The sequence below is a fragment of the Streptomyces tardus genome (assembly GCF_018101125.2).
GTDB classification, from domain to species: domain Bacteria; phylum Actinomycetota; class Actinomycetes; order Streptomycetales; family Streptomycetaceae; genus Streptomyces; species Streptomyces tardus.
The window spans coordinates 2,871,490-2,929,160 of record NZ_JAELVF020000001.1 but is presented as its reverse complement, the minus strand read 5'-3'; the positions used below and the strand labels follow the sequence as shown (position 1 = coordinate 2,929,160).

The window sequence follows — 57,671 nt, the reverse complement described above, 5'->3', positions numbered from 1 at the left end:
ACGAGCCTTCGCGCTCGACCGGCCCGCCGAGCGCGCCGCACAGCACCTGCTGGAGGCGAACCATCCGGGGCTGGACTTCGAGCACCGCGAGGAAGCCCTCGACTGGCTGTTCACCGAGGCGAGCTGCCTGCTGGCGTGCGTCCGGCAGAGCGCGTCCTCCCCCGCCTCGCTGCGCGCCGCCGTCGACCTGCTCTTCGCCACGATCGACCTCTCCGACTCGGGCGTGCACTCGCAGAGCTACGAACAGGCCGCCACCGCCGTACGGGACGCCGCCGACGCCGCCGGGGACGCGCTGGTGGGCGCACGGGCCCGGGTCACGCTGACCCACACCCACGCGGACTCCGGCCGGTTCGAGCAGGCCGACCAGGAGGCCACGCACGCGATGCTGCTGGCCCTGTCGGCGGAGGACCCGCTCTCCACCTCCTACCTGCCGAACGAGCGCGGCATCATCGCGACCTACCTCGGCGACCACGAGCGCGCCGAGCCGTTCATCCTGCAGGCCATCGAGGCGTTCCGGGAAGACCGGAACACCTCCAGCGAGGCGAGCGCGATCTGCAACCTCTCGCGCATCCACATGGCACTGGGCCGGCACGAGAGCGCGATCAGGCTGGCAAGGGAAGGCGTCTCCTTCTACCAGCGGATCGGCCTCACTCTCCGGCTGGCGAACGCCCGTTACACACTCGGTTGCGCACTGACCAGGGCCGGGCGGCCCGAGGAAGCGCTCGTGGAGCTCCAGCGGGCGCTGGAGGTCTTCCAGGACAGCCGCCAGGACCGCTGGGTGGGTGTGACGCACTTCCGCTTCGCCGAGGCGCATCTCGAACTCGGGGACGCGGGCACCGCGGCCACCCACGCCGAACGTGCCATCACCCTGCGCGCCATCGGCGGCGAATGGCGCCGCGGCACGGTCCTCATCGTCCTCGGCAAGGCGCTGGCCGAACTCGGCCAGCACGGCAGGGCGCAGGCCTGCTGGCTCGACGCCCAGCAGGTCCTGGAGGCGCGCAACTCTCCGGAGCGGCACCAGGTGCAGGAGCTGCTGGCGGCCACCGCACACCGCTGACCCGCCCCGGCCGCCGTACGTCCGTCCCGCCCCCGACCGCGGGCGGGCGAGCCGCCCACGGCCGGAAGGGCACCCGTCCGGCCCGAGGCGCCGCGGCCGGCCCGACGGTCGGCACCGATGACCGGAGCCGCCGCCCCGGCTGCCGGAGCGCCGGACCGAGCGGTGTCGATACGCCCCCAACTCCCGTTCCCCCAACGGAGAACGGGTGCGTACACGTCTCAGGGCTGTCCTGGTCTCGTATCGAACCCTGCTCCGCTATGGCGCCGCCCCGGCGGGCGATGGCACGTTCATCAAACGTTTATTGGCGATTGCCATGCTGTGGCACGTCGGTTCGTCGCATCGGGGGGGGGGAGCGGCGAGTCACGGGGGAGGCGCACCTCAGACGGTGAGCCGCCAGCAAGGCCAGTCCAGCGTTCGGGGGAGTCACGGGGAGACGCGCCGGGGCTCATCGTGCACCACACATGAGGAGTGAAGTCATGAGCAGGGACACCAGGAAGAACCAGAAGAACAAGGCCCAGCCCAAGACCGACGACGCGGTCGAGGAGAACAAGACCAACACCTCCACCGGCCACGGCGACGTCTCCGTCGCCGGCGACCACCAGGGTTCGAGCGAGCCCGCGAGGTGATGAGGCGTCCGCTCGGGTGGCAGGCCCACCGGAGCGGACGGAACGGCCAGGGCCGGTGATGGTGGCGCGGAGGGGGCGCCACCATCACCGGCCCCATCCGCGCGCCCGTCCACTTCCGCACATCACGCCGCCAAGTCGTCGCGATCCGGCCATCGTTGGCGGAACCCGGCGGCCGGAGCCGGCTTCCGGGTAGTAACCACTGACCCTTACTACTCGTCCAAGGAGAAGATCCGTGCCACGAAACCGACGCGCTCTCGCCGTCTGCACCCTCGCCGTGGGCAGCCTCGCTCTGACCGCCGCCCCCGCTCTGACCGAGCACCGCACCGAGACCGTCGACGCCGCCGACTACCAGGGCAGCACAACGGGCACGGCCGACCTCCGGGGCAGCGACTCCGACGACTACCAGGGCAGCTCCGGCGACTACCGGGGCAGCCTGGTCGTCGTGCAGGACTACCAGGGCAGCTGACACCCCCCGCACGGACTTCGTACGCGCCGCCGGGGACCGGGCCGGCGCTCGGCCCCCGGCAGCGCTCGCCCGCCGTGCGGCCGGCTCGCCGGCGCGCCGCAACCCGCCCGCGCAGCAGGCGCGTTCAGCCGGCGGACGCCGCGCCGCGACAGCAGCGCGGTCCGGTCAGAAGGACCCCATGTCGGAGGAGAGCCAGCGCTGCGGCCTCATGGAGATGTACTGGAGCTCGCCGAACATCTTCTCGGTCATGGCCAGATACTGCTCCGCCGCCTCTCCCGGCAGGAAGCGCCGCACCATCCGCCGGTGCTCCTCGTCCGTGGCGGGACGCTGCTCGACCACCGGGCCCTCCACCGACACATAGCGCACCGTCGGCGCCGTACGCTCGGCGAGCATGGTGAACCGACCCGCGTCCGCGATGAGTCGGGCCTTTCTGGAGTCCGTCTCGGTGACCACCCATACCTCACCGCCGGGGTCGTACGCGTACCAGATGGGCACCACCAGAGGCGCCCGCTCCGCCCCGGCCGCCACACCGAGCGATCCGACCTGCGCCTCGGCCAGAAACTCCTCGCGCTCTGCACGGGACAACGCCATTGCTCTCACTCCTCAGCTCCGGGACCAACACTGGTTCCAGCGTAGGAACCACCACTGACATTCCCGGGAACCCGCACCCGTGCCCCGCCGCACACCCACCGCGCCACGCCACGCCCCGCCGCACACCCACCGCGCCACGCCGCACCACCCGTCACACCCGCCGCGCCACGCCGCACCACCCGTCACACCCGCACCCGAAGTCGCCGGTGCGCGGGGCAGAACGGGGTCGGCGCCCGCACGCGGTCTGGGCGCGGGCGCCGACTCGGCTGCACGGAAAGGGAGTTGACTTCGGCTCAGCGCACCGGGTCCAGGCGGCACTCGGTGACCTGGTCCAGCATCGTGGTGTCGCGGGCCGGCACCTTCACGGACTTGGTCTCGCTGCCCTCCAGGCTGACCTGCTGCTGGCCGCTGGTGACCACGTCGCCGGTGGCGTTCAGGAAGGTGACCTTCAGCGTGTAGCTCCTGGAGAAGCCCGAGGGCGCGGTGATCCGGACGGTCGCGGCGTTGCCCGACTGTCCGATGCACTCCGTGATGTTCGTGGTGGGGCGGGACCTGGAGCCGCCACCCGTCCCTCCACCGACCGACGTGCTGCTGCTGCCTCCGTCGGTACCGCTGCTGCTGTTGCTGCTGCCACCGTCCTTGCCGCAGCCACCTCCGTCGCCGCCGTCGCCACCGCCGCCACTTCGCTTGGCCGGTGTGAAACCACTCAGCACGAGTACGACCAGCCCGACGACCGCGGCCAGCTTGAGCTGACTACGCCTCATGGAAATCCTCCGCGAAAAATTGACACGTCCACAGCAAAATCGGCTGCTTGCGGAGCTGGAGACGCGGACACCGCTCGGGCCGGTTCCGGCTGGACGCGGCGACTTGGACCGATGTTCCGGCCACCGTGAAGCAACCGCAAAGAGCTGCATCTCCGCAGGTCAATACATAGCAAAGGGACCCCCAAGTCGCCCTTGCCCGGGGGGATTTGGCAGCACACGGCAGGCAGCCACAACGGAGCACGGGAACAGCGCCCTGCGCTCGAACCTCCACGCCCTGCCCCTGCCCCACCGTCAGCACCACACCCGCCACCACATCGCGGCCCGCGACCCGACCCCGCACCCACCGTCCCGCACGCCCCGGGCCGCACAGAGACGGTGGGGCGACCGGACGACCGGTGGCCCGGCCGGGGCCGGCCCCGGCCGTCGCACCGTCAGCTCTGGCCGGTGCCCTTGGCGGCGTCCAGCGCGTACACGCAGCGGTCCCTGCTGCAGGCGTACAGCACTCCCCCGGCCACCAGCGGGGTGCCGGTGATCTCGCCGCCGGTCTCCAGCTTCCAGCGCAGGGTGCCGGCCACCGCGTCGAGCGTGTAGAGGCAGTTGTCGCCCGACCCGAAGTGCACCCTTCCCTGGGTCGCCACCGGGCGGCCGACGATCTCGCTGCCCGCGCTGAAGCGGTAGCGGGCCGAACCGGGTACGGCGTCGATGGTGTAGAGCGCGTTCCCGCTGGCGACGTGCACCAGACCGTCCGCGACCACCACCGGCTCCGTGGAGGAACGCGCCTCGGTGGGCACCCGCCAGCGGTCGTGACCGTTGACGGGATCGAGGGCGTACACCGTGCCGAGGTAGTCCACGACGTAGACGCCGCCGCCGGCCACCGCGGCGCCGGGCGCCAGCTCGGGCGGGCTCAGGAACGCCGCGGGCGCGTCGAATCTCCACCGCTCGGCGCCCGAGGCCCCGTCCAGGCAGAGCACCCGGGAGCCGGCACAGACGTAGACGGTGCCGTCCTCGGCCGGCACCAGCCGGACCGGGGCGCCGCCGGTGGCCGCGCTGTCGCCGACCGGGTAGCGCCAGCGCTCGGCGCCCGTACGGGCCTCCAGCGCGTACAGCTGGCCGTCGGCGCAGACGTAGGCCACGCCGCCGCGCACCAGCGGGCCGGCGTCGGGCGTCTCGAAGTCCGTCTGGGCACCCGCGATCGTCCACAGCAGCTCGCCGGTCGCCGACTCCCACGCCTGGACGCCGCCGCCCCGCGTACCGGTCAGGACGGTGCCCATGTCGACGTGGAGGGAGTACACCCAGCCGTCGACGGCGACCTTCCAGCGCTCGGTGCCGTCCTTGGCGTTGAGCGCGAAGAGGCTCGGCCCGTCCGAGGCGTGCACCCGGCCGCCCGAGACCGCCATGGACCAGGCGACCTCGTTGGTCTTGAACCGCCGCTTGCCGGTGGCGACGTCCAGCGCGTGCACCTCGAAGGAGGTGACGTACAACAGGTCCTCCACCACGACCGGCGTGCCCCAGAGGTCGTTGGACATCCGGAACCGCCACGGCCGCCAGCGCGCGGGCGCCCCGCCCACCGGCTCGCCCGGCACCGGGGCCGGCTGGGCGGTGGGCGCGCCGACGGGCTGCTGCGGCGCGGCCTGCACCTGAGGTGGCTGGACCGGCCCGCTCGTCGAACCCGCCAGGGCGCCCGACTCCGGAGGTCTGAGCCAACTCGACGCGACGGGCTGCACCGGACGGCTCTCCGCCCGGCGCGGGCCCGGCCCGATCGGCACCGGGGCGCCGGGCAGCTGCACCCGGTCGTCCCCCGGTGGCAGCAGCGGTACGGCGGCGGCCGGTCCACCGGCGTACGGCGCGGGTCCTCCCGAGCCGATCGGAGCGTCAACAGGCGGTGCCTGCGGGGGTCTTGGCGGGGTGCGCGGCGCCTGCGGCGGGCTCTGCTGCTCGGGCTCGGCCGGCCGCTGCACGGGGCCGCGCGGTATACGGCCGCGACCGCCCCGCTTGCGCTCGATCAGCTCCACCGCTCCGGCGGGCAGCCACGCCGACGCGGTGCCGCTGTCGTCGCCACCGGAGGAGAAGAGGTGCGGGGCGAGCTGCGACTGGAGATCGGCCGGGCTCGGCCGCATCTCCACCTCGGGCGCCATGCAGCTCTCGATGAGAGGCAGCAGCTCGTCGGGCAGCCCGTCCAGGTCGGGCCGCTCCCTCAGCAGCATGAAGACCGTCTCGACCGGGTTGGCACCGTGGTACGGGGCGTGGCCGGTGGCGGCGAAGACCAGCGTCGAGCCGAGCGAGAACACATCGCTGGCGCCGGTCACGCTGCGGGAGTCGCGCGCCTGCTCCGGCGACATGTACGCGGGTGTGCCGACGGCGACGTTGGTCATGGTGAGCCGGGTGTTGGAGACCCCGGAGGCGATGCCGAAGTCGATGACCCGCGGGCCGTCCTCGACCACCAGCACGTTGGACGGCTTGAGGTCGCGGTGCACCAGCCCGGCGCCGTGGATGGAGTGCAGCGCCTCGGCGATGCCGGCGGCCAGCCATCGCACGGCCTGGACCGGCATCGGCCCGCACTCGTGGACGATCTCCTCCAGAGAGGGGGCGGGCACATACGCCGTCGCCAGCCACGGAACCGCGGCCCTGGGGTCGGCGTCCACCACGGCGGCGGTGTAGAAGCCGCTGACCGCGCGCGCCGCCTCGACCTCCCTGGTGAAGCGCACCCGGAAGAGCTGGTCCTCGGCGAGCTCGGTCCTGACGGTCTTGATCGCGACCCGGCGGCCCGAGGCGGACCTGGCGAGGTAGACCAGACCCATACCGCCGGCACCCAGGCGTCCGAGCACCTCAAAGGGCCCGATACGCCGCGGGTCGTGCTGCGTCAGCTGGTCCACCACTGTCCTTCCACCTCCCCGAAGGGGCGTCTCGCGGGCGCCGCCTCGGGCGCTGTTGTCCGTGCTCCGGCGGCCGGGGGCGGTGCGACCCGTCCCGGCTGAGGTGATTCTTCCTGTCGGCACTGACAACCGCGAACCGGGGTGTGGTTAGTCCCCCGGCTCCATGATCCATCCGATCGGCGCCGAGCCGCGACCGCGGTGGTCGCGGCAGCGGGCGCAGCCGGTCTCGCTGACAGCGATGGCACTGTGTCTCCCCCGTCTACCTCTCGTCCGCTCCGGCCGATACCGGTGGGACGACTTTCCGCGGCCCGGGCCGGTCCCCTCCTCGGTCCCGGACCGGGCTCCCCCCATGCTGCGGCACCAACGCCCCGGCGTCAGCTCTCCCGGCCGCTCGGGGCCGGATCCAGTACGGCGAACGTCGCTCCCTGGTCATCGGCGATCACAGCAAAGCGCCCGTACTGGCTGTTTTCCACCGGGAAGACCGCGCGTCCACCCAACTCCTGTGCCAGCAGCACGGTTTGCTCGCAGTCCTCGACCATGAAATAGGTCAGGAAGTGCGGCGGCATCTCCTCGGCGAAAGCGTCCGTGATCATGCAGCGACCTCCGACGGCGTTCGACTCGTCGGGTGCCTCGCCCTCGGGTGCCCAGAGCAGGAAGTCGAAGCCCTCCTCGCTGATGTCGGCGGTCCCGTAGCCGAACACCTCCCGGTAGAAGGCGTCGACGCGGTGCTTCTCCCGCACGTACACCTCTGTCCAGACGTACGCCCCGGTACGGCTGCGCACCTCGAAGCCGCCGAAGCTCCGCGGCTGCCAGAAGCCGAACACGGCGCCGCCGGGGTCGGCGGCGATGCCGAGGATCCCGGCGGGCGCGGTGCCGACCTCCAGCGGCTCGGTGATCACCACCCCGCCGGCCGCCCGAATGCGCTCGGCCGTCTCCACCGCGTCGGGGGCGGCCAGGTACTGGGTCCACGAGGTCGGCATCCGACCGTCGGTCTTCTGGCCGAGCGCCGCCGCGCAGGCGCCGTCGAGCAGCGCCGGGGCGTAGCTGTCGGCCCCCTCGGCGTCCTCGTCGAAGGTCCAGCCGAAGAGGGCGCCGTAGAAGCGCTTGCCGGCAGCCAGATCAGGCAGCATCACATCGGCCCAACAGGGAACGCCCACGGCGGTCTCGGCCATCACCGGCCTCTTTCCTTTGCTCGTCGTTCGCACGTCGTCCGCGCTGTACTCGTTCGCACGTCGTCGGCGCTGTACCCGTCGGCGCTGCACGCGTCCGCGCCGCACACGCCTTCTCGCCGCTGCGGCCCGTCGCCCCTCCGGCACCTGCCCGGCCTCGCTCCCGCACCTGCACGCCCATGCGCGAGCGGACTGCGCGGATCATCACCGTTGGTGACAGTTTCGCAGTGTTCGCCCGAGTCGCCATTCCGGGCAGCAACGGGCCGTCCGCGAGCGGATACGGAGATTCCGTCGGGCCGCCGCGCCGTCGCAGCGAGAGGACCACGACCGCAAAAGGAATGGTTTGCGCCAAGCCTGCGACCGCCGAGCACCCCCATATCCTGCGGAAACCCATTTGCCCGCGGCCGAATCGCGCCAACTACCGCCATCGGTAAGCTGACGGCATGACAGGACAGGTACGCACGGTTGACGGCCGAGTAGCCGGACGGCGTGGTCAGGCCACACGTCAAAAGCTCCTCGACTGCCTCAGCGAGATGCTCAGCTCGTCCCCCTACCGAGACGTCAAGGTCATCGACGTCGCACGGAAGGCCGGGACTTCGCCCGCGACGTTCTACCAGTACTTCCCCGACGTGGAGGGTGCGGTACTGGAGATCGCCGAGACCACCGCAAAGGAAGCCACCTCACTCACCGGGCTTGCCGCCGGCCGCAGTTGGGCCGGAAAGGCTGCCAGGGAGTCGGCAGAGGAACTGGTCGACGGATTCCTCGCCTTCTGGCGCAGACACAACGCGATCCTGCGAGTGATCGACCTCGGCGCGGCCGAGGGCGACAAGCGCTTCTACAAGATCCGGATGAAGCTGCTGACCCCGGTCACCGGCTCGCTGCGCGAGGCGATCGAGGAACTCCAGGAGAAAGGGCGGGTGGACGACAGCGTGAACGCCGGGGCGATCGCCGGCTCACTGGTCACGATGCTCGCCTCGGTCGCCGGCCACCAGAAGGGCTTCCAGACCTGGGGCGTCAAGCAGGCCGAGTTGAAGCCGAATCTGGCGCTGCTCGTCCATCTCGGCGTCACCGGGCGCAAGCCCACGAAGTAACGACCGGCGCCGGCACCGGAGTTGGGCGGATCGTTTCGCCAGGGTGGTGCCACGGGCCGGCCCTGTCCTCGGCCCGGCCGGCACATCTGCCCCGGCACCGGCGTTCCTCGCCGGTCGGTGCCCGCCCGAGCGAGGCTCGACTCCGGACGACACAGGCCGCGCGCGCCGATCGCTCCCGACGCCCCACGGGCCGCCGGACCACTGCGCCGAGCGCAGCTGCTCCCGGCGGCCCGGCGTCATGTGCCAACTCCCGCGGTGAGCGGCGCCGTTGGCGGAGAACGGACGGCGGGGCGCCCACGGCGGCGGGGCGGCGACAGGTGTCCGCGCGCACGAGCAGGGCGCGCCCGTCCGGCCCGTGGGCCTGGACGTGACGCGCCCGTACCTGCGCGGGGTGTGGCTCAGAAGCGGTTGTAGAGCAGCCTGTTGGGCGATCCGCTGCCCGGCTGCTTCACCTTGTCCTTGCTGACGGCGGCGAGCAGCGCCTCGGTCACCTCGGCGGGGGTGGCCTCGGGGTTGGCCGAGACGTAGAGCGCGGTCACCCCGGTGACGTGCGGCGCGGCCATGGAGGTGCCGTTCATCGTGGCGTTCGCGGTGTCCGAGGAGTGACCGGCGGACTGGACGCCGCTGCCGGGCGCGAAGAGGTCGACGCAGTCGCCGTAGTTGGAGAAGTCGCTGCGCTCGTCGTCCTTGGTGGTGGAGGCGACCGTGATCACGCTGGGCTCGCGGGCGGGCGACTGCTCGCACGCCTCGGTGCTCTTGTTGCCCGCCGAGACCGTGACGGTCACGCCGGACTCGACGAGCTTGCGGACCGCCTCGTCCTTGGCGTCGGTGGGGCTGCCGCCGATGCTGACGTTCGCCACCGCGGGCGCCTTGGCGTTCTTGGCGACCCAGTCGTAGCCGGCCAGGATGCCGTCCGTGGCACCGGAGTTCTCGCAGTTGAGCACCTTGACGCCGACGAGCTTGACCTTCTTGGCGACGCCGTAGGTCTTGCCGCCGACGGTGCCCGCGACATGGGTGCCGTGGCCGTGGCAGTCGGAGGCCTGCGTGTTGCCGTCCACGAAGTTGTAGCCGTAGCTGGCGCGGCCCTCGAACTCGTCGTGGCTGATGCGGATGCCCGAGTCGATGACGTACGCGGTGACGTCGGAGGCGTCGCCGTCGGCCTCGTAGGCGCCGTCGAGCGGGAGGTCGCGCTGGTCGATCCGGTCCAGACCCCAGACCGGCGCCGCTGTCGCGGAGGGGGTGTCGTCGCCGCGCTCGACGCGGTTGGGCTCCACGTACGCCACCGAGGGGTCGGCGGCCAGCTCGGCCGCGTCCTCCTCGGAGAGCTTCACGGAGAAGCCCTCGAGCGCCGCGGAGTAGGTGTGTGCCGCCGATGCGTCGTACGGGCCGAGGAGTTCCTTCGCCTCGGCCCGTACGACGGCTGCCCGGCTCTCGGCCCTGGCGGCGGGCCGAGCGGAACGGGCGGCAGAGCCCGGGTCCTTGAGGACCACTATGTACTCACCCTCGATGACCTCACCGCGGTCGGCTCCACGTATCTCCGCGGACGGGGCCGGGTCCGAGTCCGCGGCGCCTGCGACGCCGAGGGTCGTTCCCAGTACCGCGAGGACCGCGGCTCCCGCGCCCAGTACGAGTCGTATCGGACCTGGTCGCTTCATGGATGCCTTCCCGGAGGTTATGAAGGGCGTGGGGGGTGGCTCGCAGCCGGTTCTAGCGGAAGGCCCGTGCCGGATGAGGCACACTTGTGCCAGCGACACCAAGGTGCCCGTGTGCCGGGCATCTCCGTTCTCACTGCCGCAACACCGGTGTTACACAGGGCGGTTCGCCCGCTTTCGTCCCAGTGATCGCCGTCACGGTTCCGCACGGGCGCGAACGGGGTCGACTCGGGCAGCGGTAGGGCGTGCCGGGCAGGGCGGTCAGAGCCACCCGCGACGCTGCGCCTGCAGCGCCAGCTGGAACCGCGAGGCGGCCCCCGCCTGCGCCATCAGAAGCTCCATCCGACGGAAGAACGTGCGGCGGCTGACGCCGAGTTCGCGGATGATCTGGCTGTCCGGAACTCCCGCGACGAGCATCGCCAGGATCCGCCGCTCGGTCGGTCCGGGACGGGCGCCGGGAGCGGTCGTCACCACCACACCGGTCGCCTGGATCGGCAGCGCGCGCTCCCAGCACGCCTCGAAGAGGGCGCGCAGCGCGGTCAGCAGACCGCTGGGGCGCACCACCAGCAGGCTGCCGCTGATGTCGACGTCCGCGAGGGACAGCCCGAGGAAACCGATCCGGTCGTCGATGATGGTCAGTTTGACCGGCAGTTCGGGAAGCACTCTGGCCTGCTCGCCGGCGTCGATGCACGGCTGGATGTTGGTGGTGAGGTGGCCGGGGTGGGCCAGCGAGGCGCGGGCGTAGACGGCGCGGTGGGCGATGCCGCGGCGCAGCATCGCGATCTCGGTGTCGGCTCCCCGGGCGCTGTCCCAGAAGTAGGGGGGCGTGTCGAAGCGCAGCACCTCGTTGCGGGCTCCCGCGGTGGCCTCGCCGAGGCGCTTCTCGATGTCGGCCCCGGTGACCTCCTCGGCCACCACTCCCCCGCCGGGGGCCGGCACCCGGCGCCGCCAGCTCTCGTACGCGCCCGCGACCGCGGCGCTCGCCTCCTCCAGCCGCAGCGCGGCACGGCGGGTGAGCAGGTCGAGGGCGGCCCCCGGCGGCACGGGCAGCAGGGGCTGGTGCGGACCGTCGGGATTGTCCACCGCCAGGCCGAGTTCGATCAGGCGGTCGACGACCGGGCCGTCGGCCTCACCGAGGTTCAGCGGAGCGCCGGAGAGCAGCCGTCGGTAGAGGCCCACGGCGTCGGGGTCGACCCCCAGCGCGAGCAGATGACCCGCGAGCTCGGCGGTCGACCGGTCCTCGGCGGAGTTGTGCACGACTTGCCCCATGGCATGGCACTTTAGTGCCGCTGTCCGGCCGGTGTCATCGCCCGGTTCGCGGCCGATGCGGCGAACGGGACGCAGGTCACAGCGGGACGCCGGCGCATCCGGCCGGCGGTGCGTCGGTGGCGAGCCGGCCGTGCTGGTGAACATCGTGCCGGGTCGCCCCGTCGGTGGCGACCATCGCCTCGCGCGAGAGGCCCTCGCCGACGAAACCGGCACGCAGAGCCACCCGGCAGGAAGCCCCGTTGCCCGCCGCGTGCCCCAACTCGATGCGGTGCAGGCCCAGTTCGACGAAGGCCCAGTCGGCGACCCGGCACAGCGCACCGGTCGCCACACCCCGGCCGCGGGCCTCCGGCAACAGCCAGTACGCGATCCAGGCGGTGCGTGCGGTGCGGTTGATCGGCCCCAGAGCGATGCCGCCGAGCACACTTCCGGGCCCGGCGACGGACGGCGCGGCTCCGGGGGCAGACGGTTCCGAGGCGTCCGAGGCGGGCGGGGCCGAGGCGTCCGGGGCGGGCGGCTCGGTGACGGCCCAGTACACATGGGTGTGCTCCCGTCGGCCCCGTGCCGCCAGATCGAGGAAGCGCTGCACCCCTCGCTGGTCGGGTGTCGGTGCGGACGCGGTGTTCCAGCGCCGGTAGAGCGGATCGGCGAACGCACGGAGCAGCGCGGCACGTTCATCGGGGTCGTCGCGCCAGGGTCTCAACCGCCAGTGCCCGGCGCCGAGTTCACTGGGTTCGGGAAGTTCGCGCACCATGTTCCGAGTGAAACAGCGCGGGGCGCGGCGGGCGAACGAATTGTGCGCGGTGTGCGCGAGGCGGAGGGCGAACGACGGGAGCGCGGGCGGCCGAAGGCGCCGTACACCGCAAAGCTAAGCTCACGCCATGCCCATGACCGACCAGGACCGTCCCGTCCACATCATCGGCGCCGGCCCCGCCGGACTGGCGACCGCCGCGGCCCTGCAACGGCGCGGCGTACGCGTACTCGTACTGGACCGGGGCGAATCCGTCGGCGGCTCCTGGCGGGGGCAGTACGACCGGCTGCGCCTGGACACCCCCAGACGCGGCTCCGCGCTCCCCGGCCTCGCGATACCCCGGTCCGCCGGACGCTGGGTCGCCCGCGCGGACATGGTCCGCTACCTGGAGCGCTACGCCGAGGAACACGACCTGGAGATCGCCGCCGGGGTGGAGGTCAACAGCATCGAACGCGCCCCCGACGAGGGTTGGGTGCTGCACGCGAACGGCGGTCGGCAGCTCCCCGCCCCCGCCGTCGTCGTGGCCACCGGACTGTGCGGCGTCCCCCGGGTGCCCGACTGGCCGGGCCGCGACGGCTACACCGGCGAGCTGCTGCACTCCGCGCACTACCGCAGCCCGCGCCCGTACGAGGGCAAGGACGTGCTGGTTGTCGGCGCGGGGGCCTCGGGGGCGGAGACCGCCGTCGACCTGCACCGCGGCGGTGCCGCGCGGGTCCGGCTGGCGGTGCGCACCCCTCCGCACATCCTGCGCCGCAGCACGCTGGGCTGGTCCGCGCAGCGCACCGGTGCACTGGTCGGCCGGCTGCCCGCACGACTGGGCGACGGGCTGAGCGCGGGGATGGCCCGCGTCACGGTGCCCGACCTCAGCGGCCGGGGCCTGCGGCGGCCGGAGGCCGGCCTGGTCACCCGCGCACGGCAGGGCTCGCAGCCGATCCGCGACAGCGGTCTGGTGCGCGCGATACGCCGCGGCGAGGTCGAGCCCGTCGCCGCGCTGGAGTCCCTCGACGGCGACCGGGTACGACTGGCGGACGGCGCGGAGCTGACGCCCGACGCGGTGATAGCCGCCACCGGCTACACCCACGGTCTCGCCGAACTCCTCGGCGACCACGAGGCGTTGGACGCGGACGGCGGCCCCGCGGTCGGAGGCGGGACGCTCCGCGCCGCTCGTTCTGTCACCTCGGCGAAGCTTCCCGGCCTCTACTTCGCCGGCTACCGCCACCCGGTCTCCGGCGCCCTCCGCGAGATCGGCCGGGACGCGGACCGGATAGCCCGCGCCCTGTCCCGCTGACCACCGCTTCGACAGAACCACCGCCGCCGGGGCGCCGGGGCTCAACGTGCCGTGTCGGCAACGGTGTTGGTCTCCGGCCCGTTGCCCCGGCCCGGCAGCGGTGCGCCCCGACGAGGCTCGCGGGCACAAGCACCGGCCACAGCACCGGTCGCGGAGCGCGGGAGGCCAGGGGCCCTCTGTGCCAGGGACACGAGCCCGGCAGCGGGTCGAGCGGGCCCGGCGCCTCCCGGAGGGCGGCCACCTCGCGGTGGACCGGATCGACGCCGACTCCGTGTTCCGGCACCGGCGCCTCGTTCCGGGTGCACTTCAGGAGGCGCCGGGCGTCTCACCGAGCACCTACCGGCGCACCTTCCGTTCCTTCGACTGCGGCAGCCGCACCGACCCCGCCCACCTCCGAGGCCCCGCCGGACGCCGAGCCGCCGCCCTGCTCCGGCTCGCGGAGACCGGTGGGGCTGAGGATGCGGCGGTCGGCCGCTTCGGGGGCGAGGGAGGTGTCCGCGCGGGACGCGTCCGCATCGGCGTCGGTGCGGAGGGCGGCCGAGTCCGTGCGGTGGGCGGCCAAGTCCGTGCGGCCCGGGGCGAGTTCGGGGCGGAGCAGCATCTGCTCGTCGTAGTCGCCGTCGTTCTGGGCGCGGTACGGGATCGGTGTCGTCCCGGGAAGTTCGCGCAGCCGGGTGCGGAGCGCCCGCGCGTGGTCGGCGTACCCGCGTTCGTCGAGCCGGTCGGCACCGGGCACGAGGAACGGCGGGAGCGCCTCGATGCCCGCGTACCAGAAGGTGCCGTGCAGCAGCGGGTGGAGCACGTCCTCGAGGTGGCCGTGCACGCCCCGCCCCTCGAAGGCGGTCGCCCGTCCGCCGACGGTGGTGACGACCAGGGCGCGCCGGCCCGAGAGCGGCCCGCGCCCGTAGCGCATCACTCGGCCCTGCTCGTCCTCGATCCCGAAGGCGAAGCCCTGGACGAAGACGCGGTCGAACCAGCCCTTGAGGATCGCGGGCGGGCCGAACCACCACAGGGGGAACTGGAAGACCAGCACGTCGGCCCAGGCCACCTTCTCCTGTTCGGCCAGGATGTCCGCGCTCAGGGTGCGCTCGGCGTAGCCCCGCTCCTGCGCCTCCCCGACCCGCAGTCGCGGGGAGCCGTCACGGCCGGTGCCGTCCCCCGCGGTGCCGTCGCGGCCGGCCAGGTCGCCCTCGAAGTCGGAGCGGCCGACGACCGGGTTGAAGCCGATCGCGTAGAGGTCGGTGAGCCGGGTGCTGTGCCCGGCCGCTTCGAGTTCGGCAAGTCCCTCGTCGCGCAACGAGGCGTTGAGCGAGCGCTGCTCGGGGTGGGCGAAGATCCAGAGAATGTTCATGGCTCAAGGCTGCGACCGTGACGCCCGGCGAACGAGTGGCAAGAGTGCCAGCAAGTGAAAGAATCTGGCCATGACCTCCTCCGGCGACACACCCGAGGCCGCCACCTCCGCCGACCTCTTCCGGAACGACGGGCGCCACCGGGTCGCCGTGCTGGTGCGCGACGGCGTGATGCCGATGGAACTCGGCCTGGTGCACCAGCTGTTCCGGCAGGCGCGCACCGCCACGCGGGGCACACCGCTGTACGAAGTCGTGACCTGCACGCTCGAACCGGGGGAGGTGCGCACGGACGCCGACTTCCCGATCCTCGTGTCCGCGGGACCGCGGACCCTCGCGGAGGCGGACACCGTGATTCTCCCGGCCACCCACCTCCCGGACGCGACGGAGACCGAGGGGCGGCTGCCCGCGGCGCTCGCCTCGGCGCTGGCGCAGGTACGGCCCGGCACCCGGCTGGCCTCGATCTGCACCGGGGCCTACGTACTGGCCGCGGCCGGACTGCTCGACGGCCGGCGCGCCACCACCCACTGGCACGAGACGGAGCGCTTCCGGTCCCTCTTCCCCTCGGTCCGACTGGACCCGGAGGTGCTCTACGTGGACGAGGGGGACGTTCTGACCTCGGCGGGCGAGGCGTCCGGCATCGACCTCTGCCTGCACATGATCCGGTGCGACCACGGGGCGGGCGTCGCCGCGGAGGTCGCACGCCGCACCGTCGTACCGCCCCACCGGGAGGGCGGGCAGGCGCAGTTCATCCGCAGGCCGGTGGCGGAGCCGAGCGGGACCTCGACCGGCCGGGCCCGCGCATGGGCGCTGGCCCACCTCGGGGAGCCGATCACTCTGGGGGCGCTCGCCGCACAGGAGTCGATGAGCGTACGCACCTTCAACCGGCGCTTCCGCGAGGAGACCGGCCAGACGCCCATGCAGTGGCTCAACGGGCAACGAGTGGAACGGGCCCGGGAATTGCTGGAGTCGACCGAGTACACCGTGGACCGGGTGGCGGCCGAGTCAGGCCTGGGTACGGCGACCACGCTGCGGCAGCGACTCCAGGCGACGGTCGGCGTCTCGCCGCGGACGTACCGGGTGGCCTACCGGGGAGCGGCGCACGCACCCGACGAGCGGTAGGCGCGGGACAGCGGCGACGGCAACCGGCGCCGCAGCGCCGACCGGCCGAGACGCCGACGATCCCCCGGGGTGCGTGCGCGCACCGAAGCGCCCTTGCACGCCGGTACGGCCCGCCGCCCGGCTCCGGCGACCCGCTCCGCGCGCTCTCACCGAGAACTCGGCACCGGACCGCGACCCGCGCTCGCCGAGAACCTGCGCCCTCGGCGTCCCCTCGCCACGCATCGCTCCGTACGGACTGATCAGCCGCCCCCAGTCGTCAACACCACGACCGAACTTGACGACTTACGCACGAATCACCTGATTCTGCACGCCGCATCCGGACGGGAATCCACCGCGAACGGCCGCCTCCCCCAGCGAAGGAGCACGCGACTGGTCGAGCTCGCACCAGATCCGCTTGCCCTTCCCCTCGGCGTCCCAGCCCCAGCGATCGGCCAGTCCGTCCACCAGCTCCAGCCCGCGACCGCCGGTGTCCTCACCGTCGGCACAGCGGGGACTCGGCGCGACACTGCTGCCGTCGGCGACCTCCACCCGCACCGACGCCTGCTGCGCGGGACCGGGGAGCAGTATCCGCAGGACGGCCGGACAACCGGCGTGCACCACGGCGTTGGTGACGAGTTCGGAGATCAGCAGGATCAGCGTCTCGCCCAGCGGGCCGTCCGCGTTGATCCCGGCAGCGGCGAGCCGGGACCTCGCCCAGCGACGAGCACGGCCGACCTCCATCGGGTCGGTACCGATCTCCAGCTGCACCTGAAGCACCTGCACTGCTCACACCACCAAAACCGACGGGGCCACGGAGAGCAACCCCAGAGCACCACAGCGTGCTGGATGAATCGTTTTGCCGACAAGGGGTTCCGCTATATACCGGCGCAAAGGAGTACGCACACGGCACCGTGTGCGACTCCGGACGACGCGGCTCGAACGCCACCCTTCGGCTCGCGCGCACCGCAACACCTCTCGCATCCGAGCGAGCGTACCCGAGCCCCCACGGGCCCCGGAGAAGCGATCAGTCACGAGCGGGCAACGTCTCGGCAAGTGAGACGTGACCGCCGCCCAGAGCAGGGCAGCGGTCACGGATTGTCATAAGTCACCGGGATTGGACGCCTGTTGCCCGGAAGATCACCAGGACGTCGGCACCCTGAGTGACGGGTCGGTACTACTTGGTGTCGACCAGCTTCAGCAGCTCGGGGTCGCGGATCGACTTGCGGGCGGCCTCCGTCCGGCGGTCGGTGGCCAGAGGTGTCGCGTACCGGTAGAAGCCGGCGACCATGGCCTCGCGACCCGGCAGATTGAACTCCCGTCCCAGGGTGCGCATCATCGAGTTGTCGGTCGGCCGGTTGATCCCGTACGCGTTGTAGCTCGCACCCTCGTAGGTGCCGACCGTGCCGCCGTCGGGCGACTCCTCGCCGAGCCAGCGGTGCCACTTGGCCTGGCGCTGGGCCATCTCGTCGGCGCCGTACACGGAGGTGTTGATCGAGCCCGTCTCGTCGCCCTCGTAGCGGGACTCGTCGTACCAGTACTCGTCGGCGAGCAGGCCGAGCGAGTGCCCGGTCTCGTGGATGGCGATCTGGCCCGAGTCGTCGTGGCTGGAGGAGAGGGTGGCGACACCGTCGTAGCCGACCGGGGAGTTGACGCCGCTGTAGCCGGCGCCGCCGTACTTCTCGGAGTTGGAGACCACGATCACCAGGTCGGCAGCGGGGGCCTTCCCCGCGTAGGACTCGACCCTCGGGAGGTCGACGCAGAGCAGGCGCTCGGTGTCGTTGCAGAAGAAGTGCGAGCCGAGCGCGGTGTTCTTCTGCACGTCGGCGGTCGGGTCGCCGGAGACTCCGGAGTCGGTCGAGACCGCGTCCACGGCCCACACGTTGAAGAGCTCGGCGTGGGTGGTGTACGGCTCGATGTCCGTGACGTCCTTCCACTTCTCCTTGACATCGGTGTGGAAGTCGGGCAGCTCGGCCTCGGTGTAGCCGTCGCCGACGAAGACGATGTCGACGCGGTCGCCGACGTCGCCGTTCTTGATGATCTCGTGGACGTCTCCGTCCGCGGCGGTGTTCGCCCTGCCGTTCTTCAGCAGCGCCTGCGGGGCGCGGGAGGGGACGTCGGCGTGGCCGACGGGCCGCTCCTCGTCGAAGACCTCGACGCGGACGTCGGCGCCGCGGTCCTCGGAGCCGGCGTCCGCCTTCGGGCCGGGTCCGGCCTGCGCCGTCAGGGAGAGGGGTACGACGGCGGCCACTGCTATGCCGACGGCGGTCAGGAATCTGCCAGTTCGCACGATGGGTCCCTCCGTGGGGGGGGGGTCGAGGAGTGAGCCTCGAAGGTGGGCGAGTTCGGTGCGGGGATTGGGGTGATCTCTCGAACTGGCAGCTGAATCTAGGGACTTCGGACACACAAAGCGAGACCCTCCGACAGGGAGAGTCTCGCTTTGTGGAAACAGACGGCGCGCGATACCCGGACGGGCGGGGCGATTCCCGACCTTGAGGACAGCGGCGCGTTCGCAACTTGTGGACGCGACAGAGGGCGGAAACACGCGAAGCGGACAGCCGCCCCGTCAACTTCTCGACCGTGCCGATTCCCCGACGCGTCAACTCCCCGTCCGCGGCAGCCCCTGGCGGTCCGTGCGACCGGCGCAGGCCGGCCGCTCAGAACCCGTCCGGGATTGCTCCGAACCGCTCAGAACCAGCCAGAACCGACCGGACTCGACGGGACCGCTCGCACAGACCGACCCGGTCGCCCGGGCTCAGGCGGTGAGCGGGCGGGCGGCGTCGTCGGTCGCCGCGTCCAGATCCGGATAGCAGGCGAACAGTCGCCTCACTCCGAGCGCCGCCAGCACGCGGTTCACATGGGAGCCGTCGACCGCGCCCTTGGCGGGCAGGATCAGCCGCAGCCGCCCCGCACAGGAGTGCATGAGACGCCTGGCGGCGATCAGCACGCCCACCCCGCTGGAGTCGCAGAACAGCACTTCGGTGAGGTCGAGTACGACGTCGCGCTTCGCCTCGGCCACCGCGTCGTGCACATGCTGCTTGACGAGCGGCGAGGTCACGAGGTCCAGCTCGCCGGCCACCCGCAGCACGGTCCACTCCCCTCGCTTCTCCTCGATGACCTTGAGCGTCACTCGTCCCGCACCTTTCGGTCGTCTCTGCCGCCCCGACAGGAACAGCCCTTCCCCGCTTCGCCTGCCCTGCGGGCTTCGGCCGAAACGAACTGCCCTTCCCGAGCGTACGTGCAAGACGGCCCCTTTCTCCCCTTGTTCCGGTTGGCCCCGGTCACTGCTGGGTGAAATGTCACCCCGATCCCCCTCAACTCGCCAAAATCTTCACAAAGCACGGACAACACCAGGTCAACTCAGCGCAAGGTGACGACTTCAGCACGTTCCGCAGCGAATCAGGGGGCGCACATTGCCGTAAAGGGGCGTACGTTGTCATCCCCTCGCACTACATTCGATGTACGCAGAGGGCTGGGGGCGGATCACCATGGCGCACGACACACCACCTCGCTGGGACCGCAAGATGCAGCAGCGGTTGTCCCGGGGCGAGGCCGCCGCGCTGGGCGAGCTGTACGACCAGTTCGCCGTGCTCGTCCACGGAATGGCACATCGCGTGCTGGACGACGAGGAAGCGGCCGACCAGATCACCAGGGAGGTGTTCGCACGCGCGTGGGAGCACCCGGAGGACTTCGAGCCCCGCAAGGAGTCGCTGCGCTCCTGGATCGCCTCCCTCACCCGTCAACTCGCCGTTCAGCGGCTGCGGCAGCTGCACCAGGAGCGGAACGGGCCCGCCGAGCAGGTCGAGGAACAGGTGCAGGCCGCGTCCGCGGCGGCCCGCGCCGACTACATCGTGACCTCGATGCCGGCGTCCCTCCGGGCCGCTCTGGAGCTGGCGTACATTCACCGCAGGGACTATCGACAGACGGCCGCGCACCTCGGGGTCACCGAGGACGAGGCCAGGCGGCGGCTGCGGCTCGGCCTCCAGCTGCTGTCCACCGCATCGAAGGGCGCGCTGCCACAGCTCGGCCGCCCAGGACTCGGGAGTCAGCGGTGAACGACCCGCAGGAACCCGGCCGTTACCCGGGCGACGACGACCCGGAGCAGCCACCTCTCATCCCGCCGCCACGTGCCGCGGCGGACGACCGGCCGCCGCCCGCGCGCCCGCACGGCATCCCCTCGCCGCGCGGAGGTGACAGAAGTCACAGCGACCGCGGACGGGTTCGCGGGCCGCGCGGCCACGACGCCCTGTGGCGGGAGCGACCGGAGCCGCCCGAGGAGGCCCCCGGGGCACAGGAGCGGTGGAGCGCCTCGACGGACTCGGCCTCCGCGCGCCTCGACCGCCCGTACGACCGGACCTACGACCAGGCCTACGATCCGGCCGTCGAGGAGCCGCGAGAGCTTCCGCGCGAGTTCCCCCGGGAGCGCGGCGAGCGCGAGGACCGCCACGAGCGGGACGAGCGGCTGGAGCGCGGCGAACGCCACGAGCGCGGGACGGCACAGCAGGATCGCCACACCTGGTCGGACGCGGTGCCCGAGCACCCTCCTGAGCCCGGCGGCATTCCGCGCCCGTCCGGCTCGGCCGGCGGTGCCGTTGTCGGCTCTGCGGGCGGTACGGCTGCCGGTGATCCGGCGACGGTCGGGCGGCCCGCCGAGTGGGAGCACAGTGTGCTCAAGTCGCTGCTGGGCGCCTGGGCCCTGTCGGCGTGCTCCACCGAGGAGACCCAGGCCGTCGAGGCGCATCTGACCGATTGCGCGCCCTGCGCCGGGGAGGCGCTGAGGCTGCGCGACGCCGTGGCGCTGCTGCACCCCGAGGACAGTCTGGACCTCAACCCCCGGCTGCGCGGGCGGGTGTTGGAGGGCGCGTTGGACCGGCGTCCGGCGCGAATTCCGATACCCGCCTGGGCGGAGCCGTTCGACGCGGAGACCGCTCGGCTGGACGCCCTGCTCCGCGACATGGCCGACGACGAATGGCGCGCTCCGGTGCGGCTGCGCTGGTTCGAGGGATACCGGATGCGCGTGCGCACCGTGACCGTCGCCGAGGTGATCGGCCATCTGATGGCGGTGGACGGGCTCACCGCCGGCGCGCTCGGGATGGTCGACCCCCTGGTCGAAGCCGGGATCGCGGGCGAAGAGGGCCGTTCCGTCGGCAGGTTGGGCCCGTTGGGGCGCACCGAGGCGTACTGGCGCTCCTCCGTCACTCAGGGCGGGCCGCTGGTGCGCGGCCCCTGGCGGGAGCAGACCCATGCCCTCGTACGGGGCGCCTCGCTGGTCGACCGCTCGCTCGCGGGCCGGCCGGTGCAGGGGCTCGACCTGCCGCTGCGGGACGCCTTCCTGGACCGGGCCTTCGAGTGCTGGGTCCACGCGTGCGACATCGCCGAGGCCGTGGACTATCCGCACAAGCCGCCCGAGGGCGGCCATCTCCACCAGCTGGTCGAACTCGCCGCCAGAATGCTGCCGTTCGTGCTGGCCGACCGCCGGCGGGCCGGAATGGCGGCGCCGCCGAAGCGGTTCTCGGCGGCGGGCGCCCCGAACCGTACGCTGCATCTGGAGGTTGAAGGCAGCGGCGGCGGCGACTGGTTCATCCCGCTGGACTCCCCGGACGGCTCCGGCTCGGCCGACGGCGCGGTGGCCCATGTCGCCCTGGACGGCGTGGAGTTCTGTCAGCTGGTCGCCGGCCACGTCTCACCGCTCGACGCGGCGGCGGGCGCGGAGGGCGACCCGGAGGCGATCAGGGACGTGCTGTTCGCGACGGCCTCGATGTCCCGGCTCTGAGCGCGTTCCGGCGGGTGTCCGCCGGACGCGCGGACCCCGCGCGGCGCGGGCCGCGTCTTCCGTGGCGGCCCACGCGGCGCGGGCGAAGACGCGACTCAGGCGAAGACGACGGTGCGGTGGCCGTTGAGCAGGACGCGGTGCTCGCTGTGCCACTTGACCGCGCGCGCCAGCGCCTGGCACTCCACATCGCGGCCCACGGCGACCAGTTGTTCGGGCGTGACGTCGTGGGCGACCCGCTCGACCTCCTGCTCGATGATCGGGCCCTCGTCGAGCTGGGCGGTCACGTAGTGCGCGGTCGCGCCGATCAGCTTCACCCCCCGGGCGTGCGCCTGGTGGTAGGGCTTGGCGCCCTTGAAGCTCGGCAGGAAGGAGTGGTGAATGTTGATGATCCTGCCCTCCAGCTGCTTGCAGAGATCGTCGGAGATCACCTGCATGTACCGGGCCAGGACGACCAGTTCGACGTCCTCGGCGCGCACCAGCTCCAGCAGCCGGGCCTCCGCCTCCGCCTTGGTGTCGCGGGTCACCGGGAGGTGGTGGAACGGCACGTTGTAGGAGGCGGCCAGCTCGGCGAAGTCGGTGTGGTTGGAGACCACCGCGGCGATCTCCACCGGCAGTGCGCCGATCCGGGAGCGGAAGAGCAGGTCGTTCAGGCAGTGGCCGAACCGGCTCACCAGCAGCACGACCCGCATCCGGCGATCCGCCCGGTGCAGCTGCCAGTCCATCTGGAAGGAGTCCCCGATCGCCGCGAAGCTCGCCCGGAGCTTCTCCAGCGTCACCGGCTCCTCGGCGCTGAAGTGGACCCGCATGAAGAAGAGCCCGGTGTCGTGGTCGCCGAACTGCTGGCTGTCCTCGATGTTGCAGCCCGTCATCAGCAGATAGCTGGCCACCGCGTGCACGATGCCCTTCCTGTCCGGACAGGAGAGGGTGAGGACGTACTGGTCGGTGTGCTCGGCCTGTCCGAGCTGGTCGGCGGGGGTGGGCGGCGCAGGGCGGGGCGCCGGTCCGAACTCCGGGTTGCTCATTCCCACAGAGTCCCACAACTGCCCATTGCGGACGGACGGCGTCCGGGGAGCGAGCGAGTCGGACAGCACGTACGGCGGCGGACGGCGCGCACTGCGGGCGCACACCACCGGCGCGCCCGTCGCGAGCGCGTCGCCCGCGCCCGCTCCGGCGTACAGGACGCCCGCCGAGCCGCTCCGGGATCCGGCGCGCGCCCCGGCGGAGTCAGACCGCGCGGAGCATGGCCGCCAGCACCTCCAGGGTGCGCGGCGGCTCGTCCGGGTCTTCCCCGTCGTTGCCCGCGAGCAGCACGTGCGCCTCGCGGGACGCCTGCACCGCCTCGGGCCAGTTCGGGTGCTGGAGGTACGTGAGAGCGGGGGCGTCGGCGCCGACCTGGTGCACGATGCGCAGCACCCGGAGCACCGCGCTGTCCACCAGGGCGGCTTCCTGGGCGTCCCGGAACACCGTCCCCACGTATTTGTCGGCGGACCAGTTGTCCAGCCAGGTGTCCTCGACCAGGCGATAGACGGCGTCCGTCACATCGCCGTAGGCGGGACTTCCGGACATCCAGTTCTCACGCTGGAAGGCGGAATCGGAAAGCATGTGCAGCGCTGACCGCACGTTGGTGCGCCAGCGCCACCAGGGCACGTCTTGGACCGGCATGCCGACCATGGTGGGGGAACGACGGCCGCGACGGGAAGGCTTCTCCTGAGCTCGCACGATTGTCGATCGTACGTTCCGCCCTCAAGCGGGACATCCCCGGCCCCCACCGTTCACTCCGCACTCACCGGCCGTTCGCCGTTCGTCACTTGCTCGTTCCGGGCATTCCGGCAGCGTGGCTGTACATGACCGCACGGCGCCAGCCACGCCCCCGTACCGCTCCCCGACGCCTGTTCCACAAGGGCCGCACGGACTCCGCACACGGAGCCGCCTCCGGATCGTCCCGGCCGGGCGCAGCTCTGGCCGCCGTGCTTGGTCTCGCGCTGCTCGCCACGGGCTGCGGCGTCCTCCCCGGCGAGGAGGAGGACGGGCCCATCACCGTGATGACATGGGCGCCGGTGAAGACCGGGGCGACCAACATGCCGGGCGTCACCGCACTCGCCAAGGCGTACGCCCGCTGGGTCAACGCCGAGGGCGGCGTCAACGGCCGCGAACTGCGGGTGATCACCTGCAACGAGGGCAACACCGGGGTGCGCGCCGCCCAGTGCGCACGCCGCGCGAAGGAGGAGGGCGTGGTCGCCGTCGTCGGCTCCTACAGCCAGCACGGCCAGTCGTTCATGCCGCATCTGGAGAGCGTCGGCATCCCCTACCTCGGCGGGTACGGCTTCACCGAGGAGGAGTTCAGAAGCCCGCTCTCCTACCCGGTCAACGGCGGCCAGCCGGCGCTGCTGGCGGGCAGCGGGAGCCAGTTGGCCGGCTCCTGCGAACAGGTCGCGCTGGTGCGGCCGGACACCACCGCGGGCGACGAACTCCCCGAACTCTTCAACGCCGGTCTCGCCGGCGGCGATCGCGAACCCGCCGCCGACATACTCGCCCCCGAGGACTCGGCCGACTACACCGGCGAGGCCGAACGCGCCCTGTCCGGCGCCGGCGCCCGGAAGGTGCCGGGAGGCGCAGCCGCCGGCTCGGTACCGCCTCGCGCCGAGGGCTCCTGCGTCACCGCGGCGCTCGGCGGCCGGACCGGCACCTTCCTCGACTCCTTCAACCGGCTGCACAGGGACCACGAGAGGGTGCTGCTCGGCTCGGTCGCGGGCAGCGTCCAACAGGCACTGGTCAACCGGACCGGCGGTAGCGGGAGTCCGCTGGAGGGCTCCTACGTCACCAGCTGGTACCCGGCAGGCGGCGACCCCGTCTGGGAGCGGATGAAGGATGTGGTGCGCGAGCACGCCTTCGGCGACAACCGCATCGACACCTACGACCCGGGCGTCCAGACGACCTGGGTCGCGTACACGGTGCTGCGCCGCGTGGTCGAGTCGATCGAGGGCGAGGTGACCCGGCACACCGTCCAGCAGCGGCTGGACTCTGGTGCCCCGGTGTCCACCGGCGGCATCACGCCGCCGCTGGCCTGGCGCTACGACGATCTGCTGGGCGCCCGTTCGTACCCGCGGCTGGTCAACTCCAAGGTCAGCCTCCAGCGGGTGGAGGGCGGTGTGCTGGTCGCCTCCGGGCGGGCGGAACTGGACGTGGCACCGATCCTGGAACGGGCGGGCCGCCGCAACTGAGCTGCGGAGCAGCAGGCCCGCGGAAGCCGTCCTACAGAGCAGCCGGCCCACGACGGTGCAGCCGGCCGGCTGTCCGACCGGCCGGCTGCGCAACTGACCTGTGGGGCGCCCGAGTCGGAGCCTCCGCGGCTTCCGCCCGGGCTCGGCCCGCTCCCGCTCGGCTCCGGCTTCTGCCACGACTCCGGCCCCGTCGCAGCGGGTCGGCCCGGCTCGACAACTCGTTCCCGTCGAGTCGCCCCGTCGGGTCGCCCCCGTCGAGTCGCCCCGTCGGGTCGGCGCGGTCGGTCGCGCGGTCGCGGTCGGTCGGCACGGTCGGGGTCGGCCGGGCGGGGCGGGTCAGAGCTGGGTGGGCTGGCGCTCGGGCAGCTTGTGGGCGCGGGCCGTCGGGTTCCACAGCTTGGCAGCTTCCACCTTGGCCTTGGTGGCGGTCCCGCTCTCGCGGTTGCCGCGAGCCAGGTGCGGGGTGTGACGCGCCTTCCCGTCCTTGCAGAACTGCGGACGCCTGACCTCGTTCGCCCAGGACGCGTAGTGCTTGTCCGCCGACTCCGAGGCCCGCCACGCCTTGCGCAACTGGTCCGTCAGAGCCTGGTGCTGCGGGACCTTGTCGAGGGTCAGCTTGTCGAGGCGGACGACGAGGCTGTTGCGCTGCGCCGCCGCGTCCTTGAGGTCGGCCGCGGCCTCGGGCAGCTTCTCGCACTTCTTGATGTTCTCCACGGAACGGATCACCGCGTCCCGGCTGTTGTTGCTGTCGGCAAGCAGCTTGTCCAGCTCCTTGGCCTGCGCCTCGGCCGGATCCGGCTTCTCCTCCGACGGCTCGGGGCTCGGCTCCGGGTCCTTGTCCTCGTCTGCCTGGGAGGAGGAGCCCGCCTTGTCCTCCTTGCCGTCGTCGTCGCCCCCGCCGAGGGCGGCACCCCCGAGCAGGCCCGCGGCCACCAGCAGCGCGAGGCCGCCCGCGCCGATCAGCAGCGGACGACGACGACCGCCGCCCGAACCGCCGCCGTGGCCGCCGGAACCGCCGTGTCCGCCGTTCTGCCCGCCCGAGGCACCGGCACGCCGGCTGCGCGGCGTGGGCTCCGGTGCGCCGAGAGTGTCCTTGCGGGGTGCCGTCGAGGCCGACTGGGAGGCGACGGCGTTCTCGAACACGGGCAGCGGCTGGGTCCCGCTGTCGGGCAACCGACCCGCGCGCCCGGCCGGCCGATCGCCGTTGTCGGGGCGGAAGAGCATCTCGAACTCGGCGGGCGGCTGCCGGTCCCCGGGCGCTCCCGGGCGGATGCCGTACGGAGCGCGGCCCGGCGCCTCGGGCACCGGCCGGTCGGACGCGTTCTGCGCACTCCGCTTCTGCGGCTCGTGGCCGTGCGGGCCGTGCGGCGCGGATCCGGGCTGCTGCGGGCCGGAGGGGCCGTCGGCGTAGGGCGGGATGACCTGGGTGGCGTCCAACGCCTCCCCCGACTGCGGCGGGATGAACTGCGTCGCGTCCATCTCCTGGGCCTGCTGCGCCGGTATGTACTGGGTGGCGTCCATCCCCTCGTGCGGCTGCTGCGGCAGGTGCGCGGCGCTGTCGCTCTGCGGCGGCAGGAACTGCGTCGAGTCGGCGTCGCCGCCCGGCGCCGCCGGATGCCAGGACCCGGACGGCGAACCGCCGGAGGTCCGGTCCGCGGCGTACGGCCCGGGACTGTACGGCTCGGGGCTGTACGGGTCCGCGGCGTGCGGCTCGGGGGTGTACGGGTCCGCGGCGTGCGCGGGAGTGGACTCCGGGAGCGGGCCCGGGAGTTGGGCCTGCTGCGCCGGTATGTACTGGGTGGCGTCCATCCCCTCGTGCGGCTGCTGCGGCAGGTGCGCGGCGCTGTCGCTCTGCGGCGGCAGGAACTGCGTCGAGTCGGCGTCGCCGCCCGGCGCCGCCCGTGCCGCCCCCCGCGTCCGTACCGCTGCCGCCCGCAGGCCCGCCCGCGGCCTCACCCGCCGGGCCGCACGCCGGAGCGCCGATGCCGCCTGCGGCGCCGCCGATCGCGCCCCCGGCCGTGCCGCCCGTCGCCGCGCAGCCGTTGCCCCCCTCCGCGCGGCCCGGGCCGATGCCGGGCGCTCCGGAGCTGCACGCCCCGCCCTCGGCGTACCAGCAGCAGGCCCAACTCCCGGGCCCGCTCCCGGAGTCCACTCCCGCGCACGCCCCCGGCCCGTACACCCCCGAGCCGCACGCCGCGGACCGGACCTCCGGCGGTTCGCCGTCCGGGTCCTGGCATCCGGCGGCGCCGGGTACGGCTACCCGCCGGTCGACGACGGTACGAGCGGTTACGGCTATCCGGGGGCCGGTGCGGACGCACCGGCCCCCGGATAGCCGTAACCGCTCGTACCGTCGTCGACCGGCGGGTAGCCGTACCCGGGCTGCGGCGGGGACTGCGGGTAGCCGTACCCGGGCTGCGGGGCGGACTGCGGGTAGCCGTACCCGGCGCCGCCCGTGCCGCCGTCGTGCGACGGATACCCGTACCCGGTGCCGCCGTCGTGCGACGGATACCCGTATCCGGAGCCGGCGTTCGCGTCCTGGCCCGCCGCGGGCGCGGACTCCGGACCCCAAGGGGTGCCCCAGGGGGTGCCCGCAGCAGGAGCCTGGTCGGCCATCCGGTCGCGGTCCTCACCGGTGGGCCGGTCACCGCCGGAGGGGAGCACCACGCCCTCACGCGGGGCGTCGCCCTGTCCGTACTGCGCTGTCACCGGAACTCCTTGCAACTGGGGCGTGGCTGGGCCTGTGTCGGGCTGCCTCGGCCCGCGAAACCGTCGGTTCACGCTACCGGTTCATTCGCACACCAGACCACGCCGTCCCCCGGACGAAACCGCATGTCCGGGACACCGACCCCCATCCCCGCTGGTCGCACCCATACCGGCGTACCGCCCTCCGTTCTGCTCGCCCCGACCGGTGCCTCAACTCACGGTCAACCCCTGGAGACGGGCGGTGAAGTCCCGCACTTCCCGCTCCCTGCCGTGGGGTACCAACCGGCTGCGGAAGGTGTCCAGATACTGCTGCCCGAGCGTCGAGCGCAGCCCGCCCAGAAGCTTGACCGCGGCCGTCGCGGTCCCGCAGGCATGCCCCAACTCCCCCAGTTGCAGCCTGGCCTGGGCCAGCAGCAGGAGGTCGATCGCCCGTCGCCTGGTGCGGTCGGCGGGCAGTGCGGCCAGCGCCTCCTCGGCCCGGCGGATCGCGGGCAGCGTCTGTCCGAGATCGCGGTGGCAGTGGGCGAGTTCGTCGGCGAGGTAGGCGTGGTCGAAGTGGGCGATCCAGCGGGGCTCGTCCACCCCGGCCGGGGCGCTGCCGGCACGGTCCATGGCCGTCAGGGCCCGGCCGGCGGCAAGTTGGCAGGCGTGGGCGTCGCCGACCGCCGCGTGGCCGCGCGCCTCGGCGGCGTGGAACATCGCGGACGTACGCGGCGAGACCAGTCCTCTGGTGCCCTCCTGGGCCGCGCGGGCGAGCTGGCTGATCTCCCGCGGACTGCCCAGTTCGCACGCCAGATGACTCATTCCGGCCAGCACGTAGCCGCCGTACGGCCGGTCGTCGGCGGCCTGCGCCAGCCGCAGCGCCTGGATGTAGTAGCGCTGGGCCAGGCCGGGTTCTCCGCTGTCGACGGCCATGTACCCGGCCAGTTCGGTCAGTCGGGCGGCGGCGGCGAACAGCCGCCGGCCGATGGACTCGCGATAGGTGCCGGCCAGGAGTTCGGACACCACGCTGTCCAGGTAGTGCACGACCGCCGGACGCAGATTGCCGCTGCCGAACCGGTGGTCGAGTTCGGCGAACGCCTCGGTGGTCGCCTCGATCGCCAGTACGTCGGCCAGGCCCACCCGACCGGCGGCCCCGCTGTGCGCGACGCGCTGGTCCGGAATGCCGATCAGCCAGTCCCGGCTGGGCTCCACCAGGGCCGAGGCGGCCACGGAGCGACTGCCGAGCGACTCCCGCCCGCCCACATCGCCGCGCCACAGCTCGCGGGCCGCCTCGACGGCCGCGGGCAGGCTGCCGGCGAAGTGGAGACCGGCGCTGCCCGCACCGCTGTCGCGCGACATGCCGATGTCGTCGAGCCCGACCGTACGGCCGAGCTTGCGGCCCAGCGCCTCGGCGATGGCCTCGGGTGCCCTGCCGCGCGGCTGCTGACCGCGCAGCCAACGCGCCACGGAGGTCTTGTCGTACCGCAGATCGATCCCGTGCTCGGCGCCCACCAGATTGACGCGGCGTGCGAGTCCCGCGTGCGAGCAGGACGCCTCGCGGATCAGCCCGGCGAGCTGTTCGTTGGGCTGTCTGGCGACAAGAGGTCGTGCGGCCATCGGCGGCTCCCCTTAGAAAAGCGGTCTGGTACGACTCGTGCTCGAGACGACCGGGTTGTCCCGGCGGTCCGGGTGAAGGTGGTGGTCGTGGTGGTCGTGGTCGCGTCCGGGGCCCCGAGGCGTCCGCCCGGTCGAGGCGGTACACGGATCGAAGCATCAGTTCCCCGCGAAAACGGCGTGAATGCGGGAAACAGCTCTAACCGCTCGAAGCATGACAACGACCGAACAACCGCCCGAGGACACTTACTCCCAAGTACCCCCGCTCGCGGGCCGACCGGCTCGCACGAGTACCACCGGCCGTGCTCCGATGCGCCCTCGGGGAGCAACCGCGCGCCGTGAGTGTCCGGCCCCGTAACCCTTCCCCCGCAACGGAGTTGTGACATGCGTGGAAGAGACCATCGCAGCTGACAGGGCCGCCTCGCCGGCAGCGCCCACCCGCCGTATCCCCGCACAGCGTGACCGCGGAATCCTCGAACACGCGGTGCAGTACGCGAAGGAACGTGCCTGGGACGTCTTCCCCGGCACCTGGCTGGAGACCGTCGACGGTGTGCCCCGGTGCAGCTGTGGCACGGCGCGCTGCGATGCGCCGGGCGCGCACCCCCGGGACGGGGGGTGGGCCGAGCAGGCCACTGGAAGCGCCTCCGCAGCCCGTCGCCTGTGGGAACGCAGGCCGCTCGCCTCGGTGTTGATGCCCACCGGCCGCGCGTTCGACGCGATCGACGTGCCGGAGATCGCCGGTTGCCTCGCCCTGGCCAGGATGGAGCGGATGGGGCTGGACGTCGGACCGGTCACCTGCACCCCGTACGGCCGGATGCTCTTCCTGGTGCTGCCGGGCGCCGCCGCCACCGTGCCCGATCTGGTGCGCCGCCAGGGCTGGTCGCCGGGCGCCATCGACCTGGTGACGCACGGCGAGGGCCACTGGGTCGCAGCCCCGCCGACCCGGATGCGCCGGGGCCTGGTCCAGTGGGTGCGGCAGCCCAACGCCGCCAACCGCTGGCTGCCGAACGCGGAGGAGGTCATCGCCCAACTCGCGTACGCCTGCGGGCAGGAGGCCGCCGCCGCCCGCGCCGGCTGAGCGCCCGGAGCCGCGCGGTAGGGCTGCTGCTCCCGTACGCCGGGGTCACCCCGGCGGCTGCTGCTCCCGCCGCCCCGTGTCCGGCTTCTCGCGCTCGCGCCCCGACTCTCCGCGCCCGGCGCCTTGCGCCCCACGACCCGGTCCTCGTCCCGCTCGCCTTCGCCTTCGCCTTCGCGTTCCCGGCCCGGCTCGCTTTCGCTTCGCGCGTGCTCCCGCTCACACTCCCGCTTCGCCCCGCGCGGGGCGAAGCGGGACGGAGGGGACGGGCTGCTCACGAGTGGCGAGCCGCCCGTCCCGAGGGCTTGCCGGCGACATCCGCGAGGGCCGTAGGGTGGCCGGGAGAACGGGGGTTCTGCCGCGGCGTCGCAGCCGCGTCCCGGGCCCCGCGGTACGTACGCGAGGGGGCCACGTGTCCAGCCAGCCGGTAGAACCCGACGTCCACACACCGGCCGGGGGCGCCGCGGCGGTCCGGATCGAGGGCCTGTGGAAGCGATTCGGCGAACACGTCGCCGTCGCGGGCGTCGACCTCGAACTTCCCGCAGGCCGCTTCGTCGGGCTGGTCGGACCAAACGGCGCGGGCAAGACCACCACGCTCTCGATGGTCACCGGCCTGCTGCGGCCGGACTCGGGCACGGTGCGGATCTCCGGGCACGATGTGTGGGCCGACCCCGTATCGGTGAAGGCCCGCATCGGCGTACTGCCCGAGGGGCTGCGCCTCTTCGAGCGGCTCTCGGGCCGTGAACTGCTCCTGTACACCGGCCAGTTGCGCGGACTCTCCAAGGCCGAGACGGAGCGCAGGGCCGGTCAGCTGCTGGACGTGCTCGATCTGTCCGCCTCCCAGCACAAGCTGGTCGTGGACTACTCGACCGGTATGCGGAAGAAGATCGGTCTGGCCGCAGCTCTGCTCCACAATCCGGAAGTCCTCTTCCTCGACGAGCCGTTCGAAGGCGTCGACCCGGTCTCCGCCCAGACCATCCGGGGCGTTCTGGAGCGCTACACGGGCTCGGGCGCGACGGTCGTCTTCTCCAGCCATGTCATGGAGCTGGTGGAGTCGCTCTGCGACTGGGTCGCGGTGATGGCCGCCGGCCGTATCCGCGCGCAGGGCCCGGTCAGCGAGGTGCGCGGCGAGGCGTCGTCGCTCCAGGAGGCCTTCCTGGAGCTGGTCGGCGCCGGCGAACGCGGCAGCGGCCACGAACTGGACTGGCTCGGCGGCACGGCGGACGTCGCCACAGCGGCCCCGGCCGCCGCAGCCACTCCCGACCCCACCGGCCCCAACCCGGCTGCCGCGGACGGCGGTTCGCGATGAAGCCGGCCGCAGACCGGGAGAGCACCGACCCGACCGCGACGGGCGCCGCCCCGGCCGACGGGACGCCCGCCCCCTCCGCTCCGGAAACCCCTGCCGGCCCGCAGTCCCCCTCCGTGGCAGCGCCCGCGCCCGCGGGAGCACGGGCCGTGCCCTCCGGCCCCGCTGTCACCGGCACGATGGTGCGGCTGAAGTGGTCGCTGCTGGCCAACGGCCTTCAGCAGTCGGCCGGTCGGACCGCGGCCTTCGTCACCGCGGCCGTACTGGCGGTGGTCGTCGGCGGGCTGCTGCTGCTCGGCCTGCTCGCCATGCGGGGGCGGGTCAACGCAGACGCGCTCGCTGTCTTCCTCACCGCGACCACGGCGCTGGGCTGGGCGGTGCTGCCGCTCTTCGCCGGTGGCGGGGACGAGACCCTCGACCCCGGTCGCATGGCCATGCTGCCGCTGCGACCGCGACCACTGCTGGCAGCGCTGACAGCGTCCTCGTTGATCGGTGTGGGCCCGCTCTTCACCCTGCTGCTGGCGCTCGGCTGCACGCTGGCCCTCGCGCACGGAGCGGCAGGGGCGCTCGTCGGTGTGCTGGCCGTACCGCTCGTACTGCTGACCTGTGTGGCGCTGGCCAGAGCAGTGGCCACGGCCAACAGCCGGATGCTCGCCAGCCGCAAGGGCAAGGACCTCGCGCTGCTCAGCGGGTTGATGATCGCCTTCGGCATGCAGGCCGTGAACCTCGGGCTCCAGCAGATCGGCGACCAGGGCGGGCTCGGCGCGCTGCGCCCCTACTCCGACGTCCTGCGGTGGCTGCCGCCCGCCTCGGCGGTCGAAGCCGTACGCGCCGCCGGCGCCGGGGAGTACGCCCTCGCGGCTCTCGGACTGGCGACCACGGCGCTCGCGCTCCTCGCCCTGCTCTGGTGGTGGCTGCGCAGCCTGACGCGGCTGATGGTCGACCCCGACTCCTCCACCATCCAGCCCGCGCAGGACAAGACCCGCAAGCCGTCCGGCGACTCGGCCCAGCGCGGCCTCGGCCGGCTGCTCCCCGAGGGGCGCACCGCCGTGGTGATCGAGCGGACCCTGCGCTACGCCTGGCGGGACCCCAAGACCAAGACGGCGTGGGCGACCTCCATCGGCCTCGGTCTGCTGATGCCGTTCATCACTTCGGGCAGTGTCTACAGCGCCTGTTGGGTCGCCGGCATGATGGGCCTGCTGATGTACAACCAGTTCGGCCAGGACACCTCCGCGTTCTGGATGGTCGCCGCGACGATCTCCGACCGCCGCGACGCCTATGTGGAGCTGCGCGCACGGTCGTTGGCCATCGCGCTGATCACAGTCCCGTTCACCGTCGTGGTGGTCGTGGTGTCCGCCGCGAGGTTGGACGACTGGGGGCGTCTCGCGCCCGCGCTCGGTATCGCGCTCGCGGTCGCCGGTGTGCTCGTGGGGCTCGGCGCGGTCTCCTCCGCGTACCACCCGTACTCGATTCCGCAGGACAGCGGCTATCGCAACGTGGCACCGGGACAGGGCGCGCTCGCGTACCTCAGCTTCCTCCTGGGCGCGGTCGTCGGCGCGCTGCTGTGCCTGCCGCTCATCGTCCTGCTCGCCGTGCTGAGCGACGGTGGCGCGGCAGCGACCTGGGTACTGCTGCCGCTGGGCGTCGTGTACGGCACTGCGGTCGCCTACGGCGGACTGCGAGTGGCGGCGGCACGGACCGCCGACCGGCTTCCGGAGATCCTCAGCGCCGTCAGCAAGGGCTGACCCGGGCGCCGGTACCGGCGCCGGTACGGGTACGGGTGCCTGAACGGGTACGGCCCGCGGGCTTCGGGGAGCTTCCCCCTCCGCGGGCTTGACCCTCACGCTGCGGGAGGCCGGAACGTGGTGGCCATGAGCGACTACTACAACGCGTTCGAGGTCAGCCCCGTGCCCGCGCCCGGGCCGGACGCCGTGCCGCCGGAGCCCTACCGCGGCATCTACGGGATGCCCGCGTTCGCGACCGTCCCCACGGGCGATCTCACGGCCTCGGTGGAGTTCTGGGTGCACGGGCTGGACTTCTTCGAACTCTTCGGCATCCCCGACCAACTGGTTCATCTGCGGCGCTGGGCGTTCCAGGACGTGCTTCTGGTGCCGGGGGAAGCCCCGGCAGAGGCGCCGGCCATGAGTCTCAGCTTCGCCTGCGTGCTCGGCCGGCTCGACGAGCTGGTCGCCAACTGCCGTGCCCTGCGTCCGGGTTCGGTCGAAGGCCCGTACGACACCCCGTGGAACACCCGGGACGCGGTGGTGACCACACCGGAGAACGCACGGATCACCCTGACCGCCGCGAAGCCCTTCGACCCGGACAGCGAGGAGGCGAGAAACCTCGCCGCCATCGGCATCACCGCGCCGGAGAGCTCCCACACCGACGATCCGGGCTCCCCACCCGGACAATGAGCAACGTGCACCACTCCACCGATCGCCCCGGCCCGGCTTCCGGCCCCGCCTCCCGCCCCGGCACCGTGCCCGGGGAGCGCAACTCCCACGCATCCGCCGGGCACGCACCCGCCGGGCACGGCTGCGACGGCGGGAGCGGGCTGACCGTCGGACAGGTCGCCGCGCACCTGGACGTGACCGTCCGCGCACTGCACCACTGGGACGAAATCGGCCTCGCCCGGCCGTCGTTGCGCACCGCCGCCGGGTACCGGCTCTACACCGCGGAGGATCTGGAACGGCTGCACCGCGTCGTCGTCTACCGCGAGATCGGACTCGGCCTCGACCGCATCCGGTCGGTGCTGGACGATCCGGCCACCGGGGTCACCGACGCACTGCGCGCCCAACGCGACCGGATCACCGAGAAGATCGACCGTCTGCGGAGGCTGGGCACCGGGCTCGACCGCATGATCGACGCCCATGAACGCGGTCTGCTGCTCACCGCCGAGCAGCAGACCGCGGTCTTCGGCCCCCACTGGAATCCGGAGTGGCCCGCGCAGGCGCGCCACCGCTACGGGGACACAGCGCAGTGGCAGCAGTACGCGGAACGCGCGGCAGCGCGCGGGCCGGAGGAGTGGCGGGCCGTCGCCGATGCGGTCGCCCGGCTCGACCGCGCGCTCGGCGACGCCATGGAGGCGGGCGTAACACCCGGCAGCCCGGCGGCGAACCGGCTCGTCGAACGGCACCGGGAGGTCTTCGCGGCCTACTTCCCCCTCAGCCGGCAGATGCAGGTCTGCCTGGCCCGGATGTACGAAGCAGATCCGGGCTGCTCCGCGCACTACGACGCCCTGCGCTCCGGGCTCGCCGCCTGGTTCCGCGAGATCGTCGACGCGAACGCGCGCGCCCACGGCGTCGACCCGGACACCGCGATCTGGGAGTAGCCCCGAACTACGGGGCTCGCAGGGCCTCCCGGAGAAACGGATCGACCGCCGCTCGCCAGCCCCCCGGGTGGTCGTAGTGCAGCAGATGCCCCGCGTCATCGACCTCGGCGTAGTGGCCCCTGGGCAGCACCCTGACCATCTCCTGCGCCTCGGCCCGACCCAATTCGCCGTCCAGACCGCGCACCACCAACGCCGGGCAGCGGACCTGGGCCAGCTCCTCCCAGTGCGCGTCGTACACCCAGGGCTCGCGGGCGAGCAGCATCTGGCTCCGGGAGAAAACCGGCCGCCACCCGTCGGAGCGCTCGACCATCACCTCGGAGTAGAAGCGGCCACGGGCGGGGCTCGGCCGCTCCAGCACCGGATCGTCCTCGCCGAACCAGCGCTGCACCTCTTCGAGCGAGCCGAAGGGCAGCGGCCAGCTCCGGAACCAGTCCCGCCAGGCGCGTTGGGAGGGCTCCCCGAGCGCGGAGGCACGCATATCGCTGATGACCACCGCGCGCACGAGGTCGGGACGGCGGGCCGCGAGCTGCCAGGCCGTCAGCGCGCCCATCGCATGGCCGACCAACGCCACCGGCCCCAGGCCGAGTTGATCGAGCGCCGCCTCGGCGTCGCTGACGAACGCCTCGCGGTCGTACGGGCCTTCCGAGGGCTTCTCGCTGCGACCGTGGCCGCGCTGGTCGAGCGCGACCGCGCGGTACCGCTCGGAGAGCCAGCGGGCCGTGTCCGCCCAGTGCGAGGCGCGCCCCATCAGCCCGTGGAGCAGCAGCACCGAGGGCTCGCGCTCGGCGACCCGCGGCGCGGCACTCCGCTGGCCCGGCAGCGCTGTCCGCACCGCTTCGACGGTCTGCCCGCCGGCCGCGGCAGCGGCCCGGCGCGGTCGGCGGCCCGCCGGCGGATCCGCGAACTCCCAGGCGGCGAGCCGGACTCCACCGGCTCCCAGGACGTCCGTACGGCGCACCATGCTGGCTGACACCCCCATCCCTCCTCCGTCGACCTCGTGTGCCTGTGTCACAGACCCACGGTATCGAACTTCTATTCGAACAAAGGGCTCGACGGGGCGAGACCCCTCGTTCGAGTGACAGCCCCCGGAGGTTGGTGGCGGACCACCGGGAAAGACATCGAACGGGGCCGAGCGCCACACAAGTCGGGAGGAATCGTCGCGCTCGGGAGCACCACGGCCCGGCACGCTCGGGGTTCCGGGCCGTACGAGCGGGGGAGGCGACAGGGAGGGGCGAGGCCCCGGCGGAGCACCGCCGGGGCCTCGCGTCCGGACAGCTCGCGAGCTCTCCCGTATGACGCCTCCCGTCACCCGAAGCTCTCAGCGCCAGGGTGACAGGTCGACGAAGAAAGAGGGAGCTTTACGTCAACTTCGGGGCGGGAGTGGCTCGTTGGGCGTCACAATGCCCCCGCGCACCTCGCGTCCGCGCCTCGGGGGCCGCCCCGTCGAACCGCCCCGGGCCACATCGCACGCACCGCACAGAGCCCACCCACACCGGGCAGAGCCCGCAGCGCGCTCCGGAACCCCCGCACACCGGGCCGGACCACGACCGCACACCGTCGGCACTCGCCCGGCCACCGGGCACGCCAGCCACCGGCCCGCGGGAACACAACTCGCCCCGCCCACAGGCCGCCAAACGCCGACACCGCGCACCGCGCGCCGGCCGAAGGGCTCCGGCCTGCGCGCGCAACCGGAGCCCGGACTTCTCGCGGAGTGCGCGACCCGCGACCCCGCTTCAGCGCTTGGCGACGAAGACGTGCGAGGCGACCTCGGGGTTCAACTCGGCGCTCTCGCCGCCGCTGCCGACCTGAACTCCCCCGCCGGAGCCGGGAGTCGCGGTCACCACGGAACCGGGCTGCACGCCTGCTCTGCGCAGGGTGTACATCAGCTGGGAGTCCGTCTGGATCGGCTCGCCGATCCTGCGGACCACCACGGTCTTGCCGTCGGCACCCGCGTCGAGATCGCTGAGCGCGACCATCGCCTCGTCCAGGAAGGGGCCCGCCTCGCCGGGCTCGCCGAGCTCCTCCAGACCGGGGATGGGGTTGCCGTACGGCGACTCGGTCGGGTGGCGCAGCAGCTCCAGCACCCGGCGCTCGACCGCCTCGCTCATCACGTGCTCCCAGCGGCACGCCTCGGCGTGGACCTGCTCCCACTCCAGGCCGATCACGTCCACCAGCAGGCACTCGGCGAGCCGGTGCTTGCGCATGACGCGGGTGGCGAGCACCCGGCCCTCCTCGGTCAGCTCCAGGTGCCGGTCGCCGGCGACCCGCACCAGCCCGTCGCGCTCCATCCGCGCCACGGTCTGGCTCACCGTGGGCCCGCTCTGGTCCAGGCGTTCCGCGATGCGGGCACGCATGGGCACAACGCCTTCCTCTTCAAGCTCAAGAATGGTGCGGAGATACATCTCCGTCGTGTCGATGAGTCCGGACATTCGTGCCCCTCGTCAGCTCGTGGCGTGGCCCTGCCCCAATTCTGACGCATCCCACCGACAACTGAGTCACGGCAGGTCCAACTTCCCGGTCGAGCGCTCCCGCAAGGCCTCCGCACGGCCTTTTGCCCCCTCCTCGCCGCGACACCATCGCCGCGGAGAACCGCGTCTTCGCCTACGGCGCCGGCCACTCGGCGCTCGCGGCCCAGGACGTCGTCTCCCGCGGGGGCGGCCTCGCGGTGATCACCCTGCTGGCCGCCCCCGGGGCGGCCAGCAGGGTGATCACCGCGAGGCCCCCCCCGCGGTAGACGACGTCCTGGGCCGCCCGCGCCGGGTGCTCGCCACCCGCGTCATGCGCAAGCACCGGCTCGCCGAGTGCCTGCTGGTGGACGTGATCGGCCTGGAGTGGGAGCAGGTCCACGCCGAGGCGTGCCGCTGGGAGCACGTGATGAGCGAGGCGGTCGAGCGCTCCCGCAAGGCCTCCGCATCGCGCACCCGGGTCAGCAGTTCGATGGCCTGGTCGAAGAACCGCTCCGGCAGCTCGTGCTCGCTCATGCGCCGACATTAGTGGTCTGGACCACAGTGGAACAAGGGCGGGAACGGCCGGGAGGGCGATCTGCTGGTGATCATCTCGCTGTCCGGGCGCAACGCGCTGCCGGTGGAGATGGCCCAGCACTCACGTGCCCGCGGGCACGTGAGTGCTGGGCCATCTCCACCGGCAGCGCGTTGCGCCCGGACAGCGAGATGATCACCAGCAGATCGCCCTCCCGGCCGTTCCCGCCCTTGTTCCACTGTGGTCCAGACCACTAATGTCGGCGCATGAGCGAGCACGAGCTGCCGGAGCGGTTCTTCGACCAGGCCATCGAACTGCTGACCCGGGTGCGCGATGCGGAGGCCGAGCGGATCTCCGCCGCCCTCCCGGCCGTTCCCGCCCTTGTTCCACTGTGGTCCAGACCACTAATGTCGGCGCATGAGCGAGCACGAGCTGCCGGAGCGGTTCTTCGACCAGGCCATCGAACTGCTGACCCGGGTGCGCGATGCGGAGGCCGAGCGGATCTCCGCCGCCGGCGCCCTCCTCGCGGACACCATCGCCGCGGAGAACCGCGTCTTCGCCTACGGCGCCGGCCACTCGGCGCTCGCGGCCCAGGACGTCGTCTACCGCGCGGGCGGCCTCGCGGTGATCAACCTGCTGGCCGTCCCCGGGGCCGTCGGCGTGGACGTCGTACCCGCCACTCTCGGCAGCGCGCTGGAGCGGGTGGACGGCCTCGCCACCACCGTGCTCGACGCCAGCCCCGCCCGGGAGGGCGATCTGCTGGTGATCATCTCGCTGTCCGGGCGCAACGCGCTGCCGGTGGAGATGGCCCAGCACGCACGTGCCCGCGGGCTGCGCGTCATCGGTGTCACCTCGCGCGCGTACGCGGACACCGGCTCGCGCCACCACTCCGGCACCTTCATGTCCGACCACTGCGACCTCGTGCTGGACTGCCACGTTCCGGTCGGTGACGCGACGCTCACCGCACCCGGAATCCCGGCGCCGTTCGCTCCGGCGTCCACGATCGTCTTCAGCGCGCTGCTCCAGGCGACGGTCGCCTCCGCCGCCGCCGAGCTCGCCCGTCGGGGCACGCCGCCCCCACTGCTGCGCTCGGGCAACGTCGACGGCGGTACCGAGTGGAACGAGAAGGTCATGACCGAGCACGCGGGCCGCATCTTCTACCGCTGACCCCGGCCGGACCGCTGACAGCAGCGGCGCCGCGCCTCAACTCCCGCGCACCGCAAGGCGATCGGCCGACCCGGCAGCCGCCGTCCAGTCGCACCGCGCAGAGCCGCGCAGCCCGCACGCGCCGCCCGGACGCCGCCCGGCCTCCACCGCGGGCGCGGGCGCGGGCGCCACCGCGGGCGCGGGCGCGGTCAGCAGAGGTCGCGCTCCTCGGCCGCCCTCGCCCGGTCGAGCGCGGCGGCGAGGTCGAGCGCTGCCGCCATCCGGATCGCGACGTCCTCGGCGTGCTGTGCGTCGAGCCGGTCGAACGGCCGGCGCGAAGCTCCGCGCAGAAACGTCACCACCCCGTGGTCCCGGCCCCGGCTGCGGAGCAGAACGCACATTCCGTGCACCGCGTCGGCGGGCCAGGAACGGTGCTGTGCCCAGCCCTCGACCTCGGCACCGCCGACGCTGGTGCGCACGGTGCCGCGCCGTTCCAGGCACTGCGACGCCGGATGGCGGTCGTCGTAGGGGGCGGGGACCGCGCCCGCGGCCACCGGAGCGGTGTGCCCGCCCCCGGGCGCGGGGCTCTGCGCGGCGCGGATCAGCCGGCGGCCGGAGGACAGGTCCACGAAGGCGTGGTCGGCGAAGCCGGCGAGTGCGAAGTCCAGTTGGAGCGCGGCTGCCTCGCGCGGGTCCTCGCACTCCGCCGCTGCCCTGGCGGACCGCTGGAGCTGGGCGTCGCGGAAACGGGACCGGGACGCGCGCTGCTCGGCGAGCTTGCTCTCGGTGACGTCCTGGAAGATCCACGCGACACCGAGCGGCACCGGCTGCTCGGCCAGCGGCGAGCCCAGGCGCAGGAAGCCGCTGCGCCAGCAGCGACGGGAGTGCGGTGCGCCGCCGGAACCCGACTCGCCGGCGGCCGTCCGCAACGTGACCCACATATCGGCGAGTTCGGCGCTCGGCCCGTCCGCCATCACGTGCTCGATCGCCGCTTCCAGCTCCTCGGCGCCCGCGCGCAGCACCTCGCCGAGCGGACGGCCCAGCAGTGCCGAACGGCTCATCCGCAGCGACCGCACGGCCCGCAGGTTGACCACCGCCGGACGCAGGTCGACGTCCAGGACCACCACGCCCCAGGGCGCGTCGTCCAGCAGAACCTCGCTGAGCGCGAGGGTGCGCTCCAGGTCGATCTGGGTGTGCACCTCGCTGAAGGCGCAGTACACGCCGGCGGGGACGCCGTCCGAGTCCCGCACACCGGCCGACTGGGTACGCACCAGGACTCGGCCGCCGCCCTTGGTGACCAGTGCGAACTCGTGCACCTGCCGGTCCGGGGAGTGCATCGCCGACAGCAGCCGCGACTCCACCTCGTCGGCGTCGGCGCCGAGCACCGCCCAGCCGCCGAGCCCGCACCGCCCGACGGCCTCTTCGGGGGTCCAGCCGAGAATGCGCTCGGCCTCGCGGTTCCAGTGGGTGACGTTGCCTTCGGCGTCGAAGGCGCAGAGCGCGGCGTCCATGCCGTCCAGCAGGGCGGCGAGCAGCACCGCCCCTTTGGCGTGCTCCTCCTGCTCGCGCTCGTCACCGGCCGTGTACTCGCCCTCGGTGGGGAGCTCACCGGCCTCCGCGCGGCTGCGTGCCCGGGCTCGTCCGCCGCGGCCCTGGCGCGCCCGTTTGCCGGCCGGACCCGACTGGGTCTCGGACATATCTGATTGAGCAGCCATGGCTGGCACCCCCGCTCGAAGTGGCCGTACGTCGTCGTACGGCCGGTACGCACCGTGCGCCTCTCCCCGTGGACTGCGACCGTCCTTCACGCACTCGATCATTCAACGCGAAAGTGACTCAGGACACATCGCCTTCGACCAAATTGTTGCACCCCCGAAATCCTGTTGCCGGGCGGGATTTCACGGGTCTAGCGTGATGGGTACACGAGAAGGGAGGTGGTTCCGGAGTGATGAAGAACCGGACGCGTGAGGTGGCTGCGGCCTAGGGGCCGAAGTCGCGCACAGCGCAGGTCGGAGCCCCTTCCGGCCAATTCAGAGCAGTCACCCGACCCGCGGTGCCGTCGGCAGGTCCGACCGGCCCCCGCAGCCCGGATCCGTCCGGAGCGCGGGGAGTGGCCCGCGGGTCGTCTGCTGCCCTCGTGCAGTCCCTCGGTTTTCAGCCCTTTTCGGTACCACGCGTTTCCGCCGCATCCGGTCCGGCCCTGCTCGTTCCGGGGCGGCGCAGTGCGGCTTCCGCGGCACTGTTGCTGACCCTGATCAGCAGCGCCACCAGCAGCCAGTTGGCGACCGCGGAGGATCCTCCCTGCGCAAGGAAGGGCAGTGCCTTGCCGGTCAGCGGCACCAGCCCGGTCACCCCTCCCACCACCACGAAGACCTGGAGGGCCAGGGTCACCGAGAGCCCGAAGGCAAGCAGCTTGCCGAACGGGTCCCTCGCCACCAGGGCCGTACGCAGCCCGCGCTCGACCAGCAGCGCGTACAGCAGCAGCACCAGCGTCACACCGAGCAGCCCCAACTCCTCACCCACGGTGGTGAGGATGAAGTCGCTGCGCCCGGCGAACCTGATCAGCCACGGCTGCCCCTCGCCGAGGCCGGTGCCGGTCAGTCCGCCGGTGGCGAAGCTGAACAGGGCCTGTGCGGGCTGGTCGGAGACGATCCCGGCGGGCCGCTCGTCCGGCGGCAGGTATATCGCCAGCGGGTTGAGCCAGGCCGTCACCCGGCCCTTGACGTGCGGCTCCAACGAACCGACGACGAAGGCGCCGACCGCCGCCATCGCCACTCCGAAGAGCACCCAGCTGGTGCGGTGCGTCGCCATGTAGAGCATCGCGACGAAGACGCCGAAGAAGATCAGCGAGGTGCCCAGATCGCGTTCGAAGACCAGGACCAGCAGGCTGAGCACCCACACCACCACGACCGGGCCGGCGTTGCGCCCGCGCGGCAGCGTCACGCCGAACGCCCGGTGGCCGGCGAGGGCGAGAGCGTCGCGGTTCGCCGTGAGGTACGCGGCGAAGAAGATCACGATCATGATCTTCACGAACTCGCCCGGCTGGAGGGAGAGCGGACCCACGAAGATCCAGCGCTTGGCGCCGTACCGGTCGCCGGAGAAGAAGGCCGGCGCCATCAGCAGCACCAGCGCCACCGACATCCCGAGGTAGGGGTAGCGCTGGAGCACCCGGTGGTGGCGGACGACCGCGAGCAGCAGTACGAGCCCCACAGCACCGACAGCCGACCAGAGCGCCTGGCCGGCGGCGACCTCTTCGCCGCCGTACTCGCGCACGTAGGAGTGGTCGAGCCGGGAGAGCAACAGCAGCCCGAGCCCGCTGAGCAGGGCTGCCAGCGGCAGCAGCAGCGGATCGGCGTACCGGGCGAAACGCCGCACCGCGAGGTGGGCGAGGAACACGAGCGTCGAGAGGCCGAGGACGTACGGGAGGTACCCGGACGGCAGCCGGCCCTCCAGCGCGAGGCCGGCACCGGCGTGGCCGCCGGCCGCGAGGGCGACGGCGAGCACGAGCAGCACCAGCTCGATGCGCCGGCGCCCGGCGCTCACCCGACGCGCGAACTCCCGCTCGACGTCCGCCTCCCGCTCGACGTCCGCCTCCCGGCCGCGGCCGGGGGGCCGGCCGCCTTCGGGTTGGTGCTCGTCGGCGGACGGCCGGGGGCGGGCGTGCTCGGGCCCGCGACCGCGGTCGGTCTGCTGGGTCTGCTCGGGCCTGGTCGTCACTGTCTCGCCGGCAGCGCTCCGCGCGCCCGCTCCCCCGCCCTTCACCGTCGACACCCGGTACCGGTGTTCCTGGTCACCCGAGAGTCCTGGTCACCCGGCCGCGGCCACGAGGCCGTCCGACGGACCGGTAGACGTCGGCGGGGTCGGCGAGGTTGCGCCGCGCGCGCCACAAGTCAGAAGCGGGTGCGGTACCCGCCGGTACGGCCGGGAAGCGCCGGCCCGGGGCGGCGCCGCACGGCCCGTACGCCTCCGCAGCGCCGCACGGCCCGTACGCGTCCGCAGGGCGGCCGGGCTCAGGCCCGGGCTCATGGGCACAGGCGCTCGACGTTCCATCCGCCCGCGGTGCGCCGGTAGCGCAGCCGGTCGTGCAGCCGGTTCTCCCGGCCCTGCCAGAACTCCACCGCGTGCGGCACGACCCGTACTCCGCCCCACTGCGGAGGCACCGGCACGTCCTCGCCCTCCGGGTAGCGGGCGGCCAACTCCGCGTACAGCTCGTCCAGTTGCTGCCGCGAGGCCACGGTGGAGGACTGTTCGCTCGCCCAGCAGCCGAGCTGTGACCCGTGCGGCCTGGTGCGGAAGTAGGCGGTGGTCTCCGCTCGGCCGACGCGTTCGGCGCGGCCCTCGACGATCACCTGGCGTGCCACCGGGTGCCACGGGAAGAGCAGTGAGACGTACGGGTTCGCGGCCAGCTCACGGCCCTTGCGGGAGCCGTAGTTGGTGAAGAAGACGAAGCCGTCGCCGCCGTACTGCTTGAGCAGCACCGTGCGGGAGCTGGGGCGGCCCTGCTCGTCGGCGGTGGAGAGCACCATGGCGTTCGCCTCGTGCAGACCGCTTTCGGCGGCCTGTCCGAACCAGCGGCCGAACTGCTCGATCGGATCCTCGTCGAGGTCGGCCTCGGCGAGTCCGGCCGCACGGTAGCGGGCACGCATGGCGGCCGGGTCGAGCGCCCGACGGGCGGCGACGGCGGAGGCGTCCCGGTCGGGGTCCTCGACGGCGGAGGCGGCTGCGGGCCGGACGGCGGAGCCGTCGGCGGGGCTTGCGGCGGGGTCGGCGGGGTTCACGTCACGAGGAGGCACGGGCATATCTTGCAGCATCGCCGGAGCTGGCGGACGCTGAGTCTGCCCACTCTTCCGCCGCCGTACACCAGCCGTCGAAGAACCCCGTACTGTGCCGCTTCTCACGCTTCCCCGCATGTGACGAAGGCGCCAAAATCACGGACACGAGAGCTGTGGGAGTCGTACAGCACGCAACGTCGTGCGCGCTCCCGCCGACGCCGAGAGACCCGGGCCGGCCGGAACCGACCGAAGGAGCCAGTCCGCAGAACCGAGTACCCGTGGTGCCTCGCGTCCGATCGCCGCTCGACCCATAAGCCCGTTTCCGCGCCGGCCGTGGGAACCGCCGTCACAAGGAGCTGCCTGATGTCCGACTTCGTACCCGGGCTCGAAGGAGTCGTCGCGTTCGAGACGGAGATCGCCGAACCGGACAAGGAGGGCGGCGCGCTCCGCTACCGGGGCGTCGACATCGAGGACCTGGTCGGGCACGTCTCCTTCGGCAATGTGTGGGGCCTGCTGGTGGACGGGAGCTTCGACCCGGGACTGCCGCCCGCCGAGCCGTTCCCGATCCCGGTGCACTCCGGCGATGTACGGGTCGACGTGCAGTCGGCGCTGGCCATGCTCGCCCCGGTGTGGGGTCTGCGGCCCCTGCTGGACATCGACGCCGAACAGGCCAGGGACGATCTGGCCAGGGCCGCGGTGATGGCGCTGAGCTATGTCGCGCAGTCGGCGCGCGGAGCCGGCCGGCCGATGGTGCCGCAGCGCGAGATCGACAAGGCGGACACCGTGGTCGAGCGCTTCATGAGGCGCTGGCGCGGGGAGCCGGACCCCCGGCACGTGGCGGCGGTCGACGCCTACTGGACCTCGGCGGCCGAGCACGGGATGAACGCCTCCACCTTCACCGGCCGGGTGATCGCCTCCACGGGCGCGGACGTGGCCGCGGCGCTCTCGGGCGCGGTGGGCGCGATGTCCGGGCCGCTGCACGGCGGCGCGCCCTCCCGGGTGCTGGGCATGATCGAGGAGATCGAGCGCACCGGCGACGCCGAGGCGTACGTCAAACAGCAGCTCGACCGGGGCGAGCGGCTGATGGGCTTCGGCCACCGCGTCTACCGTGCGGAGGACCCGCGGGCCCGGGTGCTGCGGCGTACCGCCAAGGAGCTGGGCGCACCGCGCTACGAGGTCGCGGCGGCGCTGGAGCAGGCCGCGCTCTCCGAGTTGCAGGCACGGCGTCCGGACCGGGTGCTGGCGACGAACGTGGAGTTCTGGGCGGCGATCGTGCTGGACTTCGCCGAGGTCCCGGCGCAGATGTTCACCTCGATGTTCTCCTGCGCGCGCACCGCGGGCTGGTCGGCACACATCCTGGAGCAGAAGCGCACCGGCCGGCTGGTGCGCCCCGCCGCCCGCTACGTCGGTCCCGGCACTCGATCCCCGCGCACCATCGGCGGGTACGACGAGCTGGTCCGCTGAGCCGCCGAGCGGCGCACACGCGTGGCGCCCGTCGTCAGGACCTCTTCCCGGTCCGGCGGCGGGCGTCGCGGGTTTCCGGGGCGGGCTGCCCCCGACCACCCGGCCTGCGACCACCCGGCCTGCGCACGGCCTCCTCCAGCAGTACGGCCCACTGGTCGACGACGCGTGCGCGGCGGGTGGAGTCGTCGGTGAGGAGATTGGCCAGGCCGAGCCCGCGCGCCATGTCCAACAGGCCCTGCACGGACTCCCGTACACCGGGCACGCTCTCGTCCGCGTCGAGCAGGGCGACGGCCATCCGGTGGGTCTCCCGGCCGATGCGGGCCTCCAGATCGGTGACCCTCGGGCCGAGTTGGGGCTCGTGCGAAGCCGCGACCCACAGATGGAGGGCGGCGCGGAACAGCGGTCCGGTGAAGAGTCCGACGATCGCCTCGACGGCCTCCGCGACGGAGGCGGGACGCGGCAACTCCCGCAGCACGAGCGAGCGTTGCTCGGCCACATACTCCACCGCACCGGTGAAGAGGTCCTCCCGGGTGGGGAAGTGGTGCTGGGCGGCTCCGCGGGAGACTCCGGCGTGCTCGGCGACCACGCTCACCGTGCTGCCCGACCAGCCGCGCTCGGCCAGGCAGGTCACGGCGGACTCCAGCAGCCGCTGCCGGGTGAGGCGGCTGCGGTCCTGTTTGGGAGGTGTCACCGCGCCCATGGTGGGTCCCGTCGTTCGAGGAAGGCCGTCATGCCCTCGCGGGCCTCGTCGGAGGCGAAGAGCCGCGAGGACAGTGCGACGAGACTATCCGCATCGCGGTCGAAGGCGGCCAGCACCTCTGCGGTGACCAGGCGTTTCGCCTCCGCCAGCGCTTGCGGCGCGCAGCGGCGCAGCGCGCCGGTGACGCCTTCGAGCAGGGTGTCGACCTCGGCGTGCACATCGCTGAGCAGACCGATGCGGTGGGCCTCCGCGACGTCGAACACCTCCCCGGTGAGGTAGTAGCGTGCCGCCGCCCTGGGATCGAGCCGGGGCAGCAGGGTGAGCGAGATGACGGCGGGCGCGACGCCGAGGCGCACCTCGCCGAAGGCGAAGCGGGAGGCGACGGAGCCGACGGCGATGTCGCAGGCGCCGATCAGCCCGAGGCCGCCGCCGCGGGCGTGGCCGTCGACCCGGGCGATGACCGGCTTGGGCAGCTCGACGATGGTCCGCAGCAGCCGTACCAGCGCCTCGGGGGTGGAGGTGGGGTCGGTGAGGTCGGCACCCGCGCAGAAGGTGTTGCCGGTGTGGCTGAGGACGACGGCCCGTACGTCCTCGGAGCCGGCCGCCTCCGCCAGCGCGGAGTGCAGCTGCTCCATCAGGTCGCGGGAGAGCGCGTTGCGGTTCTTCGGCGAGTCCAGCGTCAGAGTGCGGATACCGCGCGCGTCCGCGCGGTGGACGAGGGCGGGCATGACGGGGGCCAACTCCGTTTCGTTCGGGGGCGGTTGACGGGGCCGGGCGCATCGCGCGGGGCAGGCAGTGGAGCGGGGCACGGCGGCCGGTGCGGATGAGCGGTCCGGGTGGCTGGACGGGCGGCGGTCAGTAGGACTTGGGCAGGCCCAGGCTCTGGTGCGACACGTGGTTGAGGATCATCTCGCGGCTGACCGGTGCGATCCGGGCGACCCTGGCGGCGTTGAGGAGCGTGGCCAGGCCGTACTCCGTGGCGAGGCCGTTGCCGCCGAGAGTGTGCACTGCCCGGTCGACGGCGTTCACGTTGGCCTCGGCGGCGGCGTACTTGGCCATGTTGGCCGCCTCGCCGGCGCCCGCGTCGTCGCCCGCGTCGTAGAGCAGAGCCGCCTTGAGCGTCAGCAACCCGGCGCTCTCCAGCTCGATGTGGGCCTGGGCGAGCGGGTGGGCGACGGCCTGGTGGGCGCCGATCGGCTCCTTCCACACAGTGCGGACCCGTGCGTACTCCACCGCTCTGCCGAGCGCGTAGCGGCCCATGCCGAGCGCGAAGGCGGCGGTCATGATGCGCTCGGGGTTGAGCCCGGCGAAGAGCTGGAGCAGCCCGGCGTCCTTGTCGCCCACCAACGCGTCGGCGGGCAGCCGGACTTCGTCCATCACCAGCTCGAACTGCTTCTCGGGGGCCGCGAGTTCCATCGGGATGTGGCGGTACTGGAAGCCGGGGGTGTCGCGGTCCACCACGAACAGGCAGGCCTTCAGCTTGCCGGTCCTGGCGTCCTCGGTGCGGCCGACGATCAGGGTGGCGTCGGCGATGTCGACACCGGAGACGAAGACCTTGCGGCCGGTGAGCAGCCACTCGCCGGTGCCCGGGTCGCGGCGGGCGGTGGTGGTGATGCGGTGCGCGTTGGAGCCGGCGTCCGGCTCGGTGATGCCGAACGCCATCTTGCGGCTGCCGTCGGCCAGTCCCGGCAGCCAGCGCTCGCGCTGCTCGTCGGTACCGAAGCGGGCGATCACCGTGCCGCAGATCGCCGGGGAGACGATCAGCATCAACAGCGGACAGCCCGCGGCGCCCAACTCCTCCAGTACGAGCGAGAGTTCGACCATGCCACGGCCGCCCCCGCCGTACTGCTCGGGCAGATTGACACCGAGGTAGCCGAGCGCGCCGGCCTCGCTCCAGAGCTCGTCGGTGTGCTCGCCCTCGCGGGTGACGCGCTCGAAGTAGTCGCGCCCGTAGCGGTTGCCGAGTGCGGCGACCGCGGCGCGCAGTGCGCGCTGCTCGTCGGTCTCCAGAAGTGGGTGTGCGGATACGGGAGTTGTGGCCATCAGCGTCGGTTCTCCTCGGTTGCACGGGGCGGAAGGTGGACCGGGCGGTACGGGTCAGGGGCGCGGTGACTGCGCGGGCGGCACCTCGCCGGGCGCGCGGTCGGAGCGTGCGCGGTCGGAGCGTGCGCGGTCCGGGACGGCGGGGGCCGGGGTGTCGTGTGCGGGGGCGTCGGCTCCGGCCGGCGGGCCGACCACTGCCAGGAGGGCGCCCACCTCGACCTGGTCCCCGACGGCGACGTTCAGCGCGGTGAGCGACCCCGTGGCGGGGGCCGCGACGAGATGCTCCATCTTCATCGCCTCCAGCCACAGCAGCGGTCGGCCCGCCTCCACCGGCCCACCCACGGCGAGTCCGTCGGCGATCCGGGTGACCGTGCCGGGCATCGGCGCCAGCAGCGAACCCGGTTCGGTGCGGACACCGGCGTCGGGGAAACGGGAGACCTCGGTGAACGTCCAGGAGCCGAGTGCGCTGTCCACGCAGCGGCTGCCGTCCGCGTACCGGGCGATGGTGAACTGTCGCCGTACGCCGCCCAGTTCGAGGTCGACCCGGTCGCGGTCGGCGTGCAGCAGCGCCGTGCCCGGGTGGCCCGGCGCCCGCAGCCCGTCCCGGCCCAGCCGGTAGTCGACCGCGAACTCCTCGCCGTCCGGGCGGAGCCGGTAGGTGCGCCGCTGCGGCTGCGCCCGCACATTGCGCCAGCCGCAACCCATGCCCGCCACCGCACCGGCACCGGCACCGGCACCGGCCGGGACAGCGGTGCCGAAGCGGGAACGGCCCTGTGCGTCCGCCACCGCCAGCGCCAACGCGGCGGTCTCCGCGCCGACTTCGCCGTGTGCTGCGCGCTCACCCGGAGCGCGGAGCAGCGCCGTGAGATGGCGGTCGTAGAAGCCGGTGTCCGGTGCTCCGGCGAGGAACTCCGGGTGTCGCAGCGTCGCGACGAGCAACTCCCGGTTGGTGACGGTCCCGTGGACCCGGGCCGCGACCAGCGCACCCGCCAGCTTGCGCACCGCGGCCTCCCGGGTCGGCGCGAAGGCGATCACCTTGGCGAGCATCGGGTCGTAGTACGGGGTCACGGTGTCGCCGTCGACCACCGCCGAGTCCACCCGCAGTCCCGGCAGTCGGGGCAGTTCGAAGCGGTGCACCGTGCCCACGCCCGGCTGCCAGTCACGGGCCGGGTCCTCGGCGTAGAGCCGTGCTTCCACGGCGTGACCGGTGGGCGGTGGCGGTTGCGCGGGCAGCGACTGCCCCTCCGCGACGGCGAGTTGGAGGGCGACCAGGTCGACGTCGTGGACCGCCTCGGTGACCGGGTGCTCCACCTGGAGGCGGGTGTTCATCTCCAGGAAGTACGGCCGTCCGTCCGGCGCGAGCAGGAACTCCACGGTGCCGGCTCCGGTGTACCCGACCGCCCGGGCGGCCCGTACGGCGGCGGCGTGCAACTGCTCGCGCAGCTCCGGCTCCAGCCCGGGGGCGGGCGCCTCCTCGACGACCTTCTGATGCCTGCGCTGCACCGAGCAGTCCCGGGTGCCCAGCGCCCAGACGGTGCCGTGCGCGTCGGCGAGGATCTGCACCTCGACGTGACGTCCGCGCTCGACCAGCGGCTCCAGGAAGATCTCGCCGTCTCCGAACGCCGCCGCCGCCTCCTGCGCGGCGGCCCTCAACTCGCCGTCCAGAGCGGGAGGTTCGTACACCGCGCGCATCCCGCGACCACCGCCGCCGGCCGCCGCCTTCACCAGCAGCGGAAAGTCCCGCTCGGTGACGGCGGCCGGGTCCAGCGGTTCCAGCAGCGGTACGTCGGCGGTGCGCATCAGCTCCTTGGCACGGGTCTTGACGGCCATCGCCCGGATCGCCGACGGCGGCGGGCCGACCCACAACAGCCCTGCCTCCCGCACCTGTTCGGCGAAGTCGGCGCTCTCGGAGAGGAAGCCGTAGCCGGGGTGCACGGCGTCGGCTCCGGCCGTCAGCGCCGCCCGCACCAGCAGGTCGCCGCGCAGGTACGTGTCGGCGGGGGCGTCCCCGGCCAGCCGCACGGCGGCGTCGGCCTCCAGAGTGTGCGCGGCCCGGGCGTCGGCGTCTGAGTGCACAGCGACGGTGGCGATGCCCAGCTCACGGCAGGTGCGGAAGACCCGCCGGGCGATCTCGCCGCGGTTGGCGACGAGGAGGCACTGGATCGAAGATGTGCTCACTGCTGCTGCCCCTCACATCCGGAAGACGCCGAAACCGCCCCGCACACCGCGTACTTCGGTGGTGTGGATCGCGGAGAGGCAGATACCGAGAACGGTCCTGGTGTCGCGCGGGTCGATGACCCCGTCGTCGTAGAGCCGGCCGGAGAGGAAGTGCGGCAGCGACTCGGACTCGATCTGCTGCTCGACCATCGCGCGCAGCCCCGCGTCGGCCTCCTCGTCGTACGGCTGTCCCTTGGCCGCGGCCGACTCGCGCATCACGATCGACAGCACTCCGGCAAGCTGCTGGGGGCCCATCACCGCGGACTTGGCGCTCGGCCAGGCGAAGAGGAAGCGGGGGTCGTAGGCCCGACCGCACATGCCGTAGTGGCCCGCGCCGTAGGAGGCGCCCATCAGCACGGACAGGTGCGGTACCCGGGAGTTGGAGACGGCGTTGATCATCATCGAACCGTGTTTGACGATGCCGCCCTGCTCGTACTCGGTGCCGACCATGTAGCCGGTGGTGTTGTGCAGGAAGAGCAGCGGAATGTCGCGCTGGTTGGCCAGTTGGATGAACTGGGTGGCCTTCTGCGACTCCTCGCTGAAGAGCACCCCGCGGGCGTTGGCGAGGATGCCGATCGGGTAGCCGTGCAGCTGCGCCCACCCGGTGACCAGGGACGAGCCGTACCTCGCCTTGAACTCGTCGAAGTCCGAGCCGTCCACGATCCGCGCGATCACCTCGCGCGGGTCGAAGGGCGTACGGAGATCGCCGGGCACGATGCCGAGCAGCTCCTCCTCGTCGTGCTTCGGCGGCTCGGCGACGGGCGGATCGTGGTGCGCCTTGCGCCAGTTGAGGCGTGCGACGACGCGCCGGGCGCGGTGCAGGGCGTCCGGCTCGTCCTGCGCGAAGTGGTCGGCCAGCCCCGAGGTGCGGGCGTGCATGTCGGCGCCGCCCAGCTCCTCGTCGTCGGCCTCCTCGCCGGTCGCCATCCGCACCAGCGGCGGGCCCCCGAGGAAGACCTTGGAACGCTCCTTGACCATGATCACGTGGTCGGACATCCCCGGGATGTACGCGCCGCCGGCGGTGGAGTTGCCGAAGACGACGGCGACGGTGGGGATGCCGGCGGCGGAGAGTCGGGTGAGGTCCCGGAAGAGCGCGCCGCCAGGGATGAAGATCTCCTTCTGGCTGGGCAGATCGGCGCCACCGGACTCGACGAGGCTGATGCACGGCAACCGGTTGGCGTGCGCGATCTCGTTCGCCCGCAGCGCCTTCTTCAGCGTCCACGGGTTGCTGGCGCCGCCGCGCACCGTCGGGTCGTTGGCAGTGATCAGGCATTCGACACCCTCCACCACCCCGATACCGGTGACCAGCGAGGCGCCGACGGTGTAGTCGCTGCCCCAACCGGCCAGCGGCGACAGTTCCAGGAAGGGGGTGTCGGGGTCGAGCAGCAGCTCGATGCGCTCCCGGACCGGCAGCTTGCCGCGCTCCCGGTGGCGCTTGACGTACTTCTCGCCGCCGCCCGCCAGCGCCTTGGCGTGCTCGGCGTCCAGCTCGGCGAGGCGTACGAGCATGGTCTCGCGGTGGGCGCCGTACTCCGGGTCGGCCGGGTCCAGCGCGGATGCCAGCACGGTCACAACAGCACCTCCGGGATGTCCAGTTCACGGGCGCGCAGCCATTCGCCGAGGGCTTTGGCCTGCGGGTCGAAGCGGGCCTGTGCGGCGACGCCCTCCCCCAGCAGCCCCGCGACGGTGAAGTTCAGCGCGCGCAGATTGGGCAGTACATGGCGTACGACCTCCAACTCCGCCGTCTCCGGCAGGAGTTGACGCAGCCGCTCGACCGTCAGAGTGTTTGCGAGCCAACGCCAGCCGGCGTCGTCGCGCGCCCAGAGGCCGACGTTGGCGTCCCCGCCCTTGTCGCCGGAGCGCGCGCCGACGACCCGGCCGAGCGGCGCCCGACGGCAGGGACTGTCCGGCAGCGGCGCCGGCAGCGCCGCAACGGGCACCTCACGCGGTTCGCCGGTGACGGGCGGCAGCGGCGCCGACTGCCGCGTCCCGTCCGGGAGCACGACCGTGTGCGGCACCTCCTCGACCGGCACCTGTGCGCTGCGGAACACCCCGTACGGGCTCGCCCGGCCCGGCGGCGCGGTGACGTGGAAGCCCGGCACACTGCCGAGCGCAAGCTCGATCGCCGCACCGCTGACCGCACGGCCGACCCGCTCCGCATCGGCGTCCCGCACCACCAGCCGCAGCAGCGCCGCGGCCTCCTCCTGCACCGCGGCGTCGCGGTGGTCCGTACGCGCCAGGGTCCAGCGCAGCTCGGCCGGCTCCCGCCCGCGCAACTCGGCGGCCACCTGCGATTTCAGCCAGGCCGCCTTCTCCTCGATGTCCAGGCCGGTCAGCACGAAGGTCACCTCGTTGCGGTGGCCGCCGAGCGCGGTGAGGCCGACCTTGAGCGTCGGCGGCGGCGGCTCGCCGCGCACCCCGTCGACACGGACCCGGTCGGGCCCGTCCTCGCTGAGGCGCACGGTATCCAGCCGGGTGGTGACATCGGGGCCGAGATAGCGAACGGGCCCGGTCTCGTAGAGGAGTTGGGCGGTGACCGTGCCGGTGGTGACGGCGCCGCCGGTGCCCGGATGCTTGGTGATGACGCTGCTGCCGTCCGCGTGGATCTCGGCGAGCGGGAAGCCGAGCCGGCGCGCCGCGAGCGGCCTCTCGGCGCTGTCCAGGTCGGTGAAGAACGCGTAGTTGCCGCCGGTGGCCTGGGTGCCGCACTCCAGCACGTGGCCGGCGACGGTTGCCCCGGCCAGCTCGTCCCAGTCGCCAAGCTCCCAGCCGTGATGGGCCGCCGCCGCGCCCGTCACCATGGCGGCGTCGGTGATCCGGCCGGTCACGACGATGTCGGCGCCCGCCCGCAGCGCGGCGGTCACTCCGGCGCCGCCGAGGTAGGCGTTGGCGGTCAACACGCCTTTGCCCCAACCTCGTTGGACCAGATCGTCACCCTCGACTTGGGCGATGCGGACCGGCACCCCGAGGCGCTCGGCAAGCGCGCGGACCGCCTCGACGAGACCGGCCGGGTTGAGCCCACCGGCGTTGGTGACCAGCTTGACGTCCCGCTCGCGGGCGAGCACCAACGTCTCTTCCAACTGCCGGACGAAGGTGCGCGCGTATCCGCGCTCCGGATCCTTCAGCCGGTCGCGGCCGAGGATGAGCATGGTCAGCTCGGCCAGATAGTCCCCGGTCAGCACATCGAGCGGGCCGCCTTCGAGCATCTCGCGCATCGCGTCGAAGCGGTCGCCGTAGAACCCGGAAGCGTTGCCGATACGCAGCACGTCGGTTCCTCCTCGGTGGACGCCCGGCCAGAGTGACAGCCGGAGGAGAAACAATCAAGCGTGCTTGTTCTTTTGATGGACGCGGCTTCTCGCCCCGGTGCTCTCGCTGCGTGCGGCGGCTCTCGCATCAGCCGGCTGCGCTCGCAACTGCGGCGCCGGTTCGGGTGCGCCGCGCGGCCGTGCAGCCGGACCCGCGCACTCGCGGCGGACCCGCCTCAGCCGGCAGGGCCGCGCCTCACCGCCCCTCCCGCAGCTCCCAGGCCCGGTGGCCCTGCAACTCGGTGAGCCGGCGAACGACCACGATCGACAGGATCAGCAGGGGAAGCCAGAGCAGGTTGAGCACGATCGCCCAGTCGGCCATCGAGATCATCAGATCGAAGTCGATGAGATTGGCCTCCCGGTCCGGCGCACCCTCCATCGCCGCGACGACCCCGTAGAGAGCGAGCCCGGCGACTCCGCTGACCACGTACATCACCCACCACCAGCGCAGCAGCACCTGGCCCTGCCACTCGTGTCCGGCGCTCCAACTGCGCAGCGTCGCCTCGTGATCGGGCCCCCACCGCAGCGAGGCGTGCCAGACATCGCGGGCGATCTGGTACGGAAGCACCCAGAAGGCGAGCGGAATGAACCAGCCGCCGACCGCCATACCCGTCGAATAGCGGCACTCCCCCGGCCTGAACGCCTCCGCGTTGCTCCGCACATGCCAGAACCAGGTGACCAGCAGCGCGAAGAAGACCAGGAGCATCAGCGAGTCCAGGCCCATCAGCAGACCGACGCTGCCCAGCACCGTGTCGATCTGCTCCCAGTCGGCCCAGTTCTTCTCCTTCCACTGCGATATCTCGCTCGAGTGGCCGGCGAAGGCGAGCACGATCCCGCACTTCAACGCGGCGTAGAGGCCGATCACCCAGTACAGCGCGGTGGCCCAGGCGTGCGGCGACCGCACCGACGGCCGCGTCCCGCCCCAGCCGGACGGCACCGCCCGGTGCACGCCGGTGGGCGGCGCAACGTAGTGGGCCCCCGCCCGTACGACGTGGTCCGCCGGCACCGACGCGGCCGGCGGAGGCTGCTGCGCGGCCGGCTGCGACTGCGCGGCCGGCTGCGGACGTGACGCTGGCGGGGGCGGTGCGTCCTGTCGGCGCTGACGGTGCGACACGGGCTGCCGCGAAGGCGGTGGCGACTGCGACGGACGGGCGGGCGCGCCGGTCACCACCCGGGTGGGCGGGGGCGGTTGCGGTGCGACGGTCTCGTCCGCCGCCCGGGAGTCCGTCGGGGCGGGCCCGTCGGGACCGGCCGGGTCGTCGGGACCGTCGGGACCGGCCGGGCCGTCGTCCGGCCCGGGCCTGCGGGCACCTCCCCGGTGCCCCTGCGGGACGTCGACCGAGTCTCCGACCCGTACGCCGACGGGCCCTTCGTCCGACGCACCGGCCGGCCCACCGCTCGCCGGGCTGTCCTCGGGGACTCCTCCGGGGCCGCCTTCCGGGCCTCCTCCGGGGCCTCCTTCGGAGGCCGACTCGTCGGCGCGCCAGACTCCCCGGGTCACCGCGTACTGCGCGATCCTCGCCACCTCGACCAGGGCCCTCGCGGGCAGCCAGGGCTCCGAATTCGCGCTCGTTCCGCCCCCGTTGCCGGCGTGCTCCGTCAATTCCGTGACGAGCGCCGCGACTTCGGGGCGCTCGGCGGCGTCCTTCGCCAGGCAGGCGGTCACCAGCGCGCGCAACTCCTGCGGTACGTCGCTCAGTTCGGGATCATCCTGAACCACCGCGAACATCAACGCGTACTGGTTGGCGGTGTCGTCGACCGGGAAGGGCAGCCGACCGGTGGTCGCGAAGACGAGCACTCCGCCCAGGCAGAACACGTCCGTCGCGGCGGTCACATGCCTGCCGAGCACCTGCTCGGGCGACATGTAGCCGGGCGAGCCGACCGAGGCGCCCGTACGCGTGAGGCCGCCGGTGGTGGAGGCGTCCACCAGCCGCGCGACACCGAAGTCGACCAGTCGCGGGCCGTCGACGCCCATCATCACGTTCGACGGTTTGAGGTCCCGGTGCACCAGCCCCGCCCCGTGGACCGCGTCCAGCGCCCGCGCCAGCCCCGCACCCAGAGCAGCGGCACTGCGCACGGGCAACGGGCCCTGGCCCGCGACGAGTTCCTGCAACGAGGGGCCGGGCACGAACTCCGTGGCCACCCACGGCTCGCACCCGTCGGCACCCGGCTCCGAATCGAGAACCCGCGCCGTCCACCGCGACTCGACACGTCCCGCATGTTCGATCTCCCGGACGAACCGTGCCCGGAAACCGTCCTCCCGCGACGCGTCCGCGCGGATGGCCTTCAGCGCCACCCGCTGCCCCCGGGCGCCCTGAGCGAGGTAGACCGTTCCCATCCCGCCCTCGCCGAGCCGCGCCAACAGCCTGTACGGACCGATCCGTTGCGGATCGACGCTCCTCAGCGCCTGCACCGTGCTCCCCCTTCGCCCCCGGGGCCCGGAACACTGCGCCCGCACCCCGAAGGGATCATCCCACCCGTCCAATGAAGCCAAAAGCCTCACGCGGGAGGGAACGGGAGGGAAGACGGACGCGCACCGCGACTCCAGCTCGGTTGCATGTCAACGAACGAGGACGCTCCGCCCGTCGACTGGCTGACATCCGAGGAGGAACGCGACTGGCGGTCGTAACTGCGCATGGTCACCGCCGTCCAGGCCCGCACCGCACCGCACAGGAGCTGGCCGAACTCGGCTGACCCGCCTCACGCAACCGCCCGCGTCCGGGCCCCCCCACATCACGAAGCCCGGGCCCGGGCAACAGCCCGCGCCTACGGGAGTCCACCGAAGCCGCGGCCGACAGCAGCCGGTTAGCATGGCCGTTGCCCCGGCGAGCGCCCGAGCGAGAGAGCAGCAAGAGAGCGGAGAATGAGCGACGAGACCGCCCGGCGGCTGCCGGGCAACGCACTCGTGTGGACGGGGCTCCTGGGAGCCATCGCGATCCTGCTGCTGCGAATGTCGGCCCCCGCGCCGCGGTGGGACCTGCTCGCCTGCGTCGCGGTGACGCTGGCCGGCTTCGCCTGGCGGGCGCACGGAGACCGCGCCTCCCTCGCCGCGACGCTCGCCGGGCCGTACGTGCCGGCACCCCACCCCGTACGCCATCTGCACCTCTCGGGACGCTGGCCGATCCTGTGGCGCAGCCTGTTCGCCACTCTCGCCTTCAGCGCCGCCTGCATCGCCGTCTCGCTCGCCGTCGAGTCGGCGTTCGCCTCGGTCGACGGGGCCCCCGCACCCGAACCGGAAGCCGGACTGCTCACCGGGGCGTATCTGGTGGGCACCTTCGCGCTCTGGCCGTTCGTCCACCGCGCAGTCATCGAGGACACGGGAGTGGCCACCACACGCCGCGCCCTCTCGGCGGTCAGGGAGGGCGCGGCCAGACAACTCCCTGTGCAGATCACCGGCTGGAGCGCAGCCGTGCACAGACCGCACTACATCGACGTGCACGAGTCGTACGACTTCCAGAAATCGGGCAAACGACCGTCCAAGCGGCTGGTCGGCGCACGCATTCCGCAGCTCGTCCCGTCGCTGCGACTGTCCGCCGCGGATGGAGAGCGCAGCTTGTTCCTCGACGGGCCGGTGGACGGCGAGCTCCTGGGCACCGCGCTGCGGGGACAGCAGGGGCTGCTGCACTGGGCGCCGTCCGGCCGGCTCGAAGCCGCCGTACAGGGCAACTCCGCGCCCGCTCTCCTGGAGTTGGGCGACGGCCGCTATCTGCGCGGCTGGACCGAGGAAAGCAAATCCCCGCAGTTCCCACAGGGTTGGGAATCGGCCACCGTCGCAGCGCATCCCGGGAGTTACCGTCTGCTGCGGCCCGTCGAGGCGTCGGTCCTGCTCCAGCGCCGTGGCCGCCGCCCCCTCCACTTCCTCGGAGGCGCTGCGCTGCTCTGCCTCTGCGCCTCACTGCTCGGCGTCGCGAGCGCCTGGGAGGGCGGCGCGCCTCCGCTGATCCTCGCGTTGGCACTCCTCACCGCCGGTTTCATCGGCGACTCGCTGAGCGCCAGGAGGCGCAG

44 protein-coding genes and 4 pseudogenes (1 of these 48 running past the window's edge) are annotated in these 57,671 nt (G+C 72.7%); 19 read left to right on the top strand and 29 right to left on the bottom strand.

The window, feature by feature from the left end; translation table 11 throughout:
• The 3 genes from afsR to JGS22_RS12550 all read left to right on the top strand — a co-directional run.
• A protein-coding gene (afsR, locus tag JGS22_RS12560; protein WP_211042428.1) for an SARP-family global regulator AfsR crosses the window boundary here: on the top strand, positions 1 to 1,057 show its final stretch. The gene continues 1,901 nt to the left of window position 1, outside the view; only the last 1,057 of its 2,958 coding nucleotides appear in the window; the start codon falls outside the window, past its left edge; the stop codon is at positions 1,055 to 1,057.
• Positions 1,058 to 1,533: 476 nt separating this feature from the next.
• Positions 1,534 to 1,683 (top strand): hypothetical protein, encoded by a 150-nt coding sequence (locus JGS22_RS12555; RefSeq protein ID WP_211042427.1) that lies wholly within the window; start codon positions 1,534 to 1,536, stop codon positions 1,681 to 1,683.
• Between the two features lie 232 nt (positions 1,684 to 1,915).
• Positions 1,916 to 2,149, top strand: a complete 234-nt coding sequence (locus tag JGS22_RS12550) for a hypothetical protein (RefSeq protein WP_211042426.1) — start codon at positions 1,916 to 1,918, stop codon at positions 2,147 to 2,149.
• Positions 2,150 to 2,314: 165 nt separating this feature from the next.
• Here the strand turns inward: JGS22_RS12550 and JGS22_RS12545 are convergent, their stop codons facing one another.
• From JGS22_RS12545 to JGS22_RS12530, 4 genes are all read right to left on the bottom strand, one after another.
• The gene (locus tag JGS22_RS12545) at positions 2,315 to 2,740 is read right to left on the bottom strand and encodes a pyridoxamine 5'-phosphate oxidase family protein (RefSeq protein ID WP_211042425.1); all 426 of its coding nucleotides are present in this window, start codon (positions 2,738 to 2,740) and stop codon (positions 2,315 to 2,317) included.
• 293 nt (positions 2,741 to 3,033) lie between these two features.
• Positions 3,034 to 3,504 carry a hypothetical protein gene (locus JGS22_RS12540; RefSeq protein WP_211042424.1) on the bottom strand — a complete coding sequence of 157 codons (471 nt, stop codon included), beginning with the start codon at positions 3,502 to 3,504 and terminating at the stop codon, positions 3,034 to 3,036.
• A gap of 431 nt (positions 3,505 to 3,935) precedes the next feature.
• On the bottom strand, positions 3,936 to 6,380 hold the full coding sequence (gene afsK / locus JGS22_RS12535; protein WP_216814964.1) for a protein serine/threonine kinase AfsK: 2,445 nt from the start codon (positions 6,378 to 6,380) through the stop codon (positions 3,936 to 3,938).
• A gap of 371 nt (positions 6,381 to 6,751) precedes the next feature.
• Positions 6,752 to 7,549 carry a VOC family protein gene (locus tag JGS22_RS12530; RefSeq protein ID WP_211042743.1) on the bottom strand — a complete coding sequence of 266 codons (798 nt, stop codon included), beginning with the start codon at positions 7,547 to 7,549 and terminating at the stop codon, positions 6,752 to 6,754.
• 440 nt (positions 7,550 to 7,989) lie between these two features.
• Here JGS22_RS12530 and JGS22_RS12525 point away from each other — a divergent pair, with 440 nt between their 5' ends.
• A complete protein-coding gene (locus JGS22_RS12525) occupies positions 7,990 to 8,637 on the top strand; it encodes a TetR family transcriptional regulator (RefSeq protein ID WP_211042741.1) in 648 nt (215 codons plus the stop codon).
• Between the two features lie 398 nt (positions 8,638 to 9,035).
• Here JGS22_RS12525 and JGS22_RS12520 read toward each other — a convergent pair whose 3' ends face one another.
• From JGS22_RS12520 to JGS22_RS12510, 3 genes are all read right to left on the bottom strand, one after another.
• On the bottom strand, positions 9,036 to 10,292 hold the full coding sequence (locus JGS22_RS12520) for a S8 family peptidase (RefSeq protein ID WP_211042739.1): 1,257 nt from the start codon (positions 10,290 to 10,292) through the stop codon (positions 9,036 to 9,038).
• Between the two features lie 258 nt (positions 10,293 to 10,550).
• Positions 10,551 to 11,558: a helix-turn-helix domain-containing protein gene (locus JGS22_RS12515; RefSeq protein WP_216814963.1), complete on the bottom strand. Its 1,008-nt coding sequence runs from the start codon at positions 11,556 to 11,558 to the stop codon at positions 10,551 to 10,553.
• Positions 11,559 to 11,634: 76 nt separating this feature from the next.
• Entirely contained in the window at positions 11,635 to 12,309 is a 675-nt protein-coding gene (locus tag JGS22_RS12510; protein ID WP_216814962.1) for a GNAT family N-acetyltransferase, read from the bottom strand.
• Positions 12,310 to 12,442: 133 nt separating this feature from the next.
• Here JGS22_RS12510 and JGS22_RS12505 point away from each other — a divergent pair, with 133 nt between their 5' ends.
• Positions 12,443 to 13,594: a flavin-containing monooxygenase gene (locus JGS22_RS12505; RefSeq protein ID WP_216815087.1), complete on the top strand. Its 1,152-nt coding sequence runs from the start codon at positions 12,443 to 12,445 to the stop codon at positions 13,592 to 13,594.
• Between the two features lie 325 nt (positions 13,595 to 13,919).
• On the opposite strand, the gene JGS22_RS12500 is transcribed toward JGS22_RS12505, so the two are convergent.
• The gene (locus JGS22_RS12500; protein ID WP_211042264.1) at positions 13,920 to 14,945 is read right to left on the bottom strand and encodes an NAD(P)H-dependent oxidoreductase; all 1,026 of its coding nucleotides are present in this window, start codon (positions 14,943 to 14,945) and stop codon (positions 13,920 to 13,922) included.
• Positions 14,946 to 15,015: 70 nt separating this feature from the next.
• Between JGS22_RS12500 and JGS22_RS12495 the strand changes: the two genes are divergently transcribed.
• Positions 15,016 to 16,062: a GlxA family transcriptional regulator gene (locus JGS22_RS12495; RefSeq protein WP_211042263.1), complete on the top strand. Its 1,047-nt coding sequence runs from the start codon at positions 15,016 to 15,018 to the stop codon at positions 16,060 to 16,062.
• Positions 16,063 to 16,344: 282 nt separating this feature from the next.
• Here the strand turns inward: JGS22_RS12495 and JGS22_RS12490 are convergent, their stop codons facing one another.
• The 3 genes from JGS22_RS12490 to JGS22_RS12480 all read right to left on the bottom strand — a co-directional run bounded on the left by JGS22_RS12490 (position 16,345) and on the right by JGS22_RS12480 (position 19,168).
• Positions 16,345 to 16,824, bottom strand: a complete 480-nt coding sequence (locus JGS22_RS12490; protein WP_211042262.1) for an ATP-binding protein — start codon at positions 16,822 to 16,824, stop codon at positions 16,345 to 16,347.
• A 391-nt stretch (positions 16,825 to 17,215) separates the two neighbouring features.
• Positions 17,216 to 18,328, bottom strand: a complete 1,113-nt coding sequence (locus tag JGS22_RS12485; RefSeq protein ID WP_308405638.1) for a M64 family metallopeptidase — start codon at positions 18,326 to 18,328, stop codon at positions 17,216 to 17,218.
• Between the two features lie 465 nt (positions 18,329 to 18,793).
• The gene (locus tag JGS22_RS12480; protein WP_211042261.1) at positions 18,794 to 19,168 is read right to left on the bottom strand and encodes an STAS domain-containing protein; all 375 of its coding nucleotides are present in this window, start codon (positions 19,166 to 19,168) and stop codon (positions 18,794 to 18,796) included.
• Between the two features lie 358 nt (positions 19,169 to 19,526).
• Between JGS22_RS12480 and JGS22_RS12475 the strand changes: the two genes are divergently transcribed.
• Both JGS22_RS12475 and JGS22_RS12470 read left to right on the top strand, forming a co-directional pair.
• On the top strand, positions 19,527 to 20,093 hold the full coding sequence (locus JGS22_RS12475; RefSeq protein WP_211042266.1) for an RNA polymerase sigma factor: 567 nt from the start codon (positions 19,527 to 19,529) through the stop codon (positions 20,091 to 20,093).
• Positions 20,090 to 21,811: a zf-HC2 domain-containing protein gene (locus tag JGS22_RS12470; RefSeq protein WP_308405637.1), complete on the top strand. Its 1,722-nt coding sequence runs from the start codon at positions 20,090 to 20,092 to the stop codon at positions 21,809 to 21,811. The genes JGS22_RS12475 and JGS22_RS12470 overlap by 4 nt, the downstream gene beginning before the upstream one ends.
• Positions 21,812 to 21,906: 95 nt before the next feature.
• Here JGS22_RS12470 and purU read toward each other — a convergent pair whose 3' ends face one another.
• Positions 21,907 to 22,833, bottom strand: a complete 927-nt coding sequence (gene purU, locus JGS22_RS12465) for a formyltetrahydrofolate deformylase (RefSeq protein ID WP_211042260.1) — start codon at positions 22,831 to 22,833, stop codon at positions 21,907 to 21,909.
• A 202-nt stretch (positions 22,834 to 23,035) separates the two neighbouring features.
• Positions 23,036 to 23,482, bottom strand: coding sequence for an SCO4402 family protein (locus JGS22_RS12460; RefSeq protein ID WP_216815086.1), 447 nt, complete (start codon positions 23,480 to 23,482; stop codon positions 23,036 to 23,038).
• Between the two features lie 173 nt (positions 23,483 to 23,655).
• On the opposite strand from JGS22_RS12460, the gene JGS22_RS12455 reads away from it, so the two are divergent.
• Complete coding sequence (locus JGS22_RS12455) at positions 23,656 to 25,032, top strand: ABC transporter substrate-binding protein (protein WP_211043672.1); 1,377 nt, start codon at positions 23,656 to 23,658, stop codon at positions 25,030 to 25,032.
• A 336-nt stretch (positions 25,033 to 25,368) separates the two neighbouring features.
• On the opposite strand, the gene JGS22_RS12450 is transcribed toward JGS22_RS12455, so the two are convergent.
• The 3 genes from JGS22_RS12450 to JGS22_RS12440 form a co-directional block, all read right to left on the bottom strand.
• On the bottom strand, positions 25,369 to 26,988 hold the full coding sequence (locus JGS22_RS12450) for a hypothetical protein (RefSeq protein WP_216814961.1): 1,620 nt from the start codon (positions 26,986 to 26,988) through the stop codon (positions 25,369 to 25,371).
• A 336-nt stretch (positions 26,989 to 27,324) separates the two neighbouring features.
• Positions 27,325 to 27,738 carry a hypothetical protein gene (locus tag JGS22_RS26290; protein ID WP_236073131.1) on the bottom strand — a complete coding sequence of 138 codons (414 nt, stop codon included), beginning with the start codon at positions 27,736 to 27,738 and terminating at the stop codon, positions 27,325 to 27,327.
• 207 nt (positions 27,739 to 27,945) lie between these two features.
• A complete protein-coding gene (locus tag JGS22_RS12440; protein ID WP_211042646.1) occupies positions 27,946 to 29,334 on the bottom strand; it encodes an NsdA family TPR-like regulatory protein in 1,389 nt (462 codons plus the stop codon).
• A 385-nt stretch (positions 29,335 to 29,719) separates the two neighbouring features.
• Between JGS22_RS12440 and JGS22_RS12435 the strand changes: the two genes are divergently transcribed.
• From JGS22_RS12435 to JGS22_RS12415, 5 genes are all read left to right on the top strand, one after another.
• Complete coding sequence (locus JGS22_RS12435; RefSeq protein ID WP_211042647.1) at positions 29,720 to 30,409, top strand: bifunctional DNA primase/polymerase; 690 nt, start codon at positions 29,720 to 29,722, stop codon at positions 30,407 to 30,409.
• A gap of 409 nt (positions 30,410 to 30,818) precedes the next feature.
• A complete protein-coding gene (locus JGS22_RS12430) occupies positions 30,819 to 31,715 on the top strand; it encodes an ABC transporter ATP-binding protein (RefSeq protein ID WP_211042648.1) in 897 nt (298 codons plus the stop codon).
• On the top strand, positions 31,712 to 33,457 hold the full coding sequence (locus tag JGS22_RS12425; RefSeq protein WP_372454238.1) for a transporter: 1,746 nt from the start codon (positions 31,712 to 31,714) through the stop codon (positions 33,455 to 33,457). Before JGS22_RS12430 ends, JGS22_RS12425 begins: the two co-directional genes overlap by 4 nt.
• A gap of 126 nt (positions 33,458 to 33,583) precedes the next feature.
• Entirely contained in the window at positions 33,584 to 34,126 is a 543-nt protein-coding gene (locus JGS22_RS12420; protein ID WP_211042649.1) for a VOC family protein, read from the top strand.
• A gap of 140 nt (positions 34,127 to 34,266) precedes the next feature.
• On the top strand, positions 34,267 to 35,043 hold the full coding sequence (locus JGS22_RS12415; RefSeq protein ID WP_236073850.1) for a MerR family transcriptional regulator: 777 nt from the start codon (positions 34,267 to 34,269) through the stop codon (positions 35,041 to 35,043).
• Between the two features lie 7 nt (positions 35,044 to 35,050).
• On the opposite strand, the gene JGS22_RS12410 is transcribed toward JGS22_RS12415, so the two are convergent.
• Entirely contained in the window at positions 35,051 to 36,004 is a 954-nt protein-coding gene (locus tag JGS22_RS12410; RefSeq protein WP_211042652.1) for an alpha/beta fold hydrolase, read from the bottom strand.
• A 772-nt stretch (positions 36,005 to 36,776) separates the two neighbouring features.
• Complete coding sequence (locus JGS22_RS12405; protein ID WP_216814960.1) at positions 36,777 to 37,472, bottom strand: iron-dependent transcriptional repressor DtxR; 696 nt, start codon at positions 37,470 to 37,472, stop codon at positions 36,777 to 36,779.
• A 140-nt stretch (positions 37,473 to 37,612) separates the two neighbouring features.
• Between JGS22_RS12405 and JGS22_RS12400 the strand changes: the two are divergent.
• Positions 37,613 to 37,735 (top strand): annotated as a pseudogene (locus JGS22_RS12400) (SIS domain-containing protein); the annotation flags it as partial.
• A 65-nt stretch (positions 37,736 to 37,800) separates the two neighbouring features.
• Positions 37,801 to 37,938: pseudogene (locus tag JGS22_RS12395) on the top strand (iron dependent repressor, metal binding and dimerization domain protein); the annotation flags it as partial.
• Between the two features lie 213 nt (positions 37,939 to 38,151).
• On the opposite strand, the pseudogene JGS22_RS12385 reads toward JGS22_RS12395, so the two are convergent.
• A pseudogene (locus JGS22_RS12385) lies at positions 38,152 to 38,239 on the bottom strand (SIS domain-containing protein); the annotation flags it as partial.
• A 200-nt stretch (positions 38,240 to 38,439) separates the two neighbouring features.
• Between JGS22_RS12385 and JGS22_RS12380 the strand changes: the two are divergent.
• Positions 38,440 to 39,189, top strand: coding sequence for an SIS domain-containing protein (locus tag JGS22_RS12380; protein WP_211040483.1), 750 nt, complete (start codon positions 38,440 to 38,442; stop codon positions 39,187 to 39,189).
• Between the two features lie 188 nt (positions 39,190 to 39,377).
• Here the strand turns inward: JGS22_RS12380 and JGS22_RS12375 are convergent, their stop codons facing one another.
• From JGS22_RS12375 to pdxH, 3 genes are all read right to left on the bottom strand, one after another.
• Positions 39,378 to 40,883, bottom strand: a complete 1,506-nt coding sequence (locus JGS22_RS12375) for a PAS domain-containing protein (RefSeq protein ID WP_236073130.1) — start codon at positions 40,881 to 40,883, stop codon at positions 39,378 to 39,380.
• Between the two features lie 436 nt (positions 40,884 to 41,319).
• The gene (locus tag JGS22_RS12370; RefSeq protein WP_211040486.1) at positions 41,320 to 42,708 is read right to left on the bottom strand and encodes an FtsW/RodA/SpoVE family cell cycle protein; all 1,389 of its coding nucleotides are present in this window, start codon (positions 42,706 to 42,708) and stop codon (positions 41,320 to 41,322) included.
• A gap of 479 nt (positions 42,709 to 43,187) precedes the next feature.
• Positions 43,188 to 43,811 (bottom strand): pyridoxamine 5'-phosphate oxidase, encoded by a 624-nt coding sequence (gene pdxH, locus JGS22_RS12365; RefSeq protein ID WP_211040485.1) that lies wholly within the window; start codon positions 43,809 to 43,811, stop codon positions 43,188 to 43,190.
• 489 nt (positions 43,812 to 44,300) lie between these two features.
• Between pdxH and JGS22_RS12360 the strand changes: the two genes are divergently transcribed.
• Positions 44,301 to 45,401 carry a citrate synthase 2 gene (locus tag JGS22_RS12360; protein WP_211040482.1) on the top strand — a complete coding sequence of 367 codons (1,101 nt, stop codon included), beginning with the start codon at positions 44,301 to 44,303 and terminating at the stop codon, positions 45,399 to 45,401.
• Positions 45,402 to 45,525: 124 nt separating this feature from the next.
• On the opposite strand, the pseudogene JGS22_RS12355 reads toward JGS22_RS12360, so the two are convergent.
• The 7 genes and pseudogenes from JGS22_RS12355 to JGS22_RS26820 all read right to left on the bottom strand — a co-directional run.
• Positions 45,526 to 46,101 (bottom strand): annotated as a pseudogene (locus tag JGS22_RS12355) (TetR/AcrR family transcriptional regulator); the annotation flags it as partial.
• Positions 46,089 to 46,829, bottom strand: a complete 741-nt coding sequence (locus JGS22_RS12350) for an enoyl-CoA hydratase family protein (RefSeq protein ID WP_211040480.1) — start codon at positions 46,827 to 46,829, stop codon at positions 46,089 to 46,091. The pseudogene JGS22_RS12355 and the gene JGS22_RS12350, both read right to left, overlap by 13 nt.
• A 127-nt stretch (positions 46,830 to 46,956) precedes the next feature.
• The gene (locus tag JGS22_RS12345) at positions 46,957 to 48,144 is read right to left on the bottom strand and encodes an acyl-CoA dehydrogenase family protein (RefSeq protein WP_211040479.1); all 1,188 of its coding nucleotides are present in this window, start codon (positions 48,142 to 48,144) and stop codon (positions 46,957 to 46,959) included.
• Positions 48,145 to 48,198: 54 nt separating this feature from the next.
• Positions 48,199 to 50,322, bottom strand: a complete 2,124-nt coding sequence (locus tag JGS22_RS12340; protein ID WP_211040478.1) for an acetyl/propionyl/methylcrotonyl-CoA carboxylase subunit alpha — start codon at positions 50,320 to 50,322, stop codon at positions 48,199 to 48,201.
• Between the two features lie 12 nt (positions 50,323 to 50,334).
• The gene (locus JGS22_RS12335) at positions 50,335 to 51,933 is read right to left on the bottom strand and encodes an acyl-CoA carboxylase subunit beta (RefSeq protein WP_211040477.1); all 1,599 of its coding nucleotides are present in this window, start codon (positions 51,931 to 51,933) and stop codon (positions 50,335 to 50,337) included.
• Positions 51,930 to 53,627, bottom strand: a complete 1,698-nt coding sequence (locus JGS22_RS12330) for an acyclic terpene utilization AtuA family protein (protein WP_211040476.1) — start codon at positions 53,625 to 53,627, stop codon at positions 51,930 to 51,932. The genes JGS22_RS12335 and JGS22_RS12330 overlap by 4 nt, the downstream gene beginning before the upstream one ends.
• Before the next feature lie 235 nt (positions 53,628 to 53,862).
• Positions 53,863 to 56,079: a protein kinase domain-containing protein gene (locus JGS22_RS26820; protein WP_211040475.1), complete on the bottom strand. Its 2,217-nt coding sequence runs from the start codon at positions 56,077 to 56,079 to the stop codon at positions 53,863 to 53,865.
• A gap of 450 nt (positions 56,080 to 56,529) precedes the next feature.
• Here JGS22_RS26820 and JGS22_RS12320 point away from each other — a divergent pair.
• Positions 56,530 to 57,671, top strand: a 1,142-nt coding sequence (locus JGS22_RS12320; RefSeq protein WP_216814958.1) for a hypothetical protein, incomplete at its 3' end; no start/stop codon positions are given.

Bases quoted from the DNA above. Each gene is read 5' to 3' on its own strand.
- JGS22_RS12425 (WP_372454238.1), top strand. From the start codon at position 31,712: ATGAAGCCGGCCGCAGACCGGGAGAGCACCGACCCGACCGCGACGGGC.
- JGS22_RS12500 (WP_211042264.1), bottom strand. From the start codon at position 14,945: ATGAACATTCTCTGGATCTTCGCCCACCCCGAGCAGCGCTCGCTCAAC.
- JGS22_RS12520 (WP_211042739.1), bottom strand. From the start codon at position 10,292: ATGAAGCGACCAGGTCCGATACGACTCGTACTGGGCGCGGGAGCCGCG.
- purU (WP_211042260.1), bottom strand. From the start codon at position 22,833: ATGAGCAACCCGGAGTTCGGACCGGCGCCCCGCCCTGCGCCGCCCACC.
- JGS22_RS12375 (WP_236073130.1), bottom strand. From the start codon at position 40,883: ATGGCTGCTCAATCAGATATGTCCGAGACCCAGTCGGGTCCGGCCGGC.
- JGS22_RS12350 (WP_211040480.1), bottom strand. From the start codon at position 46,829: ATGCCCGCCCTCGTCCACCGCGCGGACGCGCGCGGTATCCGCACTCTG.
- JGS22_RS12345 (WP_211040479.1), bottom strand. From the start codon at position 48,144: ATGGCCACAACTCCCGTATCCGCACACCCACTTCTGGAGACCGACGAG.
- JGS22_RS12505 (WP_216815087.1), top strand. From the start codon at position 12,443: ATGACCGACCAGGACCGTCCCGTCCACATCATCGGCGCCGGCCCCGCC.
- JGS22_RS12555 (WP_211042427.1), top strand. From the start codon at position 1,534: ATGAGCAGGGACACCAGGAAGAACCAGAAGAACAAGGCCCAGCCCAAG.
- JGS22_RS12525 (WP_211042741.1), top strand. From the start codon at position 7,990: ATGACAGGACAGGTACGCACGGTTGACGGCCGAGTAGCCGGACGGCGT.
- pdxH (WP_211040485.1), bottom strand. From the start codon at position 43,811: ATGCGTGCCCGCTACCGTGCGGCCGGACTCGCCGAGGCCGACCTCGAC.
- JGS22_RS12460 (WP_216815086.1), bottom strand. From the start codon at position 23,482: ATGGTCGGCATGCCGGTCCAAGACGTGCCCTGGTGGCGCTGGCGCACC.
- JGS22_RS12545 (WP_211042425.1), bottom strand. From the start codon at position 2,740: ATGGCGTTGTCCCGTGCAGAGCGCGAGGAGTTTCTGGCCGAGGCGCAG.
- JGS22_RS12475 (WP_211042266.1), top strand. From the start codon at position 19,527: ATGGCGCACGACACACCACCTCGCTGGGACCGCAAGATGCAGCAGCGG.
- JGS22_RS12405 (WP_216814960.1), bottom strand. From the start codon at position 37,472: ATGTCCGGACTCATCGACACGACGGAGATGTATCTCCGCACCATTCTT.
- JGS22_RS12360 (WP_211040482.1), top strand. From the start codon at position 44,301: ATGTCCGACTTCGTACCCGGGCTCGAAGGAGTCGTCGCGTTCGAGACG.
- JGS22_RS12440 (WP_211042646.1), bottom strand. From the start codon at position 29,334: ATGGCCGCACGACCTCTTGTCGCCAGACAGCCCAACGAACAGCTCGCC.
- JGS22_RS12510 (WP_216814962.1), bottom strand. From the start codon at position 12,309: ATGGTGCGCGAACTTCCCGAACCCAGTGAACTCGGCGCCGGGCACTGG.
- JGS22_RS12530 (WP_211042743.1), bottom strand. From the start codon at position 7,549: ATGGCCGAGACCGCCGTGGGCGTTCCCTGTTGGGCCGATGTGATGCTG.
- JGS22_RS12455 (WP_211043672.1), top strand. From the start codon at position 23,656: ATGACCGCACGGCGCCAGCCACGCCCCCGTACCGCTCCCCGACGCCTG.
- JGS22_RS12410 (WP_211042652.1), bottom strand. From the start codon at position 36,004: ATGGTGCGCCGTACGGACGTCCTGGGAGCCGGTGGAGTCCGGCTCGCC.
- JGS22_RS12540 (WP_211042424.1), bottom strand. From the start codon at position 3,504: ATGAGGCGTAGTCAGCTCAAGCTGGCCGCGGTCGTCGGGCTGGTCGTA.
- JGS22_RS12420 (WP_211042649.1), top strand. From the start codon at position 33,584: ATGAGCGACTACTACAACGCGTTCGAGGTCAGCCCCGTGCCCGCGCCC.
- JGS22_RS12515 (WP_216814963.1), bottom strand. From the start codon at position 11,558: ATGGGGCAAGTCGTGCACAACTCCGCCGAGGACCGGTCGACCGCCGAG.
- JGS22_RS12495 (WP_211042263.1), top strand. From the start codon at position 15,016: ATGACCTCCTCCGGCGACACACCCGAGGCCGCCACCTCCGCCGACCTC.
- JGS22_RS12380 (WP_211040483.1), top strand. From the start codon at position 38,440: ATGAGCGAGCACGAGCTGCCGGAGCGGTTCTTCGACCAGGCCATCGAA.